This is a genomic window from Streptomyces gobitricini (assembly GCF_039532985.1).
Classification (GTDB): domain Bacteria; phylum Actinomycetota; class Actinomycetes; order Streptomycetales; family Streptomycetaceae; genus Streptomyces; species Streptomyces gobitricini.
In genome coordinates this window covers 623,484-681,154 of sequence record NZ_BAAASR010000002.1, presented here as the reverse complement: position 1 = coordinate 681,154, position 57,671 = coordinate 623,484, and the positions used below count along the sequence as shown (strand labels likewise).

Below are 57,671 nucleotides of genomic sequence, written 5' to 3'. Positions count from 1 at the left end.
TGGCCAGCTGCGCCTTGGCCTCCGCGCCGGCCGGCTTGGCCCACTTGCGCTCCACGGCCTGCTCCAGCGCGCCCACCTGCTGGAGCATGGCCACGTCCGGCGGGGCGCCACCCGCGATCTTCGTACCGATGTAGTTCAGCATCGCGTCCTGCGTCGGTACGTAGGCGACCTCCGCCCCGGTGCGCTTCTCGAACTCGTCGAGGACCTTGGTGAACGCCTGCTGCTCCGGACCCGTCCACACCGCCACGACCTGGACCTTCTGGCCGTCCAGCCTGGGCAGCTGAACGGTCGCCGCGCCGGTGCCGGCGTCCTTGTCCGGCTCGGCACCGCCCTTGCCGCCGTCGCCGTCGCCGCAGCCGGCGAGGGCGAGCGCGCAGACGGCCGCCATCGCGACGGTCGTCAGGCGTGGCGTGTGCGGCCTGTGTGGCGTGCGTGGGATGTGTTCCCCGTGTGCGCCGTATGCCCTGCGTGTCCGGCGTGCCCTGCGAGTCCGAAGAGTTGTGCGCATCACTGCCCCGTCTCTTCCGTGCGCGTACGCGTCCCGTCCGTCAGGTCTACGCCCGGCGCACAGGGGCCGCAATACCGCCTTCCATGTCAAGTCGGGGATCGTGATCGGGTCGTGACGTGGGGTCAGGGCTCCTCAGGCGTGCGTTCCGGGCACGAGCGGCGGCAGTGGCGCCGCCTCGACCGAGCGGGCCGCCCGGTCCAGCGCGCTGGCCAGCAGCGCCAGGTCCGTCGGACCGTTGCCCAGTTCCCGCACCGGGCGGCGGGTGGGCGGATCGCCCATGCGCTCCCACTCCAGCGGCACCACGGTGGGCCGCTGGGTGGCCGTCCGGGGGATGCGCCCGGTGACCCGGCCGGCCTGGAACGGCGTCACCCGGCCGTCCGGATGCCCCAGCCGGCCGCGCCCGGGAGCCGGGACGTCCGGCCCCGGAGAGGCGGGCGGGGCGTCCAGCACCACCCGCAGCCGGGCCTGGTGCGCCAGCTCCGTGTCGGCCGTCCGGTCCGGGCGCGCGGACGTCACCACCAGGTGCACGCCCAGCCGGTGCCCGTCCCGGGCCACGGCCTCCAGGGCCCGCACCACCGACCCGGCCGCGGGGCGCCCGGGGCTGCCGAGCGCGGGTGCGACCAGCGCGTCGTAGTCGTCGACCAGCACGACCAGGCGCGGCAGCGGGGGCGGCACCTCGTCCTTCGCGGTACGGGCGGCGGGGCGCAGCCGCAGCGTGCCGGTGGACGTCGTGTCGGGGCCGTCCGGCTCCCGGGGGCCGGCGGGGCGGCCCGGGTCCGAGGGCCGCCGCGGGCCGACCATCCGGTCCGCGACCTCCCGCTGGGTGTGCCACTCGGTGAACTCCTGGCGGCCCAGCAGCTCCGCGCGGCGCTTCAGCTCCGCGCCGAGCGCCTGGGCGAACTCCCGCATCCGTACCGGGTCCGAGGCCACCAGGTGCTCGGCGGCGTGCGGCAGCTCCATACAGGGCGCGAGCCCCTCGCCCCGCTCGCCGCCCGCGCCGTCGACCAGCAGCAGTCCCAGCCGGTCGGGGCGGGACGCGGCCGCCAGGGACGCGGCGACGGAACGCAGCAGCTCCGTGCGCCCGCTGCCCGCGGGGCCCTCGATCAGCAGGTGGGGGCCCTCCGCGGTGAGGTCCACCACCAGGGGGCCGCGCGGACCGGCGCCCAGCACGGCGGTGCCGTCCGGGGCCGAGGCCCAGCGGGCCATCAGGGACGCGGGCGTCGCGCGGGCCAGCCCCAGCTCGTCCAGGAGCCGGGAGGACGGGGGCAGGGGCACGGCGGTGGCGCGGCGTGGCCCGGGGCCACCGGCGGCTCCGGCGCCCGGGGCGCCCTCGGCACCCTCGTCGCGCTCCGCCCGCAGCGGGGCGAGCGCCCGCGCGAACCGCTCGGCCCAGGCGGCGGACACCGCGTCGACGGTGCCGACCGTGCCGTGACCGGCGGGCCGACCGCCCGCCGTGCGCATCAGGCGCAGCGCCGTCGCCACGTCGCCGGACAGCAGCGCGACGGCTCCGCACTCCCGGAAGGCGAGGGAGGCGGCGCACGCCGTCTCGTACGTCTCCGTGACCGGGGACATCGGCGAGGCGGCCGGTGTCTCGGCCAGGCACACCAGGTGGATGCCGGCCGCGGCGCCCGCACCGGCGAGCCGCGCGGTCGTCTCGCGCAGCGCGGCCGAACCGGGATCGCCGTCCACGATCACCACCGTGTACGCCCCGTACGCCGCGCCGTGCCGCTCGGCGGCCTCCGCGACGGCCTTGCGGTCGGCGCTCGCCCAGCCGGGCCCGAGCGGCCCGTCGTCCAGCCGCCGGGTGAGCTCGGCGGTCCGGGCAGCCGCCTGCTCCCGGTCGAACGCGAGGAGCAGCCGGCAGTCCTGGCCGTGGGCGGGGCGCACGTGCGGGAGCCAGCCGAGCCAGCTCCACTCGCGCTTGCGGCCGGCGCCGCTGATCAGCACGACCTCCAGATCGGTGGGCGCGTGCAGCGCGACGAGCTGGGCCACGACGGAGCGGGTCAGGCCGAGGAGCCTGGCCCGGGGCCCGGCCAGCCCGAGCGACCCGGCCTCGCGGAGGCCCACCGTGACCGGTACGGCGGACAGGTCGGCCCGGTCGGTGGTGCCGAGCCGCACGGCCAGCGCCTCCGGGTGGCCGGGGCCCCGCTCCCACAGGCGCGGTCCCGGGCCGAGGGCGGTGAGCAGCACGGCGGCCGGATCGGGCCAGGTCTCAAGGGCGGTGCCGCCCGCGAGGGCCGCGGGCCCGGGCCCCTCCGGCGCCCCGGCCGGCCCGTCGGACCGCCCGCCCGCGAGCCGCCGCGCCCATGCGCCTATGCCCCGCTTGCGGGCGGAGGAGGCGGAGGAGGGTGTCGTGGCGGCGGTGGTGGTTGCGGGGGTGCCGGGCGCGGTGGTGGCGGGGGCGTCGCCGGTGACGCTCAGGGTGCCGCCCACGGAGGTGCCGCGCGGCGGGGTGGGCTGCGGCGAGGCGCCGCTCCGGTGGGGTACGCCGCCGACCGGCACGCCGCCGACCGGCACACCGGCGGCCTGCGCGCCGGCGGCCTGCCGGGGGCCGCTCACGGGCACGGCGCCGTATGCGCCGGCTGTGCCGTCCGCCCGACCGTCCGCCCGGCCGTCCGCGCCCGGTACCTGCCCGGCCAGCGGGGCCCGGCCGCCGCCGTCGGGGCCGGCCGGCCGCCGCGGCAGCAGTGGGTCGCCCTCCGCCCGGGCGGGGGCCGCCGGGGACGCCGTGCCCGCGCGGGACACCCGCAGATGGCCCTCACCGTCGGGCACGGTGGCAGGCGAGGCGCCGTCGGCCGGGTGCGGGGCGGCCGTCAGCCGCAGCGACGACTCACCCAGTCGCAGCAGGGCGCCCGGCGCCAGTCGGACCGGGCGGGTGCCGACCTCGGCGCCGTCCAGGGTGGTGCCGTTCGTGGAGCCGAGGTCCGCGACCGTGACCCGGCCGTCGTCGGTCACGGTCACCGCGCAGTGCAGGCGGGACACGTCGGGGTCGTCGAGCGGCACGTCGGCGTCGGCGGAGCGGCCGATGCGGATCTGGCCGGGGTGCAGCAGGTGGACCCCTCCCGCGTCCGGCCCGGCCACCACGTGCAGCCGCGCCGCCGCGCCGTCCAGGGGCGCGTAGTCCTCGCCGGGCACCTGGAGCGAGAGCACCGCGCCGTCCACCAACGGCGGCTCGCCGAGCACGCGGCGCTGCGCGTCCAGCCGCTCACCGCCCGCGTGGAGCACGACGGCGCCGGAGGAGTCGGTGCCCGACACGGCGGCCGCCAGCCCGGAGGCGACGGCGGCCAGCGGGGTCCCGGCCGGGGCGGTGACAAGCACGTCACAGGCGCGCCCCGCGGTCTGGCCGCCGGTCGGCGCCGCGAGGACGGTCAGCCGGATCTGCATCGCCGTCAGCGGTCCCTTCTGCGCGGCGCGCCCGGCGGCGGAGGGAATGGCCCGTCTCGATCTCCCCCCACCCGCCACGGACGCGTCGTCCGGTCAGGTCGGCACGGACCGCGGGGCTCCCGACCCCGCGATGGGCCGTGCTGGGGGCATCCTCCCACCTGGGACTGACAACTCGTCCCCGGCCCACCCAGAAATGATCTTGATCGATCGGAGGCGGTCGGGAAAACGCCTGCTTGGGTACGCCTTGGGATCATGTGCGCCGGCGCGAGTCGTGTCACCCTGGCAACCGTGTCCCTTTCGAACGCGTCTTGCAGGGTCGAACGGGAGCGGAAGACGACCCGCCGGTGTGCCACCGTCCGGCACTACAGTGGGGCGGACACCCGGGCGGACCCGAGAGGGGGGCCCGGACAGGCAAGGACCACGATCGCAGGGAGCGCATGACGTGCGGCCGGTAGGCAGCAAGTACCTGCTCGAGGAGCCGCTCGGGCGCGGCGCCACGGGCACCGTCTGGCGAGCCCGCCAGCGTGAGACCGCGGGCGCCGAGGCGGCCGTGGCGGGCCAGCCCGGCGAGACCGTCGCGATCAAGGTCCTCAAGGAGGAGCTCGCGAACGACGCGGACGTGGTGATGCGGTTCCTCCGGGAACGCTCCGTCCTGCTCCGCCTCACCCACCCGAACATCGTGCGCACCCGCGACCTCGTCGTCGAGGGAGACCTCCTCGCCCTCGTCATGGACCTGGTCGACGGCCCCGACCTGCACCGTTACCTCCGGGAGAACGGCCCGCTCAGCCCGGTCGCCGCAGCCCTGCTCACGGCCCAGATCGCCGACGCGCTCGCCGCCAGCCACGCCGACGGCGTGGTCCACCGCGACCTGAAGCCCGCCAACGTGCTGCTCGCCGAGCGGGACGGCCGGATGCACCCGATGCTCACCGACTTCGGCATCGCCCGCCTCGCGGACAGCCCCGGCCTCACCCGTACGCACGAGTTCGTCGGCACGCCCGCCTATGTGGCGCCCGAGTCCGCCGAGGGCCGCCCGCAGACCTCCGCCGTGGACATCTACGGCGCGGGCATCCTGCTCTACGAGCTGGTCACCGGCCGCCCGCCGTTCGCCGGCGGTACGGCGCTGGAGGTGTTGCACCGCCACCTCAGCGAGGAGCCGCGCCGCCCCTCCACGGTCCCGGGCCCGCTGTGGACCGTCATAGAGCGCTGCCTCAGCAAGGACCCGGAGCGCCGCCCCAGCGCCGAGAACCTGGCCCGCGGCCTGCGTACCGTCGCGGCCGGCATCGGTGTGCACGCCACGCCCGCCCAGATCGAGGCGGCCGAGGGCGTGGGCGCGCTGCTCGCACCCGACCCGGCGCCGGCGCCCGTCCCGGAGACCCCGGGCGCGGCGGACCCGACCCAGGTGCTGCCGAGCAACGCCGGCCAGTACGACCCGGCCGCGCCCACCAGCGTGCTGCCCACCAGCGGTGCCGGCGGGCAGGGGGGCCACGGCGCCGCCGACCCGACCGCGGTCATGCCGCCCGTCCCGGCGCGGCCCGACGGGCAGCCGCAGCCCGAGGAGCCGCACCCGTGGCAGAACCAGCTGCGCGCCGCCCGTGACCGCAACGAACAGACCCAGGTCCAGTACCTCGACCCGAGCCAGGACCCCCTGCGCCGCCGCCCGCAGCGCCAGGCCCCGCAGCAGCCGCCGCAGCCGCCCCAACACCGGCAGCAACAGCAGCCCTACCCGCCGCAGCACCAGGGCCCGCAGCAGCGACCGCCCGCGCGCCGGCAGTACGCGCCCCCGCCGCCCCAGCATCACCAGCCGCACCCTCCGCAGCACCACCAGCCGCGACAGCCCCAGCAGCCGGCACCGAGACCGCCGCGTGAGCCGCGTCCGCCCCGGCAGCGCAGTGCGAACCCGATGCGCATCCCGGGCCTGGGCTGCCTCAAGGGCTGCCTGTTCACGATCGTGCTGTTCGTCGTGGCGGGCTGGCTCATCTGGGAGCTCACCCCGCTCCAGGACTGGGTCGCCGAGGGCAAGAGCTACTGGCAGGCCATCAGCGACGGGGTGACGACGGTGTCCGACTGGATCTCGGACCTCGGCAACAGCACCGGCTCGACCGGCGGCACACCCACAGGCCAGTAAGTCTGTCGCTTTGTCGACTTCCGAGGGGTGATTTCCCCTCGGTGGTGAATACCGGCGCCCGAGCCCGCGTAACTTGGTCGGGAACGCCAGCCGCTGAGGGAGCAGTCTTGGCACGGAAGATCGGCAGCCGGTACACGGCCCACCAGATCCTGGGGCGGGGCAGTGCCGGGACGGTGTGGCTCGGCGAGGGCCCGGAGGGCCCCGTCGCCATCAAGCTGTTGCGCGAGGACCTGGCCTCCGACCAGGAACTCGTCGGGCGCTTCGTCCAGGAGCGCACCGCCCTGCTCGGGCTGGACCACGCGCGCGTGGTGGCCGTCCGAGACCTGGTCGTCGACGGCAACGACCTCGCCCTCGTCATGGACCTGGTCCGCGGCACGGACCTGCGCACCCGGCTGGACCGCGAGCGCAGACTCGCCCCCGCGGCGGCCGTCTCGATCGTCGCGGACGTCGCCGAGGCCCTGGCCGCCGCGCACGCCGCCGGGATCGTCCACCGCGACGTCAAGCCGGAGAACATCCTGCTCGACATGGAGGGCCCGCTCGGTCCCGGCGGCGCCCACCCCGCCCTCCTCACCGACTTCGGCGTCGCCAAGCTGATCGACACCCCCGGCCGCACCAAGTCCACCCGCGTCATCGGCACGCCGGACTACGTCGCCCCCGAGATCGTCGAGGGGCTCCCGCCGCGCGCGGCCGTCGACATCTACGCCCTGGCGACGGTGCTGTACGAGCTGCTCGCCGGCTTCACGCCGTTCGGCGGCGGACACCCGGGCGCCGTGCTGCGCCGGCACGTCACCGAGACCGTCGTCCCGCTGCCCGGCATCCCGGACGAACTGTGGCAGCTGATCGTCCAGTGCCTCGCCAAGGCCCCCGCGTCCAGGCTGCGCGCCTCCGAGCTCGCCGCCCGCCTGCACGACCTCCTGCCGCTCGTCGCGAGCATGCCGCCGCTCGACGTGGACGAGCCGGACGCCGAGCCCTCCGTGGAGGCGTACGAGGACGACCCGTACCCGACGGTCCCGAACACCCCGCGCCGGACCGCCGTGCCGCTGGTGCCGGGCTCGTCCACCGACTCCAACCGGGACACCCACACCTCCATGCGCGTCCCGGCCCCCGACGAGCTCTCCGGCGGCCCCCGGGGCACCGCCCGCGCCCCCCGCCCTGCCGGCGGACACCGCCCCGGGTCCGCCCGGCACAGGTCCGAAGCGGTCCGCAAGCGCCGCATCACCATCGGTATCGCCACCATCGCCCTCGCCACCGCCGCCGGGATCGGCGGCTACCTGGCGGCCGGCGAGGACGACCCGGGCGCCCCGCCCCAGGACTCCCAGCGTTCCGCCCCGTCGCAGCCCTAGGGAGCTGCCCGCCGGCGTCCCCCTGGCGGTACGGGCGCGGGAGCGCCCCCACCACGGGCCCCTCCTCCACGGGCCTCTCCTCCGCCGCGTGACCGCACCCGCCGCGTGACCCCACCCGCCGCCGGGCCGCCGGCGCTGTCGCGGCGGGCCGCCCCCCCCCGGATTCCGGCCCCGGACCAGGAAGAGCGGCCCTGGTCGCCGCCTGGGGGGCCGGGCTGTCGCACGCAGCCGTTACGCTGGTGTCGTGGCAGTCGTCGATGTATCCGAAGAGCTGAAGTCCCTCTCCTCGACCATGGGGTCGATCGAGGCCGTCCTGGACCTCGACAGGATGAGGGCAGACATCGCCGTGCTCGAGGAGCAGGCCGCGGCCCCGTCCCTCTGGGACGACCCGGAGGCGGCGCAGAAGATCACGAGCAAGCTCTCGCACCTCCAGGCCGAGGTGCGCAAGACCGAGGCACTGCGCAGTCGCATCGACGACCTCGCCGTACTCTTCGAGCTCGCCGAGGAGATGGACGACTCGGACACCCTCGCCGAGGCGGAGGCGGAGCTCGCCTCCGTCCGCAAGGCGCTGGACGAGATGGAGGTCCGCACCCTCCTGTCCGGCGAGTACGACGAGCGCGAGGCGCTGGTCAACATCCGCGCCGAGGCGGGCGGTGTCGACGCCTCCGACTTCGCCGAGCGCCTCCAGCGGATGTACCTGCGCTGGGCCGAGCGGCACGGCCACTCGACGGAGGTCTACGAGACGTCGTACGCGGAAGAGGCCGGCATCAAGTCGACCACCTTCGTCGTCAAGGCCCCGTACGCCTACGGCACTCTCTCGGTGGAGCAGGGCACGCACCGTCTGGTCCGTATCTCCCCCTTCGACAACCAGGGCCGCCGCCAGACGTCCTTCGCGGGCGTCGAGGTGCTGCCGGTGGTGGAGCAGTCCGACCACGTCGAGATCGACGAGTCCGAGCTGCGCGTGGACGTCTACCGCGCGTCCGGTCCGGGCGGCCAGGGCGTGAACACCACCGACTCGGCCGTGCGCATCACGCACATCCCGACCGGCATCGTGGTCTCCTGCCAGAACGAGCGCTCGCAGATCCAGAACAAGGCCAGCGCGATGAACGTCCTCCAGGCGAAGCTGCTGGAGCGGCGCCGCCAGGAGGAGCAGGCCAAGATGGACGCCCTCAAGGGCAACGGCGGCAACTCCTGGGGCAACCAGATGCGTTCGTACGTCCTGCACCCGTACCAGATGGTCAAGGACCTCCGTACGGAGTTCGAGGTCGGCAACCCGCAGGCCGTCCTCGACGGTGAGATCGACGGCTTCCTCGAGGCGGGCATCCGCTGGCGGAAGCAGCAGGAGAAGTAGCCCTCGGGCAGCAACACCTCGGATTCACCGGGCCTTTCGGCGCCGGACAACCTGTCCAGCAGGTGGTCCGGCGCCGTCCGCGTACGCGGGAGCAATTCGCTGCCGCAAGCGCAACGTTGGCCCTGACCTCGCTTTGTCGACAAGGAAACTGGCCTTTGGTGGACCGGTGTTCGCCTTTTACGTCACAGTTGCATCGTTGCACGCCCGGCAACTGTGACCATTTCGGGCATCGCACGCGCAACCGCCTTGACGCTTGTACGAAAAGTGGGAAAGCTGACGCGCGGCATGCGCATGACTGGGGCGCGTGTGATCGGGGGGCAACTGAGCAAGACCCCCAGCGTCCGCTGCCCCGAGCGCTGCTCCATGGACGAATGAGCTACTGGGGGTAGCAGGCAGATGACCAAGAAGACGCGGGTCCGCGTGGCGCGGATCGCAGCCGGTGCGGTGATCGCAGCCGGAGCGTCCCTGACCGCGGCGGGCGCCGCCTCGGCGGTCGGAGGTGTCGAGGTCCCCGGCATCGGCGTTCAGGCCGAGGTGAACGAGGGCGGCATCGAGGCCGGCCTTGGGATCAACGACGGTGACCCGGGCGGTGTCGACGGCGGTGCCGACCAGGGTGGTACCGGTGACCAGGGTGGCACGGGCGACCAGGGTGGCACGGGCGACCAGGGTGGCACGGGCGACCAGGGTGGTACCGGTGACCAGGGTGGTACCGGTGACCAGGGTGGTACGGGCGACCAGGGTGGCACGGGCGACCAGGGTGGTACCGGTGACCAGGGTGGCACGGGCGACCAGGGTGGCACGGGCGACCAGGGTGGCACGGGCGACCAGGGTGGTACCGGTGACCAGGGTGGTACCGGTGACCAGGGTGGTACGGGCGACCAGGGTGGTACCGGTGACCAGGGTGGTACGGGCGACCAGGGTGGTACCGGTGACCAGGGTGGCACGGGCGACCAGGGCGGTACCGGCGACCAGGGTGGCACCGGCGACCAGGGTGGCACCGGCAACTCCGGCGGCAACGGCGGCAACGGTGGCAACCAGGGCGGTTCCACCGCCACCGGCGGCAGCCAGGGCGGCTCCACGGCCACCGGCGGCAGCCAGGGCGGTTCCACCGCTACCGGCGGCTCCGGCACCTCCGGCTCCGTGACGGGCGGTAACGACGCCGGCACCTGCACCGTCGACCTCGACGGTGCCGAGTGCGCCGACAACACCGACACCAACTCCGCCGGCTCTCAGCCGGTCGAGCAGGGCAAGGCCAAGGAGGAGCTCGCCGAGACGGGCGCCGCCGAAACCTCGTTCCTGCTCATCGGCGCCGCGACGATGATCGCCGGTGGCATCGGCTTCCGCATGCTGCCGCGCCTCGTGGGCGGTGGCCGTACGGTCGCGTAACCGGCCGTAGAGCGACGGAAGGGCCCGGGCAGGCCTCGATCGGCCGCCCGGGCCCTTCCGCGTGTACGACGCACGCCCGACGGACGTACGGGAAGCCTTACGCGGTCTGGTGCGCCAGCAGGGCCACCGCCGCGACCAGGATCAGCACCAGCGACAGCAGGGCCGCCGGGTTCAGTCCGCCGAAGGGGCCCTCCTGCTGGAGGCGCTCCCGGTTCGCCCGGCAGACGCGGCACCGGCCCTCGTTGACGGGTGCCGCGCAGTTGGCGCACACCAATCGGTCATAGGTCATGCGCTCTCCTCCTCCCGCGCGGCGGAGCCGCAGACGCGGACCGTGCACTGACGCGGACCGTGCACAGGTTCTCTCCGCACAACGCTCAGGGAAACGCAACCGTTCCCCCTACCACTGTGCCAGCTTCGGAGAGTTTAGGCGCGCCCCGCCGGATTACCGCCGCCGCGGGCTCCTACCGCACACGGACAAAAGGCGCAAGGCAGAACGGCGACTGCACGCGGCATGCCCAGTCGCGTATGGTCACGCTCACCTACTCCCTGCCGACCGTGGTGCACCCGTGATCCGATTCGACAACGTCTCCAAGACCTACCCGAAGCAGAACCGCCCCGCCCTGAGGGACGTCTCCCTGGAGATCGAGAAGGGCGAGTTCGTCTTCCTGGTCGGGTCCTCCGGCTCCGGAAAGTCCACCTTCCTGCGGCTGGTCCTGCGCGAGGAGCGCGCCAGCCACGGCTCGGTGCACGTTCTGGGCAAGGACCTCGCCCGGCTGTCCAACTGGAAGGTGCCGCACATGCGCCGCCAGCTCGGCACCGTCTTCCAGGACTTCCGCCTGCTGCCCAACAAGACCGTCGCGCAGAACGTGGCGTTCGCGCAGGAGGTCATCGGCAAGCCGCGCGGTGAGATCCGCAAGGCCGTCCCCCAGGTCCTCGACCTCGTCGGCCTCGGCGGCAAGGAGGACCGGATGCCCGGCGAGCTGTCCGGTGGTGAGCAGCAGCGGGTCGCCATCGCCCGTGCGTTCGTCAACCGGCCCATGCTGCTGATCGCCGACGAGCCGACCGGCAACCTGGACCCGCAGACCTCCGTCGGCATCATGAAGCTGCTGGACCGGATCAACCGCACCGGCACCACCGTCATCATGGCGACGCACGACCAGAACATCGTCGACCAGATGCGCAAGCGGGTCATCGAGCTGGAGAAGGGCCGTCTCGTACGCGACCAGGCGCGCGGCGTCTACGGCTACCAGCACTGAGCAGCAGCACCCGCAGCACCCCGCAGCAAGGAAAGGCTGAACGCACGCGATGCGCGCCCAGTTCGTACTGTCGGAGATCGGTGTCGGCCTCCGTCGCAATCTCACGATGACCTTCGCCGTCATCGTCTCCGTGGCTCTGTCACTCGCCCTCTTCGGCGGTGCGCTGCTCATGCGCGAGCAGGTCAGCGTGATGAAGGACTTCTGGTACGACAAGGTCAACGTCACGATCTACCTCTGCAACAAGAACGACGCCGCGGCCGGCGGCACCTGCGACAAGGGCGCGGTCACCGCCCAGCAGAAGAAGGAGATCGAGGCCGACCTCGCCAAGCTGGAGAACCTCGTGGAGAAGGTCCACCACGAGACGGCGGACGAGGCGTACAAGCACTACAGGGAGCAGTACGGCGACACGGCCATCGCCAGCATCATCACGCCGGACCAGATGCAGGAGTCGTACCGGGTCAAACTGAAGGACCCGGAGAAGTACAAGGTCGTGGCGACCGCGTTCGCGGGGAGGGCGGGTGTGCACTCCGTGCAGGACCAGCGCCAGACGCTGGAGAACCTGTTCCAGATGATGCGGGGCATGAACGTCGCGGCCCTGTGCGTCATGGCGCTGATGCTGGTCATCGCGCTGATGCTGATCGTCAACACGGTCCGTGTCTCGGCGTTCAGCCGGCGCCGTGAGACCGGCATCATGCGGCTGGTCGGCGCGTCGAGTTTCTACATCCAGATGCCGTTCATCATGGAGGCCGCCGTGGCGGGCCTGCTCGGCGGCGTCGTGGCCTGCGCGATGCTGCTGGTCGGCCGGTATTTCATGATCGACGCGGGGCTCAACCTGGCGCAGAGCATGCCGCTGGTCAACTTCATCGGCTGGGACGCGGTGATGACGGTGCTTCCGCTCGTCATGGTCATCGGTCTTCTGATGCCCTCACTTGCGGCCGCCATCGCGTTGCGCAAGTACCTGAAGGTGTGACGATTGCCAATGGCGCCGTGCGGACAACAACCGTGCGGCGCCTTTTCCTTGTCCTAGAGTGGGCGCCATGCTGGGCCCCGCGTTCTGTACCCGGCCCCGCGGCGCTCGCAGCCGCGGGGCGGCCCTGACGTTCGTCTTCGCCTCCGTCCTCGTCGCCGCCGCGGTGACCAACTGCCTTCCTCACGAGGAGGACCCGCCCGAGCGGCCCGTCGCCCGGGCCGTCCCGGACGCCGGTGCCGGACGGGGCGAGGTCGACCAGCGGGAGCTGGCGCGCGCGGCGGCCGAGGCCATGGCGGACGGCAAGTCCGGCGCCAAGGCCGCCAAGGAGGTCGTCAGCCGCAGCGGCGACCGCTGGGGCGTCGTCTACGACCGGCGCGAGTACGAGGAGTTCGAGCAGGCGCTCGACGGACGCTACACGGGCGTCGGCCTGTCCGCCCGCCGCGCGGCCGACGGCCGGATCGAGGTGGCCCGCGTCCAGGGCGGTGGCCCGGCGGACCGGGCGGGTCTGAAGGTCGGCGACCGGATCCGCTCGGTCGACGGCCGCCCGGTGGACGGCCGGTCCGCCGCCGAGGTCGTCGCCCTGCTGCGGGGCGAGGGCGCCCCGCCCGGTTCGCCGGTCTCCGTCCGGGTGCAGCGCGGCACGCGCGCGTGGAGCCAGACGCTGCGCCGGGCCAGCCTCGCCACCGAGGACGTGACCGTGCAGCGGCTGGCCGACGGGGCGCTGCGGATCAGGGTCGCGGCGTTCACCAAGGGCACGGGCGGGCGGGTGCGGGACGCGGTCCGCGACGCCCCCCGGGGTGCCGGTGTCCTGCTGGACCTGCGGGGCAACAGCGGCGGTCTGGTCACCGAGGCCGTCGCGGCGGCGTCCGCCTTCCTCGACGGCGGCCTCGTCGCCACGTACGACGTGCACGACGAGGACCGGGCGCTGTACGCGCAGCCCGGCGGCGACACCGGCAGGCCCCTGGTGGCGTTGGTGGACGGCGGCACCATGAGCGCGGCCGAGCTGCTCGCCGGGGCCCTCAAGGACCGCGGCCGGGCCGTCACGGTCGGTTCCCGGACCTTCGGCAAGGGGGCGGTCCAGCTGCCCAGCCGGCTGCCCGACGGCTCGGTCGCCGAGCTGACCGTCGGCCACTACCGCACCCCTTCCGGGCACGGGGTGGACGGCCGCGGCATCGTCCCCGACGTGGTGGTCGCCGACCGTGCCGAGGAGCGGGCCCGTACGGTATTGAGTGGCCTCGGGGGCGGCACGTAGTGCGAAAATGGCGGCACTATGGCCAAGGAAAAGAACACAGGGCGCAAACTGATCGCGCAGAACAAGAAGGCGCGGCACGACTACACCATCATCGACACCTACGAGTGCGGGCTGGTGCTGACCGGTACCGAGGTGAAGTCGCTGCGCCAGGGGCGGGCGTCGCTGGTGGACGGGTTCGTCCAGATCGACGGCAACGAAGCCTGGCTGCACAACGTGCACGTACCGGAGTACGCGCAGGGCACGTGGACCAACCACAGCGCCCGCCGCAAGCGGAAGCTGCTGATGCACCGGTACGAGATCGACAAGCTGGAGTCGAAGTCCCAGGAGACGGGTCACACCATCGTGCCCCTGTCGCTGTACTTCAAGGACGGCCGGGCGAAGGTGGAGATCGCCCTGGCGAAGGGCAAGAAGGAGTACGACAAGCGCCAGACGCTGCGGGAGAAGCAGGACCGCCGTGAGGCGGAGCGGGTGATCTCGGCGGTCAAGCGCCGCGAGCGGGCCTGACCGGCCCGTTCGGCCGCCCGCCCCGGAATAGGCTGGCACCGTCGGGCGTTGGTCACGTACGATGGCACCTGCCCCTCACAGCGGGGGCGAGCCCCCTCGGGGGCACGGTTTGAAAAATCAACATGGGGATGATCGGTTTCGACAGCGGATGTCGAAGCAGGGGAAGCGTGTCGAGGAAGCGGCAATGATCTCGTAAACCATATGTCGCAAAAAATAATCGCCAACACCAAGCGCGATTCCTTCGCCCTCGCTGCCTAAGTAGCGAGCTTGCGAAGTGTCAGCCCGGGGCTGTTCCCGACCCGGATCCTGGCATCAGCTAGGGAACTAAACCTCTAGACCCGGTCACGGGGTGTAGAGGGAAATCAAACAGTGACTGAGCCCGTCGGAGACTTGTCCGCGTGATCTCCGGGGCCGAGAAAATCGCAGCGGACTGCACACGGAGAAGCCCTGATTCTGCACCGTTGGACGCGGGTTCGATTCCCGCCATCTCCACGAGCGGTACCTCCGGGGGCTTGCCCCCGGACCCGTCACCCCATGTGGGCGAAGGCCCGGCAGCCGTCACGGCAGCCGGGCCTTCGCCATACCCGCGCCCGCCGCCAGGACGAGGGCGCCCGCCGCCGCCGTGACCGGCACGGCGTACCCGGCGGTGGCGCCCGCGTGCTCGACCGTCCAGCCGCCGGTCGCCGAGCCCACCGCGATGCCCCCGAGCAGGGCGGTGACGGCGAGCGTCATGCCCTCGTTGAGCTGCGCCGCGGGTGTCAGGCGCTGGACCAGCGTCATGCCCGTCACCATCGTCGGCGCGGTGGCCATCCCCGCGACCAGCAGGGCGCCCGCCAGCGCGACCAGCGAGCCCGTACCGGCCGCCGACAGCAGCGGCAGCGACATCAGGGCGGTCATCGCGGCGAGGCAGCCGAGCAACCGGCGCCGTACGTCGCCCCCGGGCACCGACACCGACCCGTACACCAGACCGGCCGCGCACGACCCGGCGGCCTGGAGCGCCAGCAGCGCGCCGGCCACGGGGCCGTCCGCGTACGCCAGGGTGACGACCTCCATCGACCCGAAGACCGCGCCGGTCGCCAGGAACACCACCAGCAGGGCCGGCATGCCGGGGGTGCGCAGTGGTGTGCCGGCCCCGCCGGCGCGGGGTGCGACGGGCGGCTCGGTGGCGCGCTGTGCCGCGAAGAGCAGCACCCCGGTGAGCAGCAGGGCCGCGCCGGTCAGGGTGCCGGCCTCCGGGAAGAGGGCCGCGCACAGGAACGCGGCGAGAACCGGGCCGATCATGAAGCACAGCTCGTCGACGGCCTGCTCGAAGGCGTTCGCAGTATGGAGCGCGGCGGGGTCGCCCCGGTGCAGGTGAGCCCAGCGGGCACGGGACATGCCGCCGGTGTTGGGCGTGGTCGCGGTCGCGGCGTACGCGGCGAACAGCGTCCAGGCGGGCGCCTGGTGGCGCACGCACAGCAGCAGGGCCAGCGACCCGAGGACGGCGAGCACGGTGGCGGGCACGGCGATCCGGGCCTGCCCGTACCGGTCGACCAGGCGGGCCGTGAACGGCGCCACCAGCGCGGTGGCGGCCAGCCCGGTGGCGGTGACGGCGCCGGCGAGGGCGTAGGAGCCGTACGTCCCGGCGATCATGATGACCGCGCTCACGCTGAACATCCCCATGGGGAGGCGCGCCACGAGGTTCCCGGCGGTGAAGGCCCGGGCGCCCGGTGTCGCGAACAGGCGGCGGTAGGAGGCGAGCGTCCCGCGCGACGTGGGGCGGGGAGCCGGGCCGTGTGCCGACTCCGTGTAACGGGGGGCGATGACGGGGGACTCGGCGGTGAGGGCGAGCGGCGGGGTGCTGTTCGACTGCGGCATGCGGTCAGCCTCGTGCCGGGGGGCGCCGGCGGTCCAACACCTGGTGGGGGCCCATTGACGCGCCCTGGTTGTAAATTCGGCCCGTGGCCCATGACATCGAACCCCGGCTCCTGCGCGCCTTCGTGGCCGTCGCCGAGGAGCTGCACTTCACGCGTGCCGCCACCCGGCTGTACGTCGCCCAGCAGGCGCTCAGCCGGGACATCCGGCGCCTGGAGCGGGAGCTGGGCGCCGAGCTGTTCACCCGGACCACCCGGCAGGTGGTGCTCACGGTCGACGGGGAGCGGTTGCTGCCGTACGCGCACGGCGTGCTGGCGGCGTACGACGAACTGGGCGCCGCCTTCGCCGACGGGGCGCGGCCGCTGCTGGTGGACCTCAACACCGACGGGATGATCAGTGGCCGGGTCCTGGCGCGGGCCCGCGAACTGGCTCCCGAGTGCGAGTTGATGGCCCGCTACGAGAGCGGGCTGACCGGTGCGGCCGCCGAGATCCTGGCGGGACGGCTGGACGTGTCCTTCGGCCGGTTCGCCGGGCTGGTGCCCGCCGTCCGCGCCCGGCTGTCGGCCCAGCCCGTGCGGTGGGAGGCGATGGCCGTGCTGCTGCCGGACGACCACCCGCTGGCCGGCCGGCCGGAGGTGGAGCTGGACGCGCTCGCCGGGGAGTCCGTGTACGCGGGTGCCGGGAACCCCGCCACCAGGGAGTGGACCGACCTGGCCGAGCGGCTCTTCGCGGGACGCGGCATCAGGGTCGCCCCGCCGGCCCCGGTGGCGATCGGGTTCGAGGAGTTCCGCCGGGTCATGGCCAAATCTCGTTGCCCCGTCCTGGTCGCCGTGGACTTTCCGGCCATGCCCGGGTGCGTGCTTCGGCCGCTGATCGACCCGGTGCCGCTCTCACCCGTCTCGCTGGTGTGGCGCAAGGGGCTCAAGCACCCGGGCGTCGAGGCGCTGCGCAAGGCGGCGGCCGCGCTGGCCGAGTCCGAGGGGTGGCTGAAGCGACCGGCCGGAGCGTGGCTCACTGAGGGTGATTTGACGCACATGTGCCCGAATCAATGAACCATAAGCCCAGTCGTTGCAGGCGTGCGCTACATTCATTGCCCGGGTGCAGTGAGGTGGGGGCGCTCCGCGTGGGTGGGGGCCCGGTCCGGTGCGAGTACCCAAGTGGTCCGTGTGCGCACCCAAAGGTCCGTTCAGTGGGGGATGTGCGTACAACAGTGGACAATTGGCGAGAAAGTGCCTGGGACGGGCACCAGAATGAGCCACACGACGGGACCGCCCAGCTCGACGGCTTCAGCGCATTCGACGCGTTCGGACGCCGGGACGGCGGTGCCGGACACCGGGCCGGTGCCTCCGAGTACCCGGCCGATGCGCCCGGCTACCAGCCCGTGGGCACGACACCCCCCGCCGAAGGCCACGCCTACGGCCACCACGATTACGGCCACCCGGCCGGCCCCACCGGCTACCCGTCCGACGATCACGGCTACCCCGCCGGGGAGCCCGCCTTCGCGACCGGCGGCCAGGGGTACGGGGACGAGGGTCTCGCCTTCCAGGGCGACGGACACGCCCACCCCCTCGACGTTCCCGGCCACGAGGACGAGACCATCGCCTACCGGGCCGACGCCTTCGGCCCGGACGCCGGGGCCACCGCCGTCGGGGGCGTGGAAGGCCTGACGGCCGAGCTCCCGGCCGTGACCACCGCCATACCCGTGGGCGCCTCCGCGCCCGTACCGCCTTCGGCTCCCGCGCCGCCGTCCGCCTCACGGTCCGTGCCGACGGACCAGGAGCTCTCCGACGGGCCCGTCTTCGTCGACGAGAGCGGCCGCCGCAGCAAGAAGTTCCGCCGTCTCGGCTGGGTGCTCGCGACCGCGTGCGCGGTGTACGCCATCACGCTCGTCGTCTCCGTCATCGGCGGCAACTCCGCCGCCCCCTGGCTCCTCATACCCGGCCCCGCCGACGAGAAGAAGACCGAGACCGTCCAGGTCGAGCCCGCCCCCAGCACCAGCGAAGCGCCCGAGGACGGGCTCCCCGGGACCGTACCCGGCGCCCCGGCCCCCACCGACTCCAGCGGCGAGGCCGTCCCGCAGCCCGCCGACGGCGGCAGCCAGGGCGTGCCCGCCACCCCCCGCCCGGGCACTCCGTCCGCGCCGGACAGCACGCCCAGCCGGGAAGCCGCCGGCGGCGCCGAGGTCGACGAGAAGCCCGTCGGCCGGCCCACTCCCGCCCGGCCCACCGACGCCGGGAACACCGAGCAGCCGCCGCCCGTCACGCCTCCCAAGTCGCCGGATCCGGATCCCACGGACACCCCCCCGACGCCCCCGACGGAAGAACCCGCCGACCCGCCGGTCGGAGAGAGCGGCGGCCAGCAGATGGCCGCGGAAGGCGCACAGTAAATGACTTCCCCCGGCAGGCGGCGCGCGCAGAAGCAGAGGCGCGTCCGCCGGCGCAGACTGCCCATGCGCTATCTGCTGCCCTCCCTCCTCCTGGTCGCGCTCCTCGCGATGCTGATGCTGCGCGGTTACGTCCACAGCGAGATCCTCGCGGACCACCGCGTGCGCCCCCCGGTCTCCTACGACCAGGTGCCCGAGCACATCCTCAAGGGCGGACCGGTCATCGACGCCCGCGACAGGAACGCCCCCAAGGCGCTGAGCGTGCCCGAGAAGAAGCTCGTCCTGACCTTCGACGATGGCCCGGACCCGGTCTGGACGCCGCGCGTCCTGGACAAGCTGAAGGAGTACGACGCCCACGGCGTCTTCTTCGTCACCGGCACCATGGCCTCGCGCCACCCCGACCTGGTCGAGCGGATGGTGAAGGAGGGCCACGAGGTCGGCCTGCACACCTTCAACCACCCCGACCTGTCGTTCCAGACCAAGAACCGGATCGACTGGGAACTGTCCCAGAACCAGCTGGCGATCGCCGGCGCCGCGGGCATCCGCTCCTCGCTCTTCCGGCCGCCGTACTCGTCGTTCTCCAGCGCCCTCGACAACGAGGCCTGGCCCGTCACCCAGTACATCGGTGAGCGCGGTTACATCACCGCCTTCAACAACACCGACTCCGAGGACTGGAAGCGCCCCGGCGCCGACGCGATCATCAAGCGCTCCACCCCCAAGGGCACCCAGGGCGCGATCGTGCTGATGCACGACTCCGGTGGTGACCGCTCCCAGACCGTCGAGGCGCTCGACCGTTTCCTGCCGCAGATGCAGAAGCGGGGGTACGACTTCACCGTCCTCACCGAGGCGCTCGGCGCGCCCAGCGCCCACACCCCGGTCACCGGCATCGAGCTGTGGAAGGGCCGGGCCTGGGTCACCGCCGTCGCCGTCTCCGAGAGCACCACCACGGTCCTGGTCGGCGGCCTGGCCGTCATCGGCGTCCTCGTCATCGGCCGCTTCGGCCTGATGCTGGTGCTGTCCTTCGCGCACGCCCGCAAGGTGCGCCGGCGCGGCTTCACCTGGGGCGCCGCGGTCACCGAGCCGGTCACGGTGCTGGTCCCCGCGTACAACGAGAAGGAGTGCATCGAGAACACGGTGCGCTCGCTGATGGCCAGTGACCACCCCATCGAGGTCATCGTCATCGACGACGGGTCCACGGACGGCACCGCCGACATCGTCGAGAACATGTGGCTGCCCAACGTCCGGGTGGTGCGGCAGGTCAACTCGGGCAAGCCCGAGGCGCTCAACAACGGCATCCGGCACGCGCGCCACGACATCATCGTGATGATGGACGGCGACACGGTCTTCGAACCGTCCACCGTCCGGGAGCTGGTGCAGCCCTTCGGCGACCCGCGTGTGGGCGCCGTCGCGGGCAACGCCAAGGTCGGCAACCGCGACTCGCTCATCGGGGCCTGGCAGCACATCGAGTACGTGATGGGCTTCAACCTCGACCGCCGGATGTACGACCTGCTGGGCTGCATGCCCACCATCCCCGGTGCCGTCGGCGCGTTCCGCCGCGACGCCCTGGAGCGGGTCGGCGGTATGAGCGAGGACACCCTCGCCGAGGACACCGACATCACCATGGCCATGCACCGCGACGGCTGGCGCGTGGTCTACGCGGAGCGGGCGCGCGCCTGGACCGAGGCGCCGGAGTCCGTGCAGCAGCTGTGGTCCCAGCGCTACCGCTGGTCGTACGGCACGATGCAGGCCATCTGGAAGCACCGCCGCGCGATCATCGAGCGCGGCCCGTCCGGCCGGTTCGGCCGGGTCGGACTCCCGCTGGTGTCGCTGTTCATGGTGCTGTTCCCGCTGCTGGCGCCGCTCATCGACGTCTTCCTGCTGTACGGCCTGGTCTTCGGCCCCACCGGCCAGACCGTCGTCGCCTGGCTCGGCGTCCTCGCCATCCAGGCCGTGTGCGCCGCGTACGCCTTCCGGCTCGACCGCGAGAGCATGGTCCACCTCATATCGCTGCCCCTCCAGCAGCTCCTGTACCGGCAGCTCATGTACGTGGTGCTGCTCCAGTCCTGGATCACCGCTCTCACCGGCGGCCGGCTGCGCTGGCAGAAGCTGCGCCGGACCGGTGTGGTGGAGGCGCCCGGCTCCATACCGAGCCAGCGGCGCAGCGGTGACGATCGGAGGCCCGTCGCATGACGACCCCCACCAACCGCCCGGCCGACGACGGAGCCGACTGGTTCCGTATCCCGGCCCAGGCCCAGGCCCAGGCCCAGGCTCCGGCCCCGGCGTCCGGGGACGACGGCCGCGGTACGCCGGACGACACCGCCTTCCTGGGTGTCGGCCCGCTCGGCTCCGGTGCCGACGCGTTCGGCGACCCGGGCCCCGTCCGCCCCGGCGCCCACGCCGGCGGCCCGGCCCGGCCGGGGTACGGCGCGGACGGGTACGGCGGCGGCCGCGCCGCGGCAGGCCGCGGCACCGCTCCCGGCGCGTACGACACCGACCCCTTCGGCTCCGGCCCCGCGAGCACCGGTCCCATGAGCAACGGGCCCGGACCCATGAGCACCCGCCCCGCCGGCGACGGACCGGCCAGGAACGGCGACCCGTTCGGCGACCCGTTCGGCGACCCGTTCGGCGCCCCGGCGGCCCACGGTGCCGGCGCGCTCGTGGCGGACGAGCCGGACGTGCGGCGCGCCGCTGCGGGGGACACCGGCACGACGACCGTGCCGGAGCCCACCGGAGCCGTACCGCGCGCGCGGCACAAGGCGCCCGTCGCGGGCGGCCCCGCCCCGGCGGCCGCGCGGCCCGGCCGCGACCGCTACCTGGACCTGCTGCGCGCCATCGCACTGCTGCGCGTGATCGTCTACCACATCTTCGGCTGGGCCTGGCTGACCGTCCTCTTCCCGTCCATGGGCGTGATGTTCGCGCTCGCCGGGTCGCTCATGGCGCGCTCGCTGTCGCGGCCCGCGTGGGGCGTGATCCGGGGGCGTGTCCGCCGGCTGCTGCCGCCCATGTGGGCGTTCTCCCTCACCGTCGTACCGGTCATGCTCTACCTCGGCTGGAAGCCGCTGAAGGAGGAGGGGTTGTGGTGGTTCGCCAAGCTGGCCACCTACATCTTCCCGATCGGCGCCCCGCCGTACCCCTGGCACAGCGGTAGCCAGTCCGGCCTGCTGGAGGACACCTGGGCCGTGCAGGCCGCGGGGCCCCTCTGGTACATCCGCGCCTACCTGTGGTTCGTCATCGCCTCGCCGCTGCTGCTGTGGGCGTTCCGCAAGCTGCCGTGGGCGACCCTGCTCGCGCCGCTGGGCCTCACCGCGATCGTCGGCTCCGGTCTGATCAAGATCCCCGGCGAGACCGGCAACGCGATCACCGACTTCGCCGTCTACGGCTCCTGCTGGGTGCTGGGCTTCGCGCACAACGAGGGCCTGTTCCAGAAGGTCCCCCGCTACATCTCCGTCTCCATGTCCGCGCTGATCATGGCCTTCGGCCTGTGGTGGGCGTCCGGTCACCTCGGTCCGGACGGCTGGGACCTCAACGACATCCCGCTCGCCCAGGCCACCTGGTCGTTCGGCTTCTGCGTGATCCTCCTCCAGTACTCGCCGTCCTGGAAGGAACTGCCCGGGAAACTGGCCGGATGGGACACGCTGGTGACCCTCGCCAACAACCGGGCCGTGACGATCTACCTCTGGCACAACCTGCTGATCATGGCCACGATCCCGATCATCGACCTGCTGTGGAAGATCCCGGGTGTCTGGCCGACGTACTCCGGCTACCTGGAGAGCGCGTACACCGTGCTCATGCTGATCGTCGTCTTCCCGCTCATCGGCCTGATGATCATGGCCGTGGGGTGGCTGGAGGACGTCGCCGCCAAGCGGAAGCCGAGGCTGTGGCCGAACGGCGCACCGAAGAAGGCGCGCCGCTCACAGTGAGCCCGAGCCTCGGGTGAGAGCAAGGTTTCAGCCCGGTCACCTCACATGACCGGGCTGAAACGCATCCTCCCTAGCGTCGGTCCTGACGGGATGCAGGACCTGACGGCACAGTGGAGGTACGCGATGAGCGGCCGGTGGATCGAGCGGTGGGAACCCGAGGACGAGACCTTCTGGCGGGAGAAGGGGGAGCGGATCGCCAAGCGGAACCTGCTGTTCTCCGTCTTCTCCGAGCACATCGGGTTCTCCATCTGGTCGCTGTGGTCCGTGATGGTCCTGTTCATGGGACCGGAGTACGGCATCGACCCGGCCGGCAAGTTCTCCCTCATCGCGGTGGCGACGCTGGTGGGCGCCGTGATCCGGGTCCCGTACACCTTCGCCGTCGCGCGCTTCGGCGGCCGCAACTGGACCATCTTCAGCGCGCTGATGCTCCTGCTGCCCACGGGCGCCGCGTACGCCGTGATGGAGCCGGGCACGTCGTACACCACCTTCCTGCTGGTCGCCGCCCTCACCGGCGTCGGCGGCGGCAACTTCGCCTCGTCGATGACGAACATCAACGCCTTCTTCCCGCTCCACAAGAAGGGCTGGGCCCTGGGCCTCAACGCGGGCGGCGGCAACATCGGCGTCCCCGTCGTCCAGCTCATCGGCCTGCTCGTCATCGGCACGGCCGGAGCGGCCCAGCCGCGGGTGGTGCTCGGGATCTACCTCCCGCTGATCGTGGTCGCCGCCCTCTGCGCCGCGCTGTACATGGACAACCTGGCGCCCGTGAGGAACGACACCGGCGCGGTCAAGGAGGCCGTCCGGGACGCCCACACCTGGATCATGGCGTTCCTGTACGTCGGCACCTTCGGCTCGTTCATCGGTTACAGCTTCGCCTTCGGCCTGGTCCTCCAGACCCAGTTCGGGCGTACGCCGCTCCAGGCCGCGTCCCTCACCTTCATCGGACCGCTGCTCGGCTCCCTCATCCGGCCGCTGGGCGGCTCCCTCGCCGACAGGCACGGCGGGGCCCGCATCACGGTGTGGACCTTCGTCGCCATGGCCGCCGCGACCGGCGTGGTCGTCTACGCCTCCGTGATGGAGTCGCTCGCCGTCTTCCTCGTCGGCTTCATCTCCCTGTTCATCCTCAGCGGGCTCGGCAACGGCTCCACGTTCAAGATGATCCCCGCCATCTTCCAGGCCAAGGCCCATGCCTCCGGCCTGGAGGGCGAGGAGGCCGCAGCGTACGGGCGCCGGCTCTCCGGCGCCGCGATCGGCCTGATCGGCGCGGTCGGCGCGGTCGGCGGGCTCGCCATCAACCTGGCCTTCCGGCAGTCCTTCCAGACGGCCGGCACCGGCACCGCCGCCTTCGTCGCCTTCCTGCTCTTCTACGCCGCCTGCCTGACCGTCACCTGGGCGGTATACCTTCGCCGCCCGGTGGAGGTCCCCGCCCAGCGCCGGCTCAGCTACTCCGAGGTGTGACGGGCGTGGCACGCGACGGCGTCGTACGTAACGGGGGAGAAATGTCGCCGAACCGCGACCGTCACGGACCCTTGCCAGTCTCTGATGTCATGCACGAGTACGAGCATGGTTCCCACGGCCCGCTCGCCGGGTTCACCGTCGGCGTCACCGCCGCCCGCCGCGCCGACGAGCTGGGCGCGCTGCTGGAGCGCCGCGGAGCGGCCGTCCAGCACGCACCCGCGCTGCGGATCGTGCCGCTCGCCGACGACGCCGAGCTTCTCGACGCCACCAAGGCCCTCGTCGGCCACGCCCCCGACCTCGTGGTCGCCACGACCGCGATCGGCTTCCGGGGCTGGCTGGAGGCGGCCGACGGCTGGGGGTACGGGGAGGAGCTCCTCGACCGGCTGCGCGGCGCGCAGGTCCTCGCCCGGGGCCCCAAGGTCAAGGGCGCGGTACGGGCGGCCGGGCTGACCGAGGAGTGGTCGCCCGCCTCGGACTCCATGGCCGAGGTCCTGGAGCGGCTGCTCGGTCAGGACGTGACCGGGCGCCGCATCGCACTCCAGCTGCACGGCGAGCCGCTGCCCGGCTTCGTCGAGGCGCTGCGCGACGCGGGCGCCGAGGTCGTGGTCGTCCCCGTCTACCGGTGGATGCCGCCCGAGGACCTCGCGCCCCTGGACCGGCTGGTCGACGCGACCGTCGCCCGGTCGTTGGACGCCCTGACGTTCACCAGCGCCCCGGCCGGCGCCTCGCTGCTGGCCCGCGCCCAGGACCGCGGCCTGCTGCCCGAGCTGCTCGACGCGCTGCGCCACGACGTGCTCGCCGCCTGCGTCGGGCCGGTCACCGCCCTGCCGCTCCAGGCGCACGGCGTCGACACCGTCCAGCCGGCCCGGTTCCGGCTCGGCCCGCTGGTCCAGCTGCTGTGCCAGGAGCTGCCCTCGCGGGCGCGGACCCTCCCCGTCGCCGGGCGCCGCGTCGAGATCCGGGGCCACGCCGTCCTGGTCGACGGCGACCTGCGCCCGGTGCCGCCGGCCGGCATGTCCCTGCTCCACTCGCTGGCCCGCCGCCCCGGCTGGGTCGTCTCCCGCGCCGACCTGCTGCGCGCCCTTCCCGGCGCGGGCCGCGACGAGCACGCCGTGGAGACCGCGATGGCCCGGCTCCGCTCGGCCCTGGGCGCTCCCAAGCTGATCCAGACGGTCGTCAAACGGGGCTACCGCCTGGCCCTGGACCCGGCGGCGGACGCCAAGTACGCCGACACATGAGGACGTTCCGCGGGGCCGCGACCACGGCACCCGCGGGGCGGCCGCTCACCGGCGCGCTCCCACCACCGCGGCGACACCTTCCGGCGGCACGTCCCGGCGACACCCCTGGGCGGCACGTCCCGGTGGCACCTCCGGCGGCAGGTCCCGGCGGCACGTCCGGGGGGCGGCGTACCGTGCGGTCGTGACCGCCGAAGACCTCCGCATACGCCCCGCCGACCCCACCGACGCGCCCGCCCTCGCCGAGGCGCTCGCCCGCAACCGGGACCACCTGAGGCCCTGGGAGCCGCGCCGCCCGGAGACGTACTTCACCGCCGACGCGCAGGCCGCCCGCCTGTCCGCCGCCGGCAGCCGCTCCTGGGCCCTGGCCGGAACGGAGGGGATCCTCGGGCTCGCGACCCTCTCCGGCATCGCCCACGGGCCGTTCCGCAGCGCCCACCTCGGGTACTGGGTCGACGCCCGGTACACCGGACGCGGCCTGGCGACCCGGCTCGTCGAGCACGTATGCCGGGCCGCACGGGACGAGCTGCGGCTGCACCGGATCGAGGCCGGTACCGTCCTCGCGAACGGCGCCTCCCAACGGGTGCTGCTCAAGAGCGGGTTCCAGTGGTTCGGCACCGCCCCGCGCTATCTGCACATCGACGGTGCCTGGCGCGATCACCACCTGTTCCAGCGGATCCTGCACGACGACCCGCCCCCGCTCGGGTAGGCGGGGTTCCCGTCGCGGGCGCGGACGGGCACTCTGGGGCGCATGGTGGCATGGCGGTTCCACTCCGGGCGGCTCTGCCTGGACCTGATGGCCGAGCCGCCGTCCGACGCGGGGCGGCTCGCACAGTGGCTCGTCACCGCCGGGCTCGTACCGGCGGGGACACCGCTCGACGGGGTCGACGGGCGGTGGGTGGAACGGTTCGCCGAACTGGCGCGGGACGTCGACGAGTTGGTGCGGGACCAGCTCACCGGTCACGCACGGTACGCCGGTTCCCGCCTGGACCACCTCAACGCCGTCGCCGCGTCGCCGCCTCCCGTGCCCCGCGCCGTACGCGGTGAAGAGGGCGGCCTCGTACGGGCCCTGGCGGTGCCGCCCGACTGCGGTGCCCTCCTCGCGGCCGTCGCCCGCGACGCCGTCGACCTGCTCACCGACCCCGTCACCCGCGCCCGGCTGCGCCAGTGCCAGGGCGAGGGCTGCCACCGTGTGTATCTGGACACATCGCGAGGGCACCGCCGCCGCTGGTGCTCCAGCGAGATGTGCGGCAACAGGGAGCGCGTCGCGCGTCACCGGGCGCGCACACACGGGTAGTTACGAAACCTCCTGCGAAAAAAATCTCCCCGCGTTGAGTAAACCCTCCCGCCCCCCACGTAGTGATGGGGGACAGCGAGTCAGATCAAGGTCTCGACCGGGAGGTTCCAGGTGCGCAAGGATGCCGCCGTGGCCGATGACCGTCGGGGGACGCATCGCGCCCGGCATCGAGCGGTGCCCGCACGCACCCAACCGGACGTCCCGGACGAAGAGTTGATGCGTGCCCTCTACCGTGAACACGCCGGGCCCCTGCTCGCCTATGTACTCCGCCTCGTCGCCGGCGACCGCCAGCGGGCCGAGGACGTCGTACAGGAGACGCTCATCCGTGCCTGGAAGAACGCCGGTCAGCTCAATCGGGCGACCGGCTCTGTCCGACCCTGGCTGGTGACGGTCGCCCGGCGTATCGTCATCGACGGCCACCGCAGCCGGCAAGCCCGGCCGCAGGAGGTCGATCCGTCGCCGCTCGAGGTCATGCCCGCGGAGGACGAGATCGACAAGGCGTTGTGGCTGATGACGCTCTCTGATGCGCTCGACGATTTGACGCCGGCCCACCGGGAAGTCTTGGTCGAGACGTATTTCAAGGGGCGTACGGTCAACGAGGCTGCCGAAATCCTCGGCATACCCAGCGGGACCGTGCGGTCCCGGGTGTTCTACGCACTGCGTTCGATGAAGCTCGCGCTGGAGGAGAGGGGGATCTCGGCATGACGTCGCACCACGCTCCGCAGGGGAACGAGTCGGTGCACGACGCAGTCGGCGCGTATGTGCTCGGCATTCTGGACGACGCCGAAGCCACCGCCTTCGAAGCGCACCTGGCGGGCTGCGCCCTCTGCGCCCATCACCTGGAGGAGTTCTCCGGGATGGAGCCGATGCTGGCCATGCTCGCCGAGGCCCCCGGTCCGGCCGCCCGGCCCGTCGTCCTCCCGATGCCGGAGCGGCCCGGGGCGCCCGGCGCCCCGCCGGCACCGATGCTCGACCGCCTGGTCGACGAGGTCGCGCTCAAGCGCGCCCAGCGCCGCCGCCGCAGCCGTTTCCTGGTCGCGGCGGCCGCCGCGCTGATCATCGCGGGCCCCGCGGCCGCGTTCGTCGCCACCTCCGGCGAGCAGGACGACCGGACCAACCAGGCGGCCGACCCCCACCCGACCAGCCCCGCCGAGGACGCCTTCTTCCACCACATGGACGAGAAGGTCCAGCACACCGACACCGGCACCAGGGTCAGCGCCACCGTCGGCATGGAGAAGAAGGCCTGGGGCACCCACACGGTCCTGGAGCTCAAGAACGTCAAGGGCCCGCTCAAGTGCAACCTGATCGCCGTCTCCAAGACCGGCGAGGAGGAGGTCGTCACCTCCTGGGCGGTCCCCAAGTGGGGGTACGGCATCCCGGGCAGCACCCACGAGACGGGCAAGAACCCGCTGTACGTCCACGGAGGCGCCGCCATGGACCGGAACGACATCGACCACTTCGAGGTCCGCACGTTCGACGGACAGCGCCTGGTGGAGGTCCCCGCGGCCACCGCCTGACACACCCCCCTCCCGTGGCGTACGCTCGACGGCTGCCCAGCACGTCAGAAGGGGGCCTCGGTGGCCGCGCAGGAAGCCGACCGTGGTGTCGATACGATCCGCGACCGGGAGATCGGTACCGAACAGGACCACCTGGACCAGGTGTACCGCCGCCTCGAGGAGAAGATCCACGAGGCGGAGTTCCTGATGAACGACGCCGCCCAGCGCGGCCAGGTCGGCACGCCCGGCGCCCTCGCCGAGCGGGACGCCCAGGTGTTCCGGGCCGGTATCCACCTCAACCGGCTCAACAACGAGTACGAGGACTTCCTCTTCGGCCGCATCGACCTGCTGCACGGCAAGGACGGCAAGAAGGGCCCCGACGGCGCGTACACCTCCGTCGAGCCGGCCGACGACGCCGTACGCCCGGACGGCACCGCCGACATCGGGGAGACCCTCCACATCGGCCGCATCGGCGTCCTGGACTCCGACTACGCGCCGCTCGTCATCGACTGGCGCGCCCCGGCCGCCGCGCCGTTCTACCGCTCCACGCCGGTGGAGCCCGGCCGGGTGGTACGCCGCCGGGTCATCCGCTCGCGGGGCCGCAAGGTCCTCGGCGTCGAGGACGACCTGATGCGTCCCGAGCTGACGGCCCGGCTGGGCGGCGAGGACCTGGCGGTGATCGGGGACGGGGCGCTGATGGCCGCGCTCGGCCAGGCGCGCAGCCACACCATGCGCGACATCGTCTCCTCCATCCAGGCCGAGCAGGACCTGGTCATCCGCGCGCCCGCCGCCTCCGTCACCTATGTCGAGGGCGGCCCCGGCACCGGCAAGACCGCCGTCGCCCTGCACCGCGCGGCCTACCTGCTCTACCAGGACCGGCGCAGATACGCGGGCGGCATCCTGATCGTCTCGCCGACCCCGCTGCTGGTCGCCTACACCGAGGGCGTCCTGCCGTCGCTGGGCGAGGAGGGCCAGGTGGCGATCCGCGCGGTCGGCAGCCTGGTCGACGGGGCGGAGGCCACGGCGTACGACGAGCCGGCCGTGGCCCGCGTCAAGGGCTCCTCGCGGATGCGGTCGGTGCTGCGCAAGGCCGTGCGCGGTGCCCTGGAACTGGGGGACGCCCCCGAGCGGCTGCGGGTGGTGGCCTTCGGGCGGCGCCTGGAGCTGGCGGGCGAGGAGCTGACCCGGGTCCGGCACGCGGTCCTCGGTGGCACGGCGCCGGTCAACCTGCTGCGCCCGCGTGCGCGCAAACTGCTGTTGGACGCCCTGTACGCCAAGTCGGGCGCGGCGTCGCGGCACCCCGGCGACCCGGAGCTGGCGGCGGAGCTGCGCTCCTCGTTCGACGAGGACGTGACGACCGAGGACAGCTTCATCGCGTTCCTGGACGCCTGGTGGCCCGAGCTCACGCCCCGGCGCGTCCTGGAGACGATGGCCGACGAGAAGCGGCTGGGCCGCTGGGCGCGCCGGGTGCTGAACCCGGGCGAGGTGCGGCGTCTGGCCCGCTCCCTGCGGCGCGACGAGCTCTCGGTGCACGACGTGGCCCTGCTGGACGAGCTCCAGACGCTGCTGGGCGCCCCGGCGCGCCCGCGCAGGAAGCGGGAGCTCGACCCGCTGGACCAGCTCACCGGCCTGGAGGAGCTGATGCCGGTACGGGAGGAGTCGCAGCGCGAGCGTGCGGAGCGGCTGGCGCAGGAGCGCACCGAGTACGCCCATGTGATCGTCGACGAGGCGCAGGACCTCACGCCCATGCAGTGGCGGATGGTCGGCCGGCGCGGGCGGCACGCCACGTGGACGGTGGTGGGCGACCCGGCCCAGTCGTCGTGGTCGGTGCCGGAGGAGGCGGCCGAGGCGCGGGACGAGGCGCTGGGCACGCGGCCGCGCCGCCGCTTCGAGCTGACGGTGAACTACCGGAACCCGGCCGAGATCGCGGAGCTCGCCGCCAAGGTGCTCGCCCTGGCGATGCCGGGCATGGAGGCGCCTCGGGCGGTCCGCTCCACGGGGGTGGAGCCCCGCTTCGTGGCCGTCCGGGACGGGGACCTCGCGGGCGCGGTGCGCGAGGAGGCGCGGCGGCTGCTGGACCGGGTGGACGGCACGGTGGGCGTCGTGGTCGCGATGAACCGGCGCGAGCAGGCGGCGCGCTGGCTGGCGGACCTGGGCGACCGGGTGGTTGCGCTGGGCAGCCTGGAGGCGAAGGGCCTGGAGTACGACGCGACGGTCGTGGTCTCTCCCGCCGAGATCGCCGACGAGTCTCCGGCCGGCCTGCGGGTGCTCTACGTGGCGCTGACCCGCGCCACCCAGCAGCTGACGGTCCTCTCGGGCCGTCGCGACGACCCCGACGCGGACGGTGTGCCGGACCTGCTCCGCGACTGACCGCGTGGCCGGGCCTCCTTCGCCGCCCGGCCCCCGGGGCGTGCCCCGCAGGGCGAAGGCCCTGGGCCCGCCCCTGGTGGCGGGGGCCCTGGGCCCGCCCGGACCGGGGGAGGGGCGGGGCGGGGGAAGCGTCGGTCCGATGTGGTCCGGCGAGGGGGAGCCACTTCCCGGGACGGTTTGTTAGCCTGGTGGTGGCACCGGCTCGATCCAAGCCCCCGGGCCCAACCTTCGTCGCTACGAGCGACCACTTGCCGCGAGGCGAGCATGGCGGGCCGGTGCCACTCACGTCATACGCAGCAGGTCCGTGTCATCGTCCGATGACACGGACCTGCTGGCGTTTGGGCGTCGGGGCTTCCGCCAAGACCATGGTTTCTCGTATGGTGGAAAACAGTTTCCGAAGAATGAACGACCGAAACGACCGCTATTACCTGCTACTCGCAGGTAGGTGCGACCATTCGGAGTGCTCCGCCCCGGCCACCAGCCGGCGCGGCGCGGCAACGAAACCAGGGAAAGCAGAGGAACACGGCCATGGCAACGGCGCCCAGCGTCTCGTACTCGATGACGGTCCGGCTGGAGGTGCCCGCGAGCGGAACAGCGGTCTCCCAGCTCACCACGGCTGTGGAATCCTCCGGCGGCTCGGTCTCCGGCCTCGACGTCACCGCGTCCGGGCACGAGAAGCTGCGGATCGACGTCACGATCGCCGCCACGTCCACCGGACACGCCGAGGAGATCGTCGAGAAGCTGCGCGGCATCGAGGGCGTCGTCATCGGCAAGGTCTCCGACCGTACGTTCCTGATGCACCTCGGCGGCAAGATCGAGATGGCGTCCAAGCACCCCATCCGCAACCGTGACGACCTCTCCATGGTCTACACGCCCGGCGTGGCCCGGGTCTGCATGGCCATCGCGCAGAACCCCGAGGACGCCCGCCGCCTCACCATCAAGCGCAATTCCGTCGCAGTCGTGACGGACGGCTCCGCCGTGCTGGGCCTCGGCAACATCGGCCCCAAGGCCGCGCTGCCGGTCATGGAGGGCAAGGCGGCCCTCTTCAAGCGGTTCGCCGGCATCGACGCCTGGCCCATCTGCCTGGACACCCAGGACACCGACGCCATCGTCGAGATCGTCAAGGCGATCGCCCCCGGCTTCGCCGGCATCAACCTGGAGGACATCTCCGCGCCCCGCTGCTTCGAGATCGAGGCGCGCCTGCGCGAGGCCCTCGACATCCCGGTCTTCCACGACGACCAGCACGGCACCGCGATCGTCGTCCTGGCGGCGCTGACCAACGCGCTCCGCGTGGTGGGCAAGGCCACCGGCGACGTACGGGTCGTCATGTCCGGCGCCGGAGCGGCCGGTACGGCCATCCTCAAGCTGCTGATCGCGGCGGGCGTCAAGCACGCCGTCGTCGCCGACATCCACGGCGTGGTGCACGCGGGCCGCGAGGACCTCGTCTCCGCCGACCCCGGGTCACCGCTGCGCTGGATCGCCGACAACACCAACCCCGAGGGCGTCACCGGCACCCTGAAGGAGGCCGTGCGCGGTGCCGACGTCTTCATCGGCGTCTCCGCCCCGAACGTCCTCTCCGGCGACGATGTGGCGGCCATGGCCGACGGTGCGATCGTGTTCGCGCTCGCGAACCCGGACCCGGAGGTCGAGCCCGCAATCGCCCGTCAGACGGCGGCAGTTGTGGCCACCGGCCGGTCCGACTTCCCCAACCAGATCAACAACGTACTGGTCTTCCCGGGAGTCTTCCGCGGCCTGCTCGACGCCCAGTCCCGCACGGTCAACACGGAGATGATGCTGGCGGCGGCGACCGCGCTGGCGGACGTCGTCACCGAGGACGAGCTGAACCCGAACTACATCATCCCGTCGGTGTTCAACGACAAGGTCGCGGGCGCGGTGGCGGGTGCGGTGCGTGACGCGGCCAAGGCCGCCGGCGCCAGTGTGACGGCGCCCACGTCCATCTGACGCCCGGCGCGTCGCGAGTCCCCGGGCCGTGAAGCCGCCTTTAGGGTGGCGGTTCGGCTCCGGGGAGTTCCGGCACAGTCGACTCAACGTCACCACGGCGGGCCTGTGGCGCTTTTCGTGTGACTCCGGAGGGTGCCGGATTGGCTTTCCCGCCGCTGGTGGGGGCAGGATGCGTATTCGGGCGCGAGGGTCTGACAGCAGACCCGGGTCCGGGGACTGTCCAAGGGCCCTGGCAGCATCGGCTTCGCTGTGCCCACTATGCGGCTTCGCCGCGTGGCACGCCTCAACAGCAAGAAGAACACGGGAGTACAACATGAACCGCAGTGAGCTGGTGGCCGCCCTGGCCGACCGTGCCGAGGTGACCCGCAAGGACGCCGACGCCGTGCTGGCCGCGCTCGCCGAGACCGTCGGCGAGGTCGTCGCCAAGGGCGACGAGAAGGTCACCATCCCCGGCTTCCTGACCTTCGAGCGCACCCACCGTGCCGCTCGCACCGCTCGTAACCCGCAGACCGGCGACCCGATCAACATCCCGGCCGGTTACAGCGTGAAGGTCTCCGCGGGCTCCAAGCTCAAGGAAGCCGCCAAGGGCAAGTAAGTCCCCCACGGCGCGTTGAAAAGGGCGGTCACCTCCCGAGGGGTGACCGCCCTCGCGCATGCCCGCCCACGGGCCTCGCCGCCCCCGGGCCCCGGCGGGCACGGCCGGGCGGCCCCACGGAGCTCCGTACGGCCGTACGGGTGCCCGGGCGTGGCGAGCGGTCGTTCGTGAGCCGGCGAGGACGGGTGCGGCGGGCTGGTGGGGCGCGGGCGGGTGCGGTGGGCGTACGGGGCGTAAGGGACGTGCCTCCCGTGCGGCGGCTCCTGGGCCGCTCGCGGGCCCGTCCGCTCGCCCTCGTACGGCGCGGGGGAGCGCCGTACCGCCGTGGAGGGCTCCGAGAGGCCCCCGCGACGGCGGCACGCGGTCCGTACACGGCCCGTACAGGCCCCGTACAGCCCCTGTACGGGCCCCGGAACGACCGATGGCCCCTCGCCGTGGGCGAGGGGCCGTCGGAACGGCTTACGTGACGTCAGACGATCGCGCTGCCGGGCAGTTCGACCTTGGCGCCGAGCTCCACGAGCTTCTCCATGAAGTTCTCGTAGCCGCGGTTGATCAGGTCGATGCCGTGGACCCGCGAGGTGCCCTGCGCCGCCAGGGCCGCGATCAGGTACGAGAACCCGCCGCGCAGGTCCGGGATGACCAGGTCCGCGCCCTGGAGCTTCGTCGGGCCGGACACGACCGCCGAGTGCAGGAAGTTGCGCTGGCCGAAGCGGCAGTCCGAGCCGCCCAGGCACTCCCGGTACAGCTGGATGTGCGCACCCATCTGGTTCAGCGCCGAGGTGAAGCCGAGCCGCGACTCGTACACCGTCTCGTGGACGATGGACAGGCCCGCGGCCTGCGTCAGGGCCACCACCAGCGGCTGCTGCCAGTCGGTCTGGAAGCCGGGGTGCACGTCCGTCTCCAGGGCGATGGCGTTGAGCGCGCCGCCCGGGTGCCAGAAGCGGATGCCCTCGTCGTCGATCTGGAAGGCGCCACCCACCTTCCGGTACGTGTTGAGGAACGTCATCATCGAGCGCTGCTGGGCACCGCGCACGTAGATGTTGCCCTCGGTCGCCAGCGCCGCGCTCGCCCAGGAAGCCGCCTCCAGGCGGTCGGGCAGGGCACGGTGGGTGTAGCCGCCGAGCTTGTCGACACCGGTGATCCGGATCGTCCGGTCGGTGTCCATGGAGATGATCGCGCCCATCTTCTGCAGGACGCAGATCAGGTCCTCGATCTCCGGCTCCACGGCCGCGTTCGACAGCTCCGTGACGCCCTCCGCCAGCACGGCCGTCAGCAGCACCTGCTCGGTCGAGCCGACCGAGGGGTAGGGCAGCCGGATCTTCGTGCCGCGCAGCCGCTGCGGGGCCTCCAGGTACTGGCCGTCCGCCCGCTTCTCGATCGTCGCGCCGAACTGGCGCAGCACGTCGAAGTGGAAGTCGATCGGCCGGCCGCCGATGTCGCAGCCGCCCAGGCCCGGGATGAAGGCGTGGCCCAGGCGGTGCAGCAGGGGGCCGCAGAACAGGATCGGGATGCGCGACGAGCCCGCGTGGGCGTCGATGTCGGCGACGTTGGCGGACTCGACGTGCGTCGGGTCCAGCACCAGCTCGCCCGGCTCCTCGCCGGGCCGGACGGTCACGCCGTGCAGCTGGAGCAGTCCGCGCACGACGCGGACGTCACGGATGTCGGGCACATTGCGCAGTCGGCTCGGCTCACTGCCGAGCAGGGCGGCGACCATCGCCTTGGGCACGAGGTTCTTCGCGCCGCGGACGCGGATCTCGCCCTCCAGCGGGGTTCCGCCGTGGACAAGCAGTACATCGTCTGTGCCGGTCATGAATCTCGCGTTCCGGAGAGGGTCGGGCAGGGGGCCAGGGAAAAGGGTAAGGGGGCGGAGTGGCCTTGTTGGTAGCCCGAGGACGCAAGGCAGATGTAATGAATTCGGCACAACACCCTCCGTCCTCCGCTCCTTGCGGAGGGTTACGGTCCGCTTTCGGCCAGGGCCGGAGTCCGCGTCCCCGGTGAGCTGCGGTTCGGTGCCGGGGGTCGCGAGTCGGCCGCTCGCGCCCCGCGAAGGGCCGAGATGCGGGATCATGTCTCGCATGACCGAGGTGTCCTCCCTCACAGGGCGGCTGCTTGTCGCCACCCCCGCGCTGGCGGATCCGAACTTCGACCGCGCGGTGGTGCTGCTGCTCGACCACGACGACGAGGGCTCCCTCGGCGTGGTCCTCAACCGCCCGACACCGGTCGGCGTCGGCGACATCCTCGAGGGCTGGGCCCCGCTCGCCGGTGAGCCGGGCGTGGTGTTCCAGGGCGGTCCGGTCTCCCTCGACGCGGCGCTCGGCATCGCCGTCATCCCTGGTGACGAGGGACCGCTGGGCTGGCGGAGGGTGTACGGCGCGATCGGCCTGGTGGACCTGGAGACCCCGCCGGAGCTGCTGGCCGCGGCTCTGGGCAGCCTGCGGATCTTCGCCGGGTACGCGGGCTGGGGGCCGGGGCAGCTGGAGGACGAGCTCGCCGAGGGCGCGTGGTTCGTCGTGGACTCCGAACCGGGGGACGTCTCGTCGCCGCGGCCGGAGGGCCTGTGGCGTGAGGTGCTCAGGCGCCAGCGCAGCGAGCTCGCGATGATCGCCACGTATCCGGACGACCCCTCGCTCAACTGAGCCCGCCGGCGTCGGGCCCCGGCCCGGCCCGGTGGCCGGCCGGGACGCCCGGGATGTTCATGCGGTAAGACGTGTATGCGGTCATACGACTGATTCCGGCCATGTGTCGGACATACGTCCCGTGCGGGCGCCTCGCGGCCCGCGAGTGAGCGGCTTCACACCCCGTGCGCCGGTGCCCCCCGCCACGGACGCGCGGGCCTCGCTCCCGGCACGGCGCCGGCGTGGGTACCCTTGGAGCTCATGAGCACTCTTGAGCCCGAGCGCGGGGCAGGTACGGGGACCCTCGTAGAGCCGACGCCGCAGGTGTCGCACGGCGACGGCGACCACGAGCGCTACGCCCACTATGTCCAGAAGGACAAGATCATGGCGAGCGCCCTCGACGGCACTCCCGTGGTGGCGCTGTGCGGGAAGGTCTGGGTGCCGGGCCGCGACCCGAAGAAGTACCCGGTCTGCCCCATGTGCAAGGAGATCTACGAGTCCATGGGCGCCGGTGGCGACAAGGACAAGGGCAAGGGCGGCAAGGACAAGAAGTAGGTCCCGCCGACCGCCGGACAGGGCCCCCGGGGCGCGTACGCAGGTACGCGCCCCGGGGGCCCTCGTCGTTTGATCAGGATGATCGGGAAGTGGTCGAGACCTCTTGTGGGCGCTCCGGGCCCGTTCTAACCTCCTGCGTGTTGTGCAGCACGAAACGGCTGTTGCGCATGCTGCAACACCATCGGAGGGGAATCCGCCATGAAGCTTCCTGCCCGGCTCGTCGCCCCGGTCGCCGCCGCCCTGGTGCTGGCGGCGGCCGCGTGCGCCCCCCAGACCTCCGACACCGGCGCCGAGAAGGACGAGAGGACCGGCACGCTGCGCGTCTGGCTCTTCCAGGAGGTCAACAACAAGCCGAAGGAGCGGGTCGTCGACGCCGCCGTCGCCGCCTTCGAGAAACGGCACCGGGGTGCCGACGTCCAGGTCGAGTACATCCCGGTCGACACCCGCGCCCAGCGCGTCAAGGCCGCCTTCAACGACCCCGCGAGCGCGCCCGACGTCATCGAGTACGGCAACACGGACACCGCCGGTTACGTCAAGGACGGCGGACTGGCCGACGTGAGCGCCGAGTTCGGCGCCTGGGCGGACGCCAAGGACACCGACCCCACCGCGCGGGCCTCGGTCACGGTGGACGGCAAGGTGTACGGCGCGCCGCTCTTCGTCGGCGTACGGGCGCTGTACTACCGCACCGACGTCTTCCGCGACCTGGGCCTGAAGCCGCCCGGGACACAGACGGAACTGATCGCGACCGCGAAGAAGATCCGCAAGGCGAAGCCGGAGCTGTACGGGATAGCGGTCGGCGGCGCGTACACGTACGGCGCGCTGCCCTTCCTCTGGGCGCACGGCGGTGAACTCGCCACCCGGAACGGCGGTTCGTACACCTCGGCCGTGGACAGCGCGGCCGCCCGCAAGGGCATCACCGCGTACACCTCGCTCTTCGGCGACGACAACTGCCCGGCCGCCAAGTGCGCGTCCATGGGGGGAAACGCGACGGTCACGGCCTTCGCCTCCGGCAAGGCGGCGATGGCGATCGGTGGCGACTTCAGCCGCGCGGCCGTGGAGGCGGGTGAGGCGAAGGGCAAGTACGCGGTCGTCCCGCTGCCCGGCGTGACGGCCGGGACGATCGCGCCGGCGTTCGCCGGTGGCAACAACGTCGGTGTGCTGAGGAGCAGTTCGCACCGGACGCTGGCGGTGGACCTCATGAAGTCGCTGGCGGGCAAGGACGCGCAGCGCGAGCTGTTCGACGCGATGGGCTTCCTGCCGACGTACACGGACGTGCGGGCGGAGGCGGCGAGGAAGCAGCCGTCCGTGAAGCCGTTCATCGACACGCTCGCGGCAGGGGCGAAGTTCGTCCCCGCGTCCCCGGCCTGGGGGCGGATCGACGCGTCGCTGGTCCTGCCGACGATGTTCCAGGAGATCGTGAGCGGCCGCAAGGACGTGGCGACGGCGTCCGACGACGCGGCGGAGAAGATGGACGCGGCGTTCACCTCGGCGGGCTGACGCCATGACGTACGAAGCGATCCCACCCGGCCGGCGCCCCGCCCCCGGCGCGGGCGCGGGTTCCGGCTCCGGTGGGGTCGCGGGTTCCGGCTCCGGCGGGGTCGTGGGCGCGGGGCGGGGCGCCGCCCCTGGCGCGGGTGCCTCCGCCGGGCGAGGTGCCGCCTCCGGCGGGGGTGCGGGTGCCTCCGGCCGGCGGGGCGTCTCTCCGGGTGCGAGCGCGGGTGCGGGCGTGGGTCCCTCCGGCGGGCGGGGGGCCGTCCTGCCCGGTTCGGCCGCATCGGGCACTGCCGCCACACCGGGCGCGGCGGGGTGGGCCACGGCCGGGTCGGGGCCGCCCGGGAAGCCTGGCCGGCGGGAGCGGCCGGACCGGCGCCCCGGCGCGGCACCGGCGCGGCGGGGGCGGCACGGGGGCTGGACCCCGTGGCTGTACCTCGCGCCCGCGCTCGTCGCGCTCGGCGCCCTCCTCGTCTACCCCGTCTACCAGCTCGGCCTGATCTCGTTCCTGGAGTACACCCAGGCCCAGGTCAGCGGCGGGGAGCCCACGTCCTTCCGGGGCTTGGGCAACTACGCCGACCTCTTCCGCGATCCGCAGTTCTGGCAGGTCCTTCTCGCCACCGTGCTGTTCGCCGCCGCGTGCGTCGTCACCACCCTGGCCGTCGGGTGCGCCCTCGCCGTCCTGCTCACCCGGGTCCGCGCCGTGCCCCGTCTGACGCTCATGCTCGCCGCGCTCGGCGCGTGGGCGACGCCCGCCGTCACCGGGTCCACCGTCTGGGTGTTCCTCTTCGATCCCGACTACGGCCCCGTCAACAGGGTGTTCGGCCTGGGCGACTTCTCCTGGACGTACGGGCGCCTCAGCGCCTTCGCGCTCGTCCTGTTCGAGGTCGTCTGGTGCTCGTTCCCGTTCGTGATGGTCACCGTCTACGCCGGCATCAGGGCGATCCCCTCCGAGGTGCTGGAGGCCGCCGCCCTCGACGGGGCCTCGCAGTGGCGCACCTGGCGCTCCGTCACCGCCCCCGTGCTGCGGCCCATCCTGCTGGTGGTCACCATCCAGTCGGTCATCTGGGACTTCAAGGTCTTCACCCAGATCTACGTGATGACCAACGGCGGCGGCATCGCCGGCCAGAACCTCGTCCTCAACGTCTACGCGTACCAGAAGGCCTTCGCGTCCTCCCAGTACAGCCTGGGCTCGGCGATCGGCGTCGTCATGCTGCTGATCCTGCTCGCGGTCACGCTGGTCCACCTCCGGATCGTGCGACGCCAGGGAGAGGAACTGTGATCCGTACCCACCGCCCCCGCCGCCTCGCCGCCGAGGCCGCCACCCTCCTGATCGCGGCCGTGGTCGCCTTCCCCCTGTACTGGATGGTCCTCTCCGCCCTGAAGCCGGCGGGCGAGATCCAGTCCACCGGCGCCCGCCCCTGGACCCTCTCGCCGTCCCTCGACTCCTTCCGCCGCGTCTTCGAACAGCAGGACTTCGGACGGTACTTCGTCAACAGCCTGCTGGTCGCGGGGACGGTGGTCATCGCCTCCGCCCTCATCGCCTTCCTCGCGGCGACGGCGGTCACCCGCTTCCGCTTCCGGTTCCGCACGACGCTGCTGGTGATGTTCCTGGTCGCGCAGATGGTGCCGATCGAGGCGCTGACGATCCCGCTCTTCTTCCTCATGCGGGACTTCGGTCAGCTCAACACCCTCGGCTCGCTCATCCTGCCGCACATCGCCTTCTCCCTCCCGTTCGCGATCTGGATGCTGCGCGGCTTCGTCAGGGCGGTGCCCGAGGCACTGGAGGAGGCCGCGTACATCGACGGCGCGAGCCGCGCCCGGTTCCTGTGGCAGATCCTCTTCCCGCTGGTCTTCCCGGGGCTCGTCGCGACCAGCGTCTTCTCCTTCATCTCGACCTGGAACGACTTCCTGTTCGCGAAGTCGTTCATCATCAGCGACACCTCGCAGTCGACGCTCCCCATGGCCCTGCTCGTCTTCTTCAAGCCGGACGAGAACGACTGGGGCGGCATCATGGCCGCGTCGACCGTCATGACCATCCCGGTGCTGGTCTTCTTCGTACTCGTGCAGCGCCGCCTGGTGTCCGGGCTCGGCGGCGCGGTGAAGGACTGACGACCCGATGGACCTCATCCCCGCCCCCCGCGCCTGCCGACGGGTGCCGTCCTCCGGACACGACCGCCTCGACGCCGGGACACTGCTGGAGGCCCGGGCGGGAACGGAAGGCGTCGCACGGTGGTTCCGGGCCACGATCGGGGCCGCCACCGGCCTGCCGTTCCCGGACGGCGACACCACCGACAACCGCGTCGTGCTGGACATCGACCCCGGACTGGCGCCCGAGGGGTACCGCGTCGCCGTGGACGGACACGGCCTTCGCATCCAGGGCGGCAGCGCCGCCGGCGTGTTCTGGGGAGCCCAGACCTTCCGTCAACTGCTGGGCCCGGAAGCCTTCCGGCGCGCACCCGTCGACTCCGGGCGCGCCTGGGACGTCCCCGCCGTCGTCGTCGAGGACGCGCCCCGCTTCCCCTGGCGCGGCCTGATGCTCGACGTCGCCCGCCACTTCCTCCCCAAGGACGACGTCCTGCGCTACGTCGACCTCCTCGCCGCCCACAAGCTCAACGTCCTCCACCTCCATCTCACCGACGACCAGGGCTGGCGCGTCGAGATCAAGCGCTACCCCCGGCTCACCGAGGACGGCGCCTGGCGGGCGCGTACGAAGCGGGGGCACCGGGCCTCGGAACTCTGGGACGAGACCCCGCACGGCGGTTACTACACCCGGGACGACATCCGCGAGATCGTCGCGTACGCCGCCGAAAGGCACGTCCGCCTCGTCCCCGAGATCGACATCCCCGGCCACTCGCAGGCCGCCATCGCCGCCTACCCGGAGCTCGGCAACACCGACGTCGTCGACACGACCGCCCTGCCCGTCTGGGACACCTGGGGCGTCAACCCGAACGTACTCGCCCCCACCGACAACACCCTCCGCTTCTACGAGGGCGTCCTGGAGGAGGTCCTCGACCTCTTCCCCGCCGCGACGTCACCCTTCGTCCACCTCGGCGGCGACGAGTGCCCCAAGGGCCAGTGGAAGGCCTCCCCGGCCGCCCAGGCCCGTATCGCGGAGCTCGGGCTCGCCGGCGAGGACGGCCTCCAGGCCTGGTTCATCGGCCACTTCGACCGCTGGCTCGCCGAGCGGGGCCGCCGCCTGATCGGGTGGGACGAGATCCTGGAGGGCGGCCTCGCGCCCGGTGCCGCCGTGTCCTCCTGGCGCGGCTACGCCGGCGGGATCGCCGCCGCCGAGGCGGGTCACGACGTCGTCATGTGCCCCGAGCAGTACGTGTACCTGGACCATCGGCAGGGCGGCGGCCCCGACGAGCCGGTGCCCATCGGGTACGTCCGCACCCTGGAGGACGTCTACCGGTTCGAACCCGTACCGCCGGGGCTGTCCCCGGAGGCGGCCGCACACGTCATGGGCACCCAGGCGAACGTGTGGACCGAGGTCATGGAGTCCCGCTCCCGCGTCGACTACCAGGTCTTCCCGCGCCTCGCCGCCTTCGCCGAGGTCGCCTGGTCCACCCGGCTCCCCGCCGACCCCGCCGAGCGGGACTTCGCCGGCTTCGAGCGCCGGATGGCCGCCCACTACCGGCGCCTGGACGCGCTGGGCGTCGACTACCGCCCGCCCGGCGGCCCGTTGCCGTGGCAGAGGCGCCCGGGGGTGGTCGGACGCCCGATCGAGGGGACGCCCCCGAACGTGTGAGCCCCGGCGAAGCCGTACGCGCCCGAGCCCGGCACCTGGGACCGTGGGGGCCGCCGGGAAGGAGTCGTACAAGGTCGCCGAGAAGTGGCAATCCGCCTGTGCCGCCGATGGTGTGGCAAACCGGTTCATACCGCAGGTCACGGGACGTCCGGGGCGGATGTGTGCTTCGTGGACCCTCGCGCCGACCGGCCCGGAAGATGTGCCAGAGTTGCCACGTCGGGGCTGTGAGCACGTACGGTACGGCCACACAGGCGGGACAGCCGGGACGGCCGGGACACCGGGAAGGGGCAGCTGGGTTGACCACGCACGCACCGCAGGCGGCGCAGTCCGTGACGCTGCCGACCACGCTCGGCGAGGCCGTGGCGGCGCTCAGCGCCATGCCCGCCGCCGTGCCCGTGGCGGGCGGTACGGACTTGATGGCCGCCGTCAACAGGGGCCAGTTGCGGCCCGCCGGTCTCGTCGGCCTCGGCCGCGTCAACGAGATCCGGGGCTGGCGGTACCAGGACGGCCACGCCCTGCTGGGCGCCGGTCTCACCCACGCGCGCATGGGCCGCCCGGACTTCGCGGCGCTCATCCCCGCCCTCGCGGCGGCCGCCCGCGCGGCCGGTCCGCCCCAGATCCGCAACGCGGGCACCCTGGGCGGCAACATCGTCACCGCCGCGCCCACCGGCGACTCCCTGCCCGTGCTGGCCGCCCTGGAGGCGGACCTGGTCGTCGCCGGACCGGGCGGTATGCGCGAGGTGCCGGTGGCGCACCTGCTCGCGGGCCGGGAGCTGCTCGGCCCCGCCGAACTGATCGGTCACGTCCGCGTACCCCTGCTGCACGCCCCGCAGGTGTTCCTGAAGGCCACCGGCCGGACCGGCCCCGGGCGGGCCACCGCGTCCGTCGCGGTCGTCCTGGACCCGGCGCGGCGCGGCGTGCGCTGCGCGGTCGGGGCGATCGCCCCGATGCCGCTGCGGCCGCTGGAGGCGGAGCGCTGGATCGCGTCGCTGATCGACTGGGACGGCGACCGCGGCCTGGTGCCGGAGGCGCTCGCGGCGTTCGGCGAGTACGTGGCGGCCGCCTGCATCCCGGACCCGCCGGGTGGGGAGCAGTTGCCGCCCGCCGTACTGCACCTGCGGCGTACCGTCGCCGCGTTGGCCCGACGGGCACTGGGGAGGGCGCTGTCGTGACCACCGACGAGAACGACGACCGGCGGGGGCAGGGCGGCTGGCAGCCGACGCCCCAGGGCGAGTACGACGGCGACGCGACCGCCTTCGTGCAGCTGCCGCCGGACATGGCGACGACCGGCGCCCCGCTGGAGGCCCCCGGTCACGGCTACGTGCCGCCGGAGGCATGGGCGCCGCACGATCCGAACGCGACGGCCCAGTGGTCGTACCAGGCGGCGCCCGCTCCCGCGCCCACGGAGCCGACCGGCCAGTGGACGATTCCGGTCGCCCAGGGGGATCTACCGGACGAGTCGGGCGAGTTCACCACGTCGGCGCTCGCCTCGCACTGGTCGAGCGGCAACGCGCCGGCCACTCTTCCGGGCGGCGCCCCCGCGCCCTGGGCGACGCCGGAGCCGCGGCCCGCCGAAGCCCCCGCCGAGGAAGCCCCCGAGCCGGCCCCCGACGCGGACCCGCACGCGGTCCCGGACCCGGCTCCGGAACCCGCCTCGGCACCGGGAGCGGAAACCGATCCGGGTCAGGCTCCGGATCCGGAGCCGCACCCCCATCCGGAGCCGCACCCCCACCCCCATCCGGAACCCCCTGCGCATCCCGGACCGGGCCAGGGACCGGACGAAGAACCGGCCCATGAGGCCCACCACGAGGCAGCCCAGGGGGCGGACCCGGAGACGGCCGCCCACCACGCGGCGCCGCCCCCTACCCACGTCACGGACAGCGACGAGCACCCGCACATCTCGTACGTGCTGCGCGTCAACGGCACGGACCGCCCCGTCACCGAGGCGTGGATCGGCGAGTCCCTGCTGTACGTGCTGCGCGAGCGGCTCGGCCTCGCCGGCGCCAAGGACGGCTGCTCCCAGGGCGAGTGCGGCGCCTGCAACGTCCAGGTCGACGGCCGGCTCGTCGCCTCCTGCCTGGTGCCCGCCGCGACCGCGGCCGGGAGCGAGGTGCGTACGGTCGAGGGGCTGGCCACCGACGGCGAGCCCTCCGACGTGCAGCGCGCCCTCGCCGCGTGCGGAGCCGTCCAGTGCGGCTTCTGCATCCCGGGGATGGCCATGACGGTCCACGACCTCCTCGAGGGCAACCACGCCCCGAGCGAACTGGAGACCCGCCAGGCGCTCTGCGGAAACCTCTGCCGCTGCACCGGCTACCGCGGTGTCGTCGACGCCGTACGCGAGGTCGTCGCCGGACGCGCCGCGAGCGCCGCCTCCGCCGCGGCGGAGGCCGCCGGAGCCGCCGAGGGGGCCGAGGGCGCCGCGCGGCAGCCCCGTATCCCGCACCAGATCCCCCACCCGCACGACGGAGGCACGGCGTGAGCAACGACGCGGCCACCGCCATCCCGGCGGTCGACGGCCCCCAGGGCCCCCAGCAGGAGCTGCCGTCCCACGGGCTCGGCGCGTCCCTCCCGTCCGCCGACTCCCGCGCCAAGACGGAGGGCACCTTCCCGTACGCCTCCGACCTGTGGGCCGAGGGCCTGCTGTGGGCGGCCGTCCTGCGTTCCCCGCACGCGCACGCGCGCGTGGTCTCGATCGACACCACGGCCGCCGCCGAGATGCCCGGCGTACGGGTCGTGGTGACCCACGCCGACGTGCCCGGCGAGGCGACGCACGGCCGCACGGTCGCCGACCGCCCCGTCTTCGCCTCCGACCTCGTGCGCCACCACGGCGAGGCCATCGCGGCGGTGGCGGCCGACCACCCGGACACCGCCCGCCTGGCCGCCGCGGCCATCGCGGTCGAGTACGAGGTCCTCGACCCGGTCACCGACCCGGAGCAGGCCTTCGCCGCCCCGCCCCTCCACCCGGACGGCAACCTGATCCGCCACATCCCGCTGCGCTACGGCGACCCGGACGCCACCGGCGAGGTCATCGTCGAGGGCCTGTACCGCATCGGCCGCCAGGACCCCGCGCCCATCGGGGCCGAGGCCGGGCTCGCCGTGCCCCGCCCGGACGGCGGTGTCGACATCTACACCGCCTCCACCGACCCGCACACCGACCGCGACCTGGCCGCCGCCTGCTTCGGGCTCGGCCCCGAGCAGGTCAAGGTGGTCGTCACCGGCGTCCCCGGCGCCACCGGAGACCGCGAGGACCCCGGGTTCCAGATCCCGCTGGGCCTCCTCGCGCTCCGTACCGGCTGCCCCGTCAAACTGGCCGCCACCCGCGAGGAGTCCTTCCTCGGCCACGCCCACCGTCACCCCACCCTGCTGCGCTACCGCCACCACGCCGACGCGGAGGGCCGTCTGGTCAAGGTCGAGGCGCAGATCCTCCTCGACGCCGGCGCCTACGCCGAGGCCTCCTCCGAGTCGCTCGCCGCCGCCGTCGCCTTCGCCTGCGGCCCCTACGTGGTGCCGCACGCGTTCGTCGAGGGCTGGGCGGTACGCACCAACAACCCGCCCTCCGGGCATGTGCGCGGCGAGGGCGCGATGCAGGTCTGCGCCGCGTACGAGGCGCAGATGGACAAGCTCGCCGCGCGCCTGGGACTGGACCCCGCCGAGCTGCGCCTGCGCAACGTCCTGGCCACCGGCGACATCCTCCCCACCGGCCAGACGGTCACCTGCCCCGCCCCGGTCGCCGAACTCCTCCAGGCCGTCCGCGACTTCCCCCTGCCCGCCCTCCCCAAGGACTCCCCGGAGGACGGCTGGCTCCTCCCCGGCGGTCCGGAGGGAGCGGGCGAGCCCGGCGCCGTACGCCGCGGTGTCGGCTACGCGCTCGGCATGGTCCACATGCTGGGGGCCGAGGGGACGGACGAGGTCTCCACCGCCACGGTCAAGGTCCACGACGGCATGGCGACCGTCATCTGCGCGGCGGTCGAGACCGGCCAGGGCTTCTCCACGCTCGCCCGCCAGATCGTCCAGGAGACCCTGGGCATCGACGAGGTCCACGTCGCCTCCGTCGACACCGACCAGCCCCCCGCCGGCCCGGCGACCCACGGCCGCCACACCTGGGTCTCCGGAGGCGCCGTCGAGCGGGCCGCCAAGATGGTCAGGACCCAGCTGCTCCAGCCCCTGGCCCACAAGTTCGGCATGTCCACCGAACTGCTCCAGATCACCGACGGGAAGATCACCTCCTACGACGGAGTCCTGTCGACCACCGTCATGGAGGCGCTGGAGGGCAAGGAGCTCTGGGCCACCGCCCAGTGCCGCCCCCACCCCACCGAGCCCCTCGACGGCGCCGGCCAGGGCGACGCCTTCGTGGGCCTCGCCTTCTGCGCCATCCGCGCGGTCGTCGACGTCGACATCGAGCTCGGCTCCATCCGCGTCGTCGAGATGGCGGTCGCCCAGGACGTCGGCCGCGTCCTCAACCCCGCGCAGCTCGCCACCCGTATCGAGGCGGGCGTCACCCAGGGCGTCGGCGCCGCCCTCACCGAGAACCTCCGCACCGCCCGCGGCCTGGTCCGCCACCCCGACCTCACCGGCTACGCGCTGCCGACGGCCCTGGACGCGCCGGACATCCGCATCGTCAGGCTCGTCGAGGAACGTGACGTGGTCGCCCCGTTCGGCGCCAAGGCCGCCAGCGCGGTCCCGGTGGTGACCTCTCCGGCGGCGGTGGCCGCCGCGGTGCGCTCCGCCACCGGCCGCCCCGTCAACCGCCTGCCGATCCGCCCCCAGGCGGCGGTCGCCGCCCCTACCGCCTGACCGGCCGGGGAGAAGGGGGCCCGCCCGTGCGATCCGGTGTCGTGCTCATCACCGGCATCATGGCCGCCGGCAAGTCGACCGTCGCCCAGGCGCTCGCCGAACGGCTGCCGAGGGCCGCGCACGTACGGGGCGACGTCTTCCGCCGCATGATCGTGTCGGGGCGCGCGGACATGCGCCCCGGGGCGGGCGACGAGGCCCTGGCGCAACTGCGCCTGCGGTACCGGCTGTCGGCCGCCACCGCCGACGCGTACGCCGACGAGGGCTTCACCGCCGTCGTCCAGGACGTGGTGCTGGGACCCGAACTCGCCGCGTACATGCGGCTCGTCCGGACCCGGCCCCGGTACGTCGTGGTCCTCGCGCCGCGGCCGGACGTGGTCGCCGCGCGCGAGGCGGGGCGGGGCAAGACGGGGTACGGCGGCGGCTGGACACCCGAGCGGCTGGACAAGGGGCTGCGCGAGGAGACCGCCCGGATCGGGCTGTGGCTCGACACCTCCGGGCTGACGGTCGGGGCCACGGTGGACGCGATCCTGGAAGGCGCGGACCGCGCCCTCGTGCCGTAGGGACCGTGGCGGGCCCCGCCCCGCGTCACCGCCCGCGGGCGGAGCCCGCCGCCGATGCGGCCCGGCCCGGCGAGGTCCGGCGCGGTCCGGCCCGGCCCCGGGCCTCTCGGGCACACGGCCCGAGGCGCTCCGCATGACCGTGGGCGGCTGCCCCACGGCGGCGGGAGCGGCCGCGGCGCGACTGCCCCGGGGTGTCCCCGCACGCGCGTGGACGTACGACCAAGGACCGAGGACCGTCCCTCCTCCGGACAGGGGCCATATCCCACCACGCCCCTTACGGTGGGTCCATGACCGCTTTGGACAGCGACCGCACGGAGACGCGCGCCGCCGGGCAGCGGAAGCCCGGCGGCGTTCTCGACCGCGAGCACCGCGCGCTCAGTGTCGGCATCGTCTCCGTGGTGATGCTGATCGCCTTCGAGGCGACCGCCGTCGGTACGGCGATGCCGGTGGCCGCGCGGGAGCTGCACGGCGTGCCGCTGTACGCGTTCGGCTTCTCCGCCTACTTCACCACCAGCCTCTTCGCGATGGTGCTCTCCGGTCAGTGGTCCGACCGCGCGGGCCCCCTCGCGCCGGTCACCGCCGGGATCGCCGCCTTCGGGGCGGGGCTGCTGATGTCGGGGACGGCGGGGACGATGTGGCTGTTCATCCTCGGGCGGGCCGTCCAAGGCCTCGGCGGCGGCCTGGTGATCGTGGCGCTGTACGTGGTCGTCAGCCGGGCGTACGCGGAGCGGCTGCGGCCCGCGATCATGGCGGCGTTCGCCGCCGGATGGGTCGTCCCCTCGATCGTCGGTCCCCTCGCCGCCGGAACGGTGACCGAACGGCTGGGATGGCGATGGGTGTTCGTCGGCATCCCCGTGCTGGTCGTGCTGCCGCTGGTCCTGGCGCTGCCCGCGATACGGCGGTCGGCGTCCGGGCCGGCCGACCCGCAGGCGCCTAGGCCGCCGTTCGACGGGCGGCGTATCCGGCTGGCCCTGGGCATCTCGCTGGGAGCGGGTCTGTTGCAGTACGCCGGCCAGGACCTGCGGTGGGTGTCGCTGGTCCCGGCGGTGGCGGGGGCGGCGCTGCTCGTGCCCGCCGCGCTCGGGCTGCTGCCGCGCGGCACCTACCGGGCGGCGCGGGGGCTGCCGTCGGTGGTGCTGCTGCGGGGCCTGGCGGCGGGGGCGTTCATCTCCGCCGAATCGTTCGTGCCGCTGATGCTGGTCACCGAGCGGGGCCTGAGCCCGACGATGGCCGGGTTGTCGCTGGCGGTGGGCGGGGCGACATGGGCGCTGGGCTCGTACGTCCAGTCCCGGCCGCGTGTGGAGCCGTACCGCGAGCGCCTGATGGTGCTCGGGATGCTGCTGGTGGCCGCCGCCATCGCGACCGCGCCGAGCGTGCTGGTGCCCGCCGTGCCGGTGTGGACCGTGGGCGTCGCCTGGGGCGTGGGCTGTCTCGGCATGGGCATGGTGATCTCCTCGACGAGCGTGCTGTTGCTGAAGCTGTCGGCGCCGGGTGAGGCCGGGGCGAACTCGGCGGCCCTCCAGATCTCGGACGGGCTCTCCAACGCCGTGCTCCTCACCCTCGGCGGCGCCGCCTTCGCGGCCCTGGGCGGCGGCTCCGTCGCGGCCCACGCGGCCCACGGAGCCGGCGGCGGCTCGCACCCGGTGGCCTTCGCGGCGGTGTTCCTCCCGATGGCGGTGGTGGGGGCCGTGGGGGCGTGGGTGGCGACGAGGCTGCGGACGTGAGAGGCGGTGGGCCGGCGGTGGCGAGCGTACGGCCCGGCTGTCCCGCGTGACGTCCCTCGCCGTGAACGGGGTCCGGCCACGCCCGGACGCCGACGCCACGCCACGCCGACGCCGACACCGACGCCGCCCGGCGACCGGTGACCGCCGTCGCCACGGCCGAGGCGCACGGCGTGAAGGACGTCGCCCGGGAGCACCGGGGCCCGGCGGTGTGACCCGCGTCGCACTCCACGAGGTCACGGCGGCGTCCCGGCGGGGACGGCGCCGGGCCACCGGTAGGGTGGCCCGGTTGTCGTACGTAACAGCCGAGAGACCGAATCGGAGACCGTGACTACTACCGCCTCCCATCACCTCTCACCCGCCTTCCCGGGCCGCGCCCCCTGGGGTACCGCCAACAAACTGCGTGCCTGGCAGCAGGCCGCGATGGAGAGGTACATCCAGGAGCAGCCGCGCGACTTCCTCGCGGTCGCGACGCCCGGCGCCGGCAAGACCACCTTCGCGCTCACGCTCGCGTCCTGGCTGCTCCACCACCACGTGGTGCAGCAGGTCACCGTCGTCGCGCCGACCGAGCACCTGAAGAAGCAGTGGGCCGCCGCGGCCGCGCGGATAGGGATCAAGCTCGACCCGGACTACAGCGCCGGGCCGCTGAGCAAGGAGTACCACGGGGTCGCGGTCACCTACGCGGGCGTCGGCGTACGGCCCATGCTGCACCGCAACCGCAGCGAGCAGCGCAAGACCCTCGTCATCCTCGACGAGATCCACCACGCCGGTGACTCCAAGTCGTGGGGCGAGGCCTGCCTGGAGGCGTTCGAGCCCGCCACCCGGCGGCTCGCGCTCACCGGTACGCCGTTCCGGTCCGACACCAACCCGATCCCCTTCGTCACCTACGAGGAGGGCAACGACGGCATCCGGCGGTCCTCCGCCGACTACACGTACGGATACGGCAACGCGCTCGGCGACGGCGTCGTCCGTCCGGTGATCTTCCTCAGCTACAGCGGCAACATGCGCTGGCGCACCAAGGCCGGTGACGAGGTCGCGGCGAGGCTCGGCGAGCCGATGACCAAGGACGCCGTCTCGCAGGCCTGGCGCACCGCCCTCGACCCGCGCGGCGACTGGATGCCCAACGTGCTGCGCGCGGCCGACCAGCGGCTCACCGAGGTCCGCAAGGGCATCCCGGACGCGGGCGGCCTGGTCATCGCCTCCGACCAGGACTCGGCGCGCGCCTACGCCAAGCTGATCCGCGAGATCACCGGGACGAAGGCGACCGTCGTGCTGTCCGACGACGCGGGCGCGTCGAAGCGGATCGACGAGTTCAGCGAGGGCGACGACCGCTGGATGGTCGCCGTCCGGATGGTGTCGGAGGGCGTCGACGTGCCGCGCCTGGCGGTCGGCGTCTACGCGACGACGATCTCGACGCCGCTGTTCTTCGCGCAGGCGGTGGGCCGTTTCGTACGTTCCCGCAGGCGCGGCGAGACCGCGTCCGTGTTCCTTCCGACGATCCCGACCCTGCTGACCTTCGCGGGCGAGATGGAGGTCGAGCGCGACCACGCCCTCGACAAGCCCAAGAAGGACGGGGCCGACGAGGACCCCTACGCCGAGTCCGAGAAGGAGATGGACGAGGCGAACAAGGAGCAGGACGAGGACACCGGCGAGCAGGACACGCTGCCCTTCGAGGCGCTCGAGTCCGACGCGGTCTTCGACCGGGTCCTGTACGACGGCGCCGAGTTCGGCATGCAGGCCCACCCCGGGAGCGAGGAGGAGCAGGACTACCTCGGCATCCCCGGGCTGCTGGAGCCGGACCAGGTGCAGCTGCTGCTGCGCAAGCGGCAGGCGCGGCAGATCGCGCACAGCCGGCAGAAGCCGGCCGAGGAGGCCGACCTGCTGGAGCTGCCGGCCGAACGGCGGCCCGTCGTTTCGCACAAGGAGCTGCTGGAGCTGCGCAAGCAGCTGAACACGATGGTGGGCGCGTACGTCCATCAGAGCGGCAAGCCGCACGGCGTCATCCACACCGAGCTGCGCCGGGTGTGCGGCGGGCCGCCGAGCGCGGAGGCGACGGCGGGACAGATCAGGGAGCGGATCAAGAAGGTCCAGGAGTGGGCCACGCGGATGCGCTGAGCACCGGGTGGCCCGGCGGGGGGCGTACTCGGCGCAAACCGGGGCGAAACTTCCGTACTGCAAACGCTTGCGCCCGGATTCTGGACGAGGGCTTCCGCTGAGCGGAGTGGCTCGCTACTGTCCCGGCAATCGCAATGCAAACGCCCCGTGGCAGCGCCGCCGCGGAGCGCAGCCGGTGTGCCTTGCCTGCCGGCGGCCTCTCCGTGCGTCGCCGATGGGACCGGTGGCGCGTCCGCCGTTGAGAGTGTCCGCCGTCACTCACTCCGAAGGAGAGGGCGTCGTGACCGCGGAGACCTCCCAGACGCTCGACCGAGGACTGCGCGTCCTCAAGCTGCTCGCCGACACCGATCACGGGCTGACCGTCACCGAGTTGTCCAACAAACTCGGTGTCAACCGCACCGTCGTCTACCGTCTGCTCGCCACGCTCGAACAGCACGCTCTGGTACGCCGGGACCTGGGCGGCCGTGCCCGCGTCGGCCTCGGTGTGCTGCGGCTGGGCCGCCAGGTGCACCCGCTGGTGCGCGAGGCAGCGCTGCCCGCGCTGCGGTCGCTGGCCGAGGACATCGGGGCCACCGCCCACCTGACCCTGGTCGACGGCGCGGAGGCGCTCGCCGTGGCGGTCGTCGAACCCACCTGGACGGACTACCACGTGGCCTACCGGGCGGGGTTCCGGCACCCGCTGGACCGGGGAGCGGCCGGCCGCGCGATACTCGCCGCCCGGCAGGGCGCCCTGACCGGGCCCGGCTACACGCTCACGCACGGCGAGCTGGAGGCGGGCGCGAGCGGCGCGGCGGCCCCGCTGCTCGGGGTGACCGGCGTCGAGGGCAGTGTCGGCGTGGTCATGCTGGCGGACGCCGTACCGGAACGGGTCGGGCCCCGCGTGGTCGACGCCGCCCGCGAAGTCGCCGACGCCCTGCGCTGACGCCACCCCCGTCGCCGTGCGGCCACCGCCCCGCCCCGGGTGGGGGCGGCGGACGGCGGATAGATTGGCACCGTGCTCACCAGTCTCACGCGCCCCCGCGCTCTCGCCCTGTGCGCCCTTCCCGTCGTCGCCCTGCTCGTGGTCGCCGGGTTCGCGCCGCTGCCGTTCACCCTCGCGCAGCCGGGGTCCACCAGTGACGTACTGGGCAAGCACAAGGGCCGGCAGGTCATCACCGTCTCCGGCACACCCGTCCGGAAGACGGAGGGCGAGCTGCTCATGACGACCATCGTCGCCACCGGACCCGGTACCGACGTCGGCCTCGGTGACGTCGTCGACAGCTGGTTCCGCGACGATCGCGCCGTCCTGCCGCACGACTCCGTCTACCCGGCCGGCAAGTCGGACGCCGAGATCGAGAAGCGCAACATCGGGCAGATGCGGCAGTCGCAGAACAGCGCCGTCCAGGCCGCCCTCGGCTACCTCGGCAAGAGCCCTCGGCAGGTGAAGGTCGACCTCGAACTGGCCGACGTCGGCGGCCCCAGCGCCGGGCTGTTCTTCGCCCTCGGCATCGTCGACAAGATCGCGGGCGACGGCTCGGGCGGCGACCTCACCGGCGGCCGCACCATCGCCGGTACGGGCACGGTCGACGCCGACGGCACGGTCGGCGCCGTGGGCGGGGTGTCCCTCAAGACCCAGGCCGCCCACCGCGACGGCGCGTCCGTCTTCCTCGTACCGAAGGACGAGTGCGCGGACGCCCAGGCCGAGAAGCCCGAGGGGCTGCGGCTCATCCCCGTCACCACGCTCAAGGACGCGGTGTCGTCACTGCGCGCCCTGGAACGGGGGAAGAAGGTCCCGAGCTGCTGACGGCGGCCGCCGGACCGTCCATCCCGCCCCAGCTGGGGAAGACCGCCGGTGCCATCGTCGCCACGAAGTACAGGCCGCCGATCACCAGCAGGGCCGTCGCGAGCCCCGCCTGCTCCACCAGGTGTCCCGCGCCGAGCCCGCCCAGCGGCATGGCCGTCAGCACCCCGGCCGTCGTCACCCCTCGCTGATGAACCCCTCCTCCACCAGCCACTCCTTCGCCACCTGGTGCGGGTCCTCGCCGTCCACGTCCACCCGCGCGTTCAGCTCGCGCGCCACCGCCGTGTTGAGCCGCGCGCTCAGCGGGCCGAGCAGGTCGGCGATCACCGGGTACTTCGCGTAGGTCGCCGAGTGCAGGGCGGGCGCCGCGTTGTAGTGGGGGAAGAAGTGCCTGTCGTCCTCCATGGTGTCCAGGTCCATCGCCTTGATCCGGCCGTCCGTCGTGTAGACCTCGCCGAGCAGGCACGAGCCGGACTCCGCCACCTGGGTGTAGATGATCCCGGCGTCCATCTTGCGGATGCCGGCGGCCGGGATGTCCATGCCGTACGCCCGCTCCATGCCCGGCAGCCCGTCCTCCCGGGACGCGAACTCGTTCTCCACGCACAGCGTCACCGCGGACGGGTCGCGGCGGGACAGCTCCGCCACGTCCGAGAGCGTCCGCAGCCCGTACCTGGCGTTGTTCCTCTCGCTGATCGCGAGCGTGTACGTGTTGTCGAGCGCCGACGGCGGCAGCCAGCTGACGCCGTTGCGCACGTCCGCGTCACGCACCGCCTCCCACTGCTCCCGCTCGCCGGGGACCGGCGTCTGCTTTCCCAGGTAGGTGATCCACGCCGTGCCCGTGTACTCGTAGATGGCGTCGGCGTCGCCCTGGATGATCGCTTCACGGCCGCTGAGGGACCCCGGCAGGTTCGTCCGGTCCAGCACTTCGGCGCCCGCCGCCTTGAAGATCAGCCCGATCATGTGGCCGAGGACGAGGTTCTCGCTGAAGTTCTTCGACGTGACCGTCAGCGAAGCGCCCTTGAGTGGCTGCCCGCGCCCCACCGAACCGGGCAGGACGTCGTCGGCCATCGGCGAGCCGCTCTTCAGCCCGCATCCGGACAGCCCGGCCGCGACCAGCGCCAGGGCCACCGCCGCCCTCCCGCACCTCGTCACCGGGCCGCCAGCCCGCGCGGCGTGAGCAGCAGCTCCGCGAGCGACGCCAGCCAGTCGACCAGCAGCGCCAGCGCGACCGTGAGGACCGACCCCAGCACCAGCACCGCCATCCGCCGCGTCTGGATGCCCGTCGTGATCAGGTCGCCGAGCCCGCCGCCACCGACGAACGTCGCCAGCGTCGCCGTACCCACGTTGAGCACCAGCGCCGTGCGCACACCCGCCAGGATCAGCGGCACGGCCAGCGGCAGCTCCACCCGCAGCAGCCGGCCCGCCGCCGACATGCCGATGCCCCGCGCGGCCTCCACCATCCGCGGGTCGATGGCCCGGAGGCCGGCCATGGTGTTGGAAAGCACCGGCAGGACCGCGTAGGCGACCATGCCGGTGATCGCGGTCGTCGGCCCGATGCCCAGCCAGATCACCAGCAGCGCCAGCAGACCGATCGCCGGGGTCGCCTGGCCCACGTTCGCCACCGCCGTCGCCACCGGAGCCGCGCGCCTGAGACCTCGCCGGGTCAGGGCGATGCCCAGCGGGACGGCGATGAGCAGCACCCAGAAGGTGGAGACCGCCGTGAGTTCGACGTGCTGCCACAGCCGCAACCGGGCGTTCCCGCCCGCCAGCGCGTTCCGGGCGATCGCGTCCAGGTGGACGTGGGACATCCAGAGGTACGTCGCCGACAGCAGCGCGGCCAGCACCACCGGCGTGACCACCAGCCTCCTCGGCGGCACGCGCCACCCCGGCGCACTCCACCGCGAGGAGCGCCGCCGTGGAGCGGCCCGCCGTGGCGCGGGCCGCCGCGGGACGGGCCGCCCCTCGCGGTCGGGCTCCGTCTCCGCACGGGGCGTCACGCGCGTCCCTCCGGCTCCGCCCCGGTGCGGTGGTCGCGGGCCTCCTCCAAGTCGTGCCGGTGCCCGGTCGCGGCCGTCCGGTCCGCCTCCAGCGTCTCGCGGACCGAGTTCAGCAGCGTCTCCAGGTCGACGACCCCGATGTACTCGCCGCGCCACCCCGTCACCGCCACCCGCCCCGCCGAGTCGACGAGCACCGCCTCCAGCGCGTCGCGCAGCGTCGCGTCCCGAGTCACCGTCCCGCGCACCGACCGGCCCGCCCGTGCCGCCGGGCCCCTGGCCGGCGCCAGGTCCCCGCGCCGCAGCCACCTGTGGGGCCGCCCGTGCCGGTCCAGCACCAGCACAACGTCGTACGGCCCGCCGCGCAGCCGGTCGAGGACGGTCCGCGGAGAGTCGTCGACCGACACGGTGGGGAAGCCGGCGATCTCCACATCCCGTACGCGCGTCAGATGGAGCCGCTTCAGCGCCGCCCCCGCCCCCACGAACCCCGACACGAAGTCGTCGGCGGGGTTGGTCAGGATCGCCTCCGGCGTGTCGAACTGGGCGACGCGCGAACGCTCACGCAGCACCGCGATCCGGTCACCCAGCTTGATCGCCTCGTCGAAGTCATGGGTGACGAAGACGATCGTCTTGTGCAACTCGTGCTGCAACCGGAGCAGCTCGTCCTGCAGGTGGTCGCGCGTGACCGGGTCCACCGCCCCGAACGGCTCGTCCATCAGCAGCACCGGCGGATCCGCCGCCAGCGCCCGCGCCACCCCGACCCGCTGCTGCTGGCCGCCCGACAACTGGCGCGGGTACCGCCCGTGGAACTCCCCCGGGTCGAGCCCCACCAGGTCCAGCATCTCCTCCACCCGGCCGCGCACCCGCGCCTTGGACCAGCCCACCATCTTCGGTACGAGGGCGATGTTCTCGGCGACCGTCATGTGCGGGAACAGCCCGGAGGACTGGATCGCGTACCCCACCTTCCGCCGCAGCCGGACCGGGTCGATGCGGGTGACGTCCTCGTCGTCGATCCGGATCCGCCCCGACGTCGGCTCGATCAACCGATTGATCATCTTCAGGGTGGTCGACTTCCCGCACCCCGACGGTCCCACGAGGACCACCGTCTCGCCCGGCCTGATCTCCATCGAGACGTCGTCCACGGCCGGTGACGGATTGCCCGGGTAGCTCTTCGAGAGGTGCTCCAGCTCAATGCTCGCGCCCACGGATCCCCCTCGGAATGGTCAGCCGCCCGAGCAGCACGTACGCCGCGTCGAAGAGCAGAGCGAGGATGACGATCCCCAGCGTCCCGGCCAGCACCTGGTTGAGCGCGTTGGCGCTGCCCAGGGAAGCGATCCCGCGGAAGATCTCATTGCCCAGCCCCGGCCCCGACGCGTAGGCGGCGATCGCGGCGATACCCATGAGCATCTGCGTGGACACCCGGATCCCCGCCAGGATCGGCGGCCACGCGAGCGGCAGCTCCACCCGCGCCAGCCGGGCGGCCGGTGACATCCCGATGCCCTTGGCGGCGTCCACCAGTGCCGGGTCGACACCCCGCAGCCCCACGATCGCGTTGCCACCACCGGCAGCAGCCCGTACAGCACCAGCGCGATCACGGTGGGCGCCACCCCCAGCCCCACCACCGGGATCAGCAGGCCGATCAGCGCCAGCGAGGGAATGGTCAGCACCGTCGCGGTGGACGTGACGGCGAGGGTCCCCGCCCAGCCGCTGCGGTAGGTGGCCAGCGCGAGCGCCACTCCCGCCACGGTGGCGATCACCATGCACTGGAACACCGCGCTGACGTGCTGCAACGCGTCCGTGAACAACTGCTGGTGCCGGGCGGCCACGTACTCCCAGAAGCCCACGCGCGCTCCCTCGTCTCACTCCTCCGACGCGGCCTGCTCCACCAGCGGGATGATCCGCAGGGGCACGGGGTTCTCCATGACGATCGCGGTGGAGGCCCGCACGATGCCATCAAAACCGACGACCCGGTCGATCACCCGCTGGAGATCCGCGTTCGACCGGGCCACCAGGCGGCACAGCATGTCCCCGTGACCGGTCGTCGTGTGCAGCTCCAGCACCTCCGGTACGCCCGCCAAGTGCTCCCGGACATCGGCGCCTTGCCCCTGTTTGATCTCCAGCGTGGCGAACGCGGTGACCGGGTAACCCAGAGCCGCCGGATCCACCTCCGGGCCGAAGCCCCGGATGACTCCGTTCGACTGAAGCCGGTCCAGCCGGGCCTGCACCGTGCCGCGTGCCACGCCCAGCCGGCGCGAGGCCTCCAGGACGCCTATGCGCGGCTCACGCGCCAGCAGGGCGATGAGCCTGCCGTCCAGATGATCGATCGCCACAGCCGCTCCCCAATGGTCACCCTGTACAGAACGCCCGGCCATAGTGCCCATCCACTGGTCAATATGACCACCCTGGACGCCAACTATTGCGCACCCTGCCAAACGGAGAGAGCCTGCCGCCATGACTGAGACCATCTCCCACACCCCCGACACCGCCCGGCAGGCCGACCCCTTCCCGGTGAAGGGAATGGACGCGGTCGTCTTCGCCGTCGGCAACGCCAAGCAGGCCGCGCACTACTACTCCACGGCCTTCGGCATGAAGCTGGTCGCCTACTCCGGACCGGAGAACGGCAGCCGCGAGACCGCCAGTTACGTGCTGACGAACGGCGCCGCGCGCTTCGTGCTCACCTCCGTCATCAAGCCGACCACCGACTGGGGCCGCTTCCTCGCCGAGCACGTCGCCGAGCACGGCGACGGGGTCGTCGACCTCGCCATCGAGGTGCCGGACGCGCGCAAGGCGTACGCCTACGCCGTCGAGCAGGGTGCGACCGGCCTCACCGAGCCGTACGAGATCAAGGACGAGCACGGCACGGTGGTCCTCGCCGCCATCGCCACGTACGGCAAGACCCGCCACACCCTGGTCGACCGCTCCGGTTACGACGGCCCGTACCTCCCCGGCTTCGTCACCGCCAAGCCGATCGTCGAGCCGCCCGCCAAGCGCACGTTCCAGGCCATCGACCACTGCGTGGGCAACGTCGAGCTCGGCCGGATGAACGACTGGGTGGCCTTCTACAACAAGGTCATGGGCTTCACCAACATGAAGGAGTTCGTCGGCGACGACATCGCCACCGAGTACTCCGCGCTCATGTCCAAGGTCGTCGCGGACGGCACCAAGAAGGTCAAGTTCCCGATCAACGAGCCGGCGATCGCGAAGAAGAAGTCGCAGATCGACGAGTACCTCGAGTTCTACGGCGGCCCCGGTGTGCAGCACATCGCGCTCGCCACGAACGACATCGTCGCGACGGTCCGCACCATGCGGGCGGGCGGTGTCCAGTTCCTCGACGTGCCCGACTCGTACTACGACACGCTCGGCGAGTGGGTCGGCGACACCCGCGTCCCGATCGACGAGCTGCGCGAGCTGAAGATCCTCGCCGACCGCGACGAGGACGGCTACCTGCTCCAGATCTTCACCAAGCCCGTGCAGGACCGGCCGACCGTCTTCTTCGAACTCATCGAGCGCCACGGCTCGATGGGCTTCGGCAAGGGCAACTTCAAGGCGCTCTTCGAGGCGATCGAACGCGAGCAGGCCAAGCGCGGCAACCTGTAGCGCCGCCGCCGGGGGCGGCGCAAGGCCGTCCCCGCGGAGGCCGGCGGCACCG

General features: G+C 73.0%; 45 protein-coding genes, 1 other RNA gene and 1 pseudogene (1 of these 47 only partly in view). 37 read left to right on the top strand and 10 right to left on the bottom strand.

The annotated features are described in order from the left end of the window. Both ABD347_RS03955 and ABD347_RS03950 read right to left on the bottom strand, forming a co-directional pair. Nucleotides 1–388, bottom strand: the beginning of a protein-coding gene (locus ABD347_RS03955; RefSeq protein WP_344356311.1) for an ABC transporter substrate-binding protein. Its footprint begins 941 nt before the window's first position; 388 of the gene's 1,329 nt are visible here — the first part of the coding sequence; it begins with the start codon at nucleotides 386–388; its stop codon lies beyond the left edge, outside the window. A 252-nt stretch (nucleotides 389–640) separates the two neighbouring features. Continuing rightward, nucleotides 641–3,892 carry an FHA domain-containing protein gene (locus tag ABD347_RS03950; protein WP_344356309.1) on the bottom strand — a complete coding sequence of 1,084 codons (3,252 nt, stop codon included), beginning with the start codon at nucleotides 3,890–3,892 and terminating at the stop codon, nucleotides 641–643. Between the two features lie 442 nt (nucleotides 3,893–4,334). On the opposite strand from ABD347_RS03950, the gene ABD347_RS03945 reads away from it, so the two are divergent. From ABD347_RS03945 to ABD347_RS03930, 4 genes are all read left to right on the top strand, one after another. Further along, complete coding sequence (locus ABD347_RS03945; RefSeq protein WP_344356307.1) at nucleotides 4,335–6,017, top strand: serine/threonine-protein kinase; 1,683 nt, start codon at nucleotides 4,335–4,337, stop codon at nucleotides 6,015–6,017. 107 nt (nucleotides 6,018–6,124) lie between these two features. After that, a complete protein-coding gene (locus ABD347_RS03940; protein WP_344356305.1) occupies nucleotides 6,125–7,360 on the top strand; it encodes a serine/threonine-protein kinase in 1,236 nt (411 codons plus the stop codon). 244 nt (nucleotides 7,361–7,604) lie between these two features. After that, the gene (gene prfB / locus ABD347_RS03935; RefSeq protein WP_344356303.1) at nucleotides 7,605–8,711 is read left to right on the top strand and encodes a peptide chain release factor 2; all 1,107 of its coding nucleotides are present in this window, start codon (nucleotides 7,605–7,607) and stop codon (nucleotides 8,709–8,711) included. Nucleotides 8,712–9,107: 396 nt separating this feature from the next. After that, nucleotides 9,108–10,097, top strand: coding sequence for a hypothetical protein (locus ABD347_RS03930; protein WP_344356301.1), 990 nt, complete (start codon nucleotides 9,108–9,110; stop codon nucleotides 10,095–10,097). 97 nt (nucleotides 10,098–10,194) lie between these two features. Here ABD347_RS03930 and ABD347_RS03925 read toward each other — a convergent pair whose 3' ends face one another. After that, nucleotides 10,195–10,386: a hypothetical protein gene (locus ABD347_RS03925; RefSeq protein WP_344356299.1), complete on the bottom strand. Its 192-nt coding sequence runs from the start codon at nucleotides 10,384–10,386 to the stop codon at nucleotides 10,195–10,197. Between the two features lie 277 nt (nucleotides 10,387–10,663). Here ABD347_RS03925 and ftsE point away from each other — a divergent pair, with 277 nt between their 5' ends. From ftsE to ssrA, 5 genes are all read left to right on the top strand, one after another. Then, nucleotides 10,664–11,353: a cell division ATP-binding protein FtsE gene (gene ftsE, locus ABD347_RS03920; protein WP_344356297.1), complete on the top strand. Its 690-nt coding sequence runs from the start codon at nucleotides 10,664–10,666 to the stop codon at nucleotides 11,351–11,353. A gap of 49 nt (nucleotides 11,354–11,402) precedes the next feature. Next, a complete protein-coding gene (gene ftsX, locus ABD347_RS03915) occupies nucleotides 11,403–12,323 on the top strand; it encodes a permease-like cell division protein FtsX (RefSeq protein ID WP_344356295.1) in 921 nt (306 codons plus the stop codon). Between the two features lie 67 nt (nucleotides 12,324–12,390). Then, nucleotides 12,391–13,575, top strand: coding sequence for a S41 family peptidase (locus ABD347_RS03910; RefSeq protein WP_344356293.1), 1,185 nt, complete (start codon nucleotides 12,391–12,393; stop codon nucleotides 13,573–13,575). An 18-nt stretch (nucleotides 13,576–13,593) separates the two neighbouring features. Continuing rightward, nucleotides 13,594–14,079 (top strand): SsrA-binding protein SmpB, encoded by a 486-nt coding sequence (gene smpB, locus ABD347_RS03905; RefSeq protein ID WP_073750546.1) that lies wholly within the window; start codon nucleotides 13,594–13,596, stop codon nucleotides 14,077–14,079. 124 nt (nucleotides 14,080–14,203) lie between these two features. Further along, nucleotides 14,204–14,574: a transfer-messenger RNA gene (gene ssrA / locus ABD347_RS03900) on the top strand. A gap of 63 nt (nucleotides 14,575–14,637) precedes the next feature. Here the strand turns inward: ssrA and ABD347_RS03895 are convergent. Beyond that, complete coding sequence (locus tag ABD347_RS03895; RefSeq protein WP_344356291.1) at nucleotides 14,638–15,936, bottom strand: MFS transporter; 1,299 nt, start codon at nucleotides 15,934–15,936, stop codon at nucleotides 14,638–14,640. An 83-nt stretch (nucleotides 15,937–16,019) separates the two neighbouring features. Here ABD347_RS03895 and ABD347_RS03890 point away from each other — a divergent pair, with 83 nt between their 5' ends. From ABD347_RS03890 to ABD347_RS03830, 13 genes are all read left to right on the top strand, one after another. Next, complete coding sequence (locus ABD347_RS03890; RefSeq protein ID WP_344356289.1) at nucleotides 16,020–16,985, top strand: LysR family transcriptional regulator; 966 nt, start codon at nucleotides 16,020–16,022, stop codon at nucleotides 16,983–16,985. Between the two features lie 146 nt (nucleotides 16,986–17,131). Further along, on the top strand, nucleotides 17,132–18,319 hold the full coding sequence (locus ABD347_RS03885) for a hypothetical protein (protein WP_344356287.1): 1,188 nt from the start codon (nucleotides 17,132–17,134) through the stop codon (nucleotides 18,317–18,319). Further along, the gene (locus ABD347_RS03880) at nucleotides 18,320–20,506 is read left to right on the top strand and encodes a bifunctional polysaccharide deacetylase/glycosyltransferase family 2 protein (RefSeq protein ID WP_344356285.1); all 2,187 of its coding nucleotides are present in this window, start codon (nucleotides 18,320–18,322) and stop codon (nucleotides 20,504–20,506) included. 359 nt (nucleotides 20,507–20,865) lie between these two features. Continuing rightward, nucleotides 20,866–22,236: an acyltransferase family protein gene (locus tag ABD347_RS03875; protein WP_344356389.1), complete on the top strand. Its 1,371-nt coding sequence runs from the start codon at nucleotides 20,866–20,868 to the stop codon at nucleotides 22,234–22,236. 123 nt (nucleotides 22,237–22,359) lie between these two features. Beyond that, nucleotides 22,360–23,691 (top strand): nitrate/nitrite transporter, encoded by a 1,332-nt coding sequence (locus ABD347_RS03870; protein ID WP_344356283.1) that lies wholly within the window; start codon nucleotides 22,360–22,362, stop codon nucleotides 23,689–23,691. Nucleotides 23,692–23,780: 89 nt separating this feature from the next. Continuing rightward, a complete protein-coding gene (locus tag ABD347_RS03865; protein ID WP_344356281.1) occupies nucleotides 23,781–24,929 on the top strand; it encodes a uroporphyrinogen-III synthase in 1,149 nt (382 codons plus the stop codon). Between the two features lie 181 nt (nucleotides 24,930–25,110). Next, a complete protein-coding gene (locus ABD347_RS03860; RefSeq protein ID WP_344356279.1) occupies nucleotides 25,111–25,635 on the top strand; it encodes a GNAT family N-acetyltransferase in 525 nt (174 codons plus the stop codon). Nucleotides 25,636–25,677: 42 nt separating this feature from the next. Further along, on the top strand, nucleotides 25,678–26,223 hold the full coding sequence (locus tag ABD347_RS03855) for a CGNR zinc finger domain-containing protein (RefSeq protein WP_344356277.1): 546 nt from the start codon (nucleotides 25,678–25,680) through the stop codon (nucleotides 26,221–26,223). A 111-nt stretch (nucleotides 26,224–26,334) separates the two neighbouring features. After that, nucleotides 26,335–26,928 (top strand): sigma-70 family RNA polymerase sigma factor, encoded by a 594-nt coding sequence (locus ABD347_RS03850; RefSeq protein ID WP_064072166.1) that lies wholly within the window; start codon nucleotides 26,335–26,337, stop codon nucleotides 26,926–26,928. Beyond that, entirely contained in the window at nucleotides 26,925–27,740 is an 816-nt protein-coding gene (locus ABD347_RS03845) for an anti-sigma factor family protein (protein ID WP_344356275.1), read from the top strand. Before ABD347_RS03850 ends, ABD347_RS03845 begins: the two co-directional genes overlap by 4 nt. 60 nt (nucleotides 27,741–27,800) lie before the next feature. Further along, on the top strand, nucleotides 27,801–30,089 hold the full coding sequence (locus tag ABD347_RS03840) for a HelD family protein (protein WP_344356273.1): 2,289 nt from the start codon (nucleotides 27,801–27,803) through the stop codon (nucleotides 30,087–30,089). A gap of 528 nt (nucleotides 30,090–30,617) precedes the next feature. Beyond that, the gene (locus tag ABD347_RS03835) at nucleotides 30,618–32,051 is read left to right on the top strand and encodes an NAD-dependent malic enzyme (protein WP_344356271.1); all 1,434 of its coding nucleotides are present in this window, start codon (nucleotides 30,618–30,620) and stop codon (nucleotides 32,049–32,051) included. Between the two features lie 313 nt (nucleotides 32,052–32,364). Then, nucleotides 32,365–32,646 (top strand): HU family DNA-binding protein, encoded by a 282-nt coding sequence (locus ABD347_RS03830; RefSeq protein ID WP_017237029.1) that lies wholly within the window; start codon nucleotides 32,365–32,367, stop codon nucleotides 32,644–32,646. Nucleotides 32,647–33,115: 469 nt separating this feature from the next. On the opposite strand, the gene murA is transcribed toward ABD347_RS03830, so the two are convergent. After that, entirely contained in the window at nucleotides 33,116–34,456 is a 1,341-nt protein-coding gene (gene murA, locus ABD347_RS03825; RefSeq protein ID WP_344356269.1) for a UDP-N-acetylglucosamine 1-carboxyvinyltransferase, read from the bottom strand. Nucleotides 34,457–34,721: 265 nt separating this feature from the next. Here murA and ABD347_RS03820 point away from each other — a divergent pair, with 265 nt between their 5' ends. From ABD347_RS03820 to ABD347_RS03755, 14 genes are all read left to right on the top strand, one after another. Then, nucleotides 34,722–35,282 (top strand): YqgE/AlgH family protein, encoded by a 561-nt coding sequence (locus tag ABD347_RS03820; RefSeq protein WP_344356267.1) that lies wholly within the window; start codon nucleotides 34,722–34,724, stop codon nucleotides 35,280–35,282. Nucleotides 35,283–35,522: 240 nt separating this feature from the next. Next, on the top strand, nucleotides 35,523–35,816 hold the full coding sequence (locus ABD347_RS03815) for a DUF3039 domain-containing protein (RefSeq protein ID WP_329870294.1): 294 nt from the start codon (nucleotides 35,523–35,525) through the stop codon (nucleotides 35,814–35,816). Nucleotides 35,817–36,014: 198 nt separating this feature from the next. Beyond that, the gene (locus ABD347_RS03810) at nucleotides 36,015–37,313 is read left to right on the top strand and encodes an extracellular solute-binding protein (RefSeq protein ID WP_344356264.1); all 1,299 of its coding nucleotides are present in this window, start codon (nucleotides 36,015–36,017) and stop codon (nucleotides 37,311–37,313) included. Nucleotides 37,314–37,572: 259 nt separating this feature from the next. Further along, nucleotides 37,573–38,589 (top strand): carbohydrate ABC transporter permease, encoded by a 1,017-nt coding sequence (locus ABD347_RS03805; protein ID WP_344356387.1) that lies wholly within the window; start codon nucleotides 37,573–37,575, stop codon nucleotides 38,587–38,589. Then, complete coding sequence (locus tag ABD347_RS03800) at nucleotides 38,586–39,419, top strand: carbohydrate ABC transporter permease (protein WP_344356262.1); 834 nt, start codon at nucleotides 38,586–38,588, stop codon at nucleotides 39,417–39,419. The genes ABD347_RS03805 and ABD347_RS03800 overlap by 4 nt, the downstream gene beginning before the upstream one ends. 7 nt (nucleotides 39,420–39,426) lie before the next feature. After that, on the top strand, nucleotides 39,427–41,058 hold the full coding sequence (locus ABD347_RS03795; RefSeq protein WP_344356261.1) for a beta-N-acetylhexosaminidase: 1,632 nt from the start codon (nucleotides 39,427–39,429) through the stop codon (nucleotides 41,056–41,058). 296 nt (nucleotides 41,059–41,354) lie between these two features. Next, the gene (locus ABD347_RS03790) at nucleotides 41,355–42,230 is read left to right on the top strand and encodes an FAD binding domain-containing protein (RefSeq protein WP_344356259.1); all 876 of its coding nucleotides are present in this window, start codon (nucleotides 41,355–41,357) and stop codon (nucleotides 42,228–42,230) included. Beyond that, nucleotides 42,227–43,537, top strand: a complete 1,311-nt coding sequence (locus ABD347_RS03785; protein WP_344356258.1) for a 2Fe-2S iron-sulfur cluster-binding protein — start codon at nucleotides 42,227–42,229, stop codon at nucleotides 43,535–43,537. Before ABD347_RS03790 ends, ABD347_RS03785 begins: the two co-directional genes overlap by 4 nt. Further along, entirely contained in the window at nucleotides 43,534–45,852 is a 2,319-nt protein-coding gene (locus ABD347_RS03780) for a xanthine dehydrogenase family protein molybdopterin-binding subunit (RefSeq protein ID WP_344356257.1), read from the top strand. Before ABD347_RS03785 ends, ABD347_RS03780 begins: the two co-directional genes overlap by 4 nt. Nucleotides 45,853–45,878: 26 nt before the next feature. Continuing rightward, nucleotides 45,879–46,412 carry an AAA family ATPase gene (locus ABD347_RS03775; protein ID WP_344356256.1) on the top strand — a complete coding sequence of 178 codons (534 nt, stop codon included), beginning with the start codon at nucleotides 45,879–45,881 and terminating at the stop codon, nucleotides 46,410–46,412. A gap of 287 nt (nucleotides 46,413–46,699) precedes the next feature. Beyond that, complete coding sequence (locus ABD347_RS03770) at nucleotides 46,700–48,136, top strand: MFS transporter (protein WP_344356254.1); 1,437 nt, start codon at nucleotides 46,700–46,702, stop codon at nucleotides 48,134–48,136. A gap of 324 nt (nucleotides 48,137–48,460) precedes the next feature. Further along, entirely contained in the window at nucleotides 48,461–50,248 is a 1,788-nt protein-coding gene (locus ABD347_RS03765; RefSeq protein ID WP_344356252.1) for a DEAD/DEAH box helicase, read from the top strand. 280 nt (nucleotides 50,249–50,528) lie between these two features. Then, complete coding sequence (locus ABD347_RS03760; protein ID WP_344356250.1) at nucleotides 50,529–51,170, top strand: IclR family transcriptional regulator; 642 nt, start codon at nucleotides 50,529–50,531, stop codon at nucleotides 51,168–51,170. 72 nt (nucleotides 51,171–51,242) lie between these two features. Then, on the top strand, nucleotides 51,243–52,031 hold the full coding sequence (locus ABD347_RS03755; protein WP_344356248.1) for a S16 family serine protease: 789 nt from the start codon (nucleotides 51,243–51,245) through the stop codon (nucleotides 52,029–52,031). 174 nt (nucleotides 52,032–52,205) lie between these two features. Here the strand turns inward: ABD347_RS03755 and ABD347_RS03750 are convergent, their stop codons facing one another. The 5 genes and pseudogenes from ABD347_RS03750 to ABD347_RS03730 form a co-directional block, all read right to left on the bottom strand. Next, nucleotides 52,206–53,096: a glycine betaine ABC transporter substrate-binding protein gene (locus ABD347_RS03750; protein WP_344356385.1), complete on the bottom strand. Its 891-nt coding sequence runs from the start codon at nucleotides 53,094–53,096 to the stop codon at nucleotides 52,206–52,208. An 80-nt stretch (nucleotides 53,097–53,176) separates the two neighbouring features. Next, the gene (locus tag ABD347_RS03745) at nucleotides 53,177–54,025 is read right to left on the bottom strand and encodes an ABC transporter permease (protein ID WP_344356246.1); all 849 of its coding nucleotides are present in this window, start codon (nucleotides 54,023–54,025) and stop codon (nucleotides 53,177–53,179) included. Continuing rightward, on the bottom strand, nucleotides 54,022–55,227 hold the full coding sequence (locus tag ABD347_RS03740) for an ABC transporter ATP-binding protein (protein WP_344356244.1): 1,206 nt from the start codon (nucleotides 55,225–55,227) through the stop codon (nucleotides 54,022–54,024). The genes ABD347_RS03745 and ABD347_RS03740 overlap by 4 nt, the downstream gene beginning before the upstream one ends. Then, nucleotides 55,211–55,866, bottom strand: a pseudogene (locus ABD347_RS03735) (ABC transporter permease). The gene ABD347_RS03740 and the pseudogene ABD347_RS03735 overlap by 17 nt, the downstream one beginning before the upstream one ends. A gap of 15 nt (nucleotides 55,867–55,881) precedes the next feature. Beyond that, nucleotides 55,882–56,352 carry an Lrp/AsnC family transcriptional regulator gene (locus ABD347_RS03730; protein WP_064072192.1) on the bottom strand — a complete coding sequence of 157 codons (471 nt, stop codon included), beginning with the start codon at nucleotides 56,350–56,352 and terminating at the stop codon, nucleotides 55,882–55,884. A 121-nt stretch (nucleotides 56,353–56,473) separates the two neighbouring features. On the opposite strand from ABD347_RS03730, the gene hppD reads away from it, so the two are divergent. Continuing rightward, a complete protein-coding gene (gene hppD, locus ABD347_RS03725) occupies nucleotides 56,474–57,619 on the top strand; it encodes a 4-hydroxyphenylpyruvate dioxygenase (protein ID WP_344356241.1) in 1,146 nt (381 codons plus the stop codon). Nucleotides 57,620–57,671: the final 52 nt, after the last annotated feature.

What these genes read in the sequence shown, in the direction of transcription:
- ABD347_RS03950 (WP_344356309.1), bottom strand. Translation starts at nt 3,892, where the DNA reads ATGCAGATCCGGCTGACCGTCCTCGCGGCGCCGACCGGCGGCCAGACC.
- ABD347_RS03930 (WP_344356301.1), top strand. Translation starts at nt 9,108, where the DNA reads ATGACCAAGAAGACGCGGGTCCGCGTGGCGCGGATCGCAGCCGGTGCG.
- ABD347_RS03925 (WP_344356299.1), bottom strand. Translation starts at nt 10,386, where the DNA reads ATGACCTATGACCGATTGGTGTGCGCCAACTGCGCGGCACCCGTCAAC.
- ftsX (WP_344356295.1), top strand. Translation starts at nt 11,403, where the DNA reads ATGCGCGCCCAGTTCGTACTGTCGGAGATCGGTGTCGGCCTCCGTCGC.
- ABD347_RS03910 (WP_344356293.1), top strand. Translation starts at nt 12,391, where the DNA reads ATGCTGGGCCCCGCGTTCTGTACCCGGCCCCGCGGCGCTCGCAGCCGC.
- smpB (WP_073750546.1), top strand. Translation starts at nt 13,594, where the DNA reads ATGGCCAAGGAAAAGAACACAGGGCGCAAACTGATCGCGCAGAACAAG.
- ABD347_RS03895 (WP_344356291.1), bottom strand. Translation starts at nt 15,936, where the DNA reads ATGCCGCAGTCGAACAGCACCCCGCCGCTCGCCCTCACCGCCGAGTCC.
- ABD347_RS03880 (WP_344356285.1), top strand. Translation starts at nt 18,320, where the DNA reads ATGACTTCCCCCGGCAGGCGGCGCGCGCAGAAGCAGAGGCGCGTCCGC.
- ABD347_RS03875 (WP_344356389.1), top strand. Translation starts at nt 20,866, where the DNA reads ATGAGCACCCGCCCCGCCGGCGACGGACCGGCCAGGAACGGCGACCCG.
- ABD347_RS03870 (WP_344356283.1), top strand. Translation starts at nt 22,360, where the DNA reads ATGAGCGGCCGGTGGATCGAGCGGTGGGAACCCGAGGACGAGACCTTC.
- ABD347_RS03865 (WP_344356281.1), top strand. Translation starts at nt 23,781, where the DNA reads ATGCACGAGTACGAGCATGGTTCCCACGGCCCGCTCGCCGGGTTCACC.
- ABD347_RS03855 (WP_344356277.1), top strand. Translation starts at nt 25,678, where the DNA reads ATGGTGGCATGGCGGTTCCACTCCGGGCGGCTCTGCCTGGACCTGATG.
- ABD347_RS03845 (WP_344356275.1), top strand. Translation starts at nt 26,925, where the DNA reads ATGACGTCGCACCACGCTCCGCAGGGGAACGAGTCGGTGCACGACGCA.
- ABD347_RS03835 (WP_344356271.1), top strand. Translation starts at nt 30,618, where the DNA reads ATGGCAACGGCGCCCAGCGTCTCGTACTCGATGACGGTCCGGCTGGAG.
- ABD347_RS03830 (WP_017237029.1), top strand. Translation starts at nt 32,365, where the DNA reads ATGAACCGCAGTGAGCTGGTGGCCGCCCTGGCCGACCGTGCCGAGGTG.
- murA (WP_344356269.1), bottom strand. Translation starts at nt 34,456, where the DNA reads ATGACCGGCACAGACGATGTACTGCTTGTCCACGGCGGAACCCCGCTG.
- ABD347_RS03820 (WP_344356267.1), top strand. Translation starts at nt 34,722, where the DNA reads ATGACCGAGGTGTCCTCCCTCACAGGGCGGCTGCTTGTCGCCACCCCC.
- ABD347_RS03815 (WP_329870294.1), top strand. Translation starts at nt 35,523, where the DNA reads ATGAGCACTCTTGAGCCCGAGCGCGGGGCAGGTACGGGGACCCTCGTA.
- ABD347_RS03810 (WP_344356264.1), top strand. Translation starts at nt 36,015, where the DNA reads ATGAAGCTTCCTGCCCGGCTCGTCGCCCCGGTCGCCGCCGCCCTGGTG.
- ABD347_RS03795 (WP_344356261.1), top strand. Translation starts at nt 39,427, where the DNA reads ATGGACCTCATCCCCGCCCCCCGCGCCTGCCGACGGGTGCCGTCCTCC.
- ABD347_RS03770 (WP_344356254.1), top strand. Translation starts at nt 46,700, where the DNA reads ATGACCGCTTTGGACAGCGACCGCACGGAGACGCGCGCCGCCGGGCAG.
- ABD347_RS03750 (WP_344356385.1), bottom strand. Translation starts at nt 53,096, where the DNA reads ATGGCCGACGACGTCCTGCCCGGTTCGGTGGGGCGCGGGCAGCCACTC.
- hppD (WP_344356241.1), top strand. Translation starts at nt 56,474, where the DNA reads ATGACTGAGACCATCTCCCACACCCCCGACACCGCCCGGCAGGCCGAC.